The 57,447-nt window shown below is 71.5% G+C and carries 49 protein-coding genes (1 of these 49 running past the window's edge); 32 read left to right on the forward strand and 17 right to left on the reverse strand.

All coding sequences use genetic code 11. The features are described 5' to 3' along the window. From IF29_RS0123925 to mftG, 3 genes are all read right to left on the reverse strand, one after another. Positions 1–624: the 5' portion of an NAD(P)/FAD-dependent oxidoreductase gene (locus IF29_RS0123925; RefSeq protein WP_030258554.1), read on the reverse strand. It extends 606 nt beyond the left edge of the window; the window shows 624 of its 1,230 coding nt (coding positions 1–624); the start codon lies at positions 622–624; the stop codon falls past the left edge of the window. 95 nt (positions 625–719) lie between these two features. Further along, on the reverse strand, positions 720–1,418 hold the full coding sequence (locus tag IF29_RS0123930) for a TetR/AcrR family transcriptional regulator (protein ID WP_030258555.1): 699 nt from the start codon (positions 1,416–1,418) through the stop codon (positions 720–722). A gap of 63 nt (positions 1,419–1,481) precedes the next feature. Beyond that, a complete protein-coding gene (mftG, locus tag IF29_RS0123935) occupies positions 1,482–3,047 on the reverse strand; it encodes a mycofactocin dehydrogenase MftG (RefSeq protein WP_030258557.1) in 1,566 nt (521 codons plus the stop codon). A gap of 205 nt (positions 3,048–3,252) precedes the next feature. Here mftG and mftA point away from each other — a divergent pair, with 205 nt between their 5' ends. The 6 genes from mftA to mftF are packed head-to-tail and all read left to right on the forward strand — an operon-like array spanning position 3,253 to position 8,539. Continuing rightward, on the forward strand, positions 3,253–3,393 hold the full coding sequence (gene mftA / locus IF29_RS44475; protein ID WP_063757583.1) for a mycofactocin precursor MftA: 141 nt from the start codon (positions 3,253–3,255) through the stop codon (positions 3,391–3,393). Positions 3,394–3,408: 15 nt separating this feature from the next. Next, complete coding sequence (mftB, locus tag IF29_RS0123945; RefSeq protein ID WP_051725841.1) at positions 3,409–3,732, forward strand: mycofactocin biosynthesis chaperone MftB; 324 nt, start codon at positions 3,409–3,411, stop codon at positions 3,730–3,732. Further along, positions 3,729–4,973, forward strand: coding sequence for a mycofactocin radical SAM maturase (mftC, locus tag IF29_RS0123950; RefSeq protein ID WP_030258562.1), 1,245 nt, complete (start codon positions 3,729–3,731; stop codon positions 4,971–4,973). The genes mftB and mftC overlap by 4 nt, the downstream gene beginning before the upstream one ends. Before the next feature lie 59 nt (positions 4,974–5,032). Beyond that, entirely contained in the window at positions 5,033–6,214 is a 1,182-nt protein-coding gene (gene mftD / locus IF29_RS0123955) for a pre-mycofactocin synthase MftD (RefSeq protein WP_030258564.1), read from the forward strand. Positions 6,215–6,218: 4 nt separating this feature from the next. After that, positions 6,219–6,974, forward strand: a complete 756-nt coding sequence (gene mftE, locus IF29_RS0123960) for a mycofactocin biosynthesis peptidyl-dipeptidase MftE (RefSeq protein ID WP_232242414.1) — start codon at positions 6,219–6,221, stop codon at positions 6,972–6,974. Beyond that, the gene (gene mftF, locus IF29_RS0123965) at positions 6,971–8,539 is read left to right on the forward strand and encodes a mycofactocin biosynthesis glycosyltransferase MftF (protein ID WP_084714852.1); all 1,569 of its coding nucleotides are present in this window, start codon (positions 6,971–6,973) and stop codon (positions 8,537–8,539) included. The genes mftE and mftF overlap by 4 nt, the downstream gene beginning before the upstream one ends. On the opposite strand, the gene mftR is transcribed toward mftF, so the two are convergent. Next, positions 8,455–9,069, reverse strand: a complete 615-nt coding sequence (gene mftR / locus IF29_RS0123970) for a mycofactocin system transcriptional regulator (protein WP_084714854.1) — start codon at positions 9,067–9,069, stop codon at positions 8,455–8,457. The genes mftF and mftR overlap by 85 nt on opposite strands. A gap of 202 nt (positions 9,070–9,271) precedes the next feature. Here mftR and fdxA point away from each other — a divergent pair, with 202 nt between their 5' ends. The 3 genes from fdxA (at position 9,272) to IF29_RS0123985 (ending at position 11,144) form a co-directional block, all read left to right on the forward strand. Further along, positions 9,272–9,592, forward strand: a complete 321-nt coding sequence (gene fdxA / locus IF29_RS0123975; RefSeq protein ID WP_030258573.1) for a ferredoxin — start codon at positions 9,272–9,274, stop codon at positions 9,590–9,592. Positions 9,593–9,768: 176 nt separating this feature from the next. Further along, the gene (locus IF29_RS0123980) at positions 9,769–10,938 is read left to right on the forward strand and encodes a cytochrome P450 (protein WP_030258576.1); all 1,170 of its coding nucleotides are present in this window, start codon (positions 9,769–9,771) and stop codon (positions 10,936–10,938) included. Between the two features lie 2 nt (positions 10,939–10,940). Then, complete coding sequence (locus IF29_RS0123985; protein ID WP_030258578.1) at positions 10,941–11,144, forward strand: ferredoxin; 204 nt, start codon at positions 10,941–10,943, stop codon at positions 11,142–11,144. Between the two features lie 69 nt (positions 11,145–11,213). Here IF29_RS0123985 and IF29_RS0123990 read toward each other — a convergent pair whose 3' ends face one another. The 4 genes from IF29_RS0123990 to IF29_RS0124005 all read right to left on the reverse strand — a co-directional run bounded on the left by IF29_RS0123990 (position 11,214) and on the right by IF29_RS0124005 (position 17,507). After that, a complete protein-coding gene (locus tag IF29_RS0123990) occupies positions 11,214–11,576 on the reverse strand; it encodes an AQJ64_40280 family protein (RefSeq protein WP_030258579.1) in 363 nt (120 codons plus the stop codon). Positions 11,577–11,640: 64 nt separating this feature from the next. Further along, positions 11,641–13,263, reverse strand: a complete 1,623-nt coding sequence (locus tag IF29_RS0123995) for a CocE/NonD family hydrolase (RefSeq protein ID WP_232242415.1) — start codon at positions 13,261–13,263, stop codon at positions 11,641–11,643. A 40-nt stretch (positions 13,264–13,303) separates the two neighbouring features. Continuing rightward, on the reverse strand, positions 13,304–16,177 hold the full coding sequence (locus IF29_RS0124000; protein ID WP_030258584.1) for a glycosyl hydrolase family 95 catalytic domain-containing protein: 2,874 nt from the start codon (positions 16,175–16,177) through the stop codon (positions 13,304–13,306). Positions 16,178–16,478: 301 nt separating this feature from the next. Continuing rightward, positions 16,479–17,507, reverse strand: coding sequence for a LacI family DNA-binding transcriptional regulator (locus tag IF29_RS0124005; RefSeq protein ID WP_030258586.1), 1,029 nt, complete (start codon positions 17,505–17,507; stop codon positions 16,479–16,481). Positions 17,508–17,696: 189 nt separating this feature from the next. Here IF29_RS0124005 and IF29_RS0124010 point away from each other — a divergent pair, with 189 nt between their 5' ends. From IF29_RS0124010 to IF29_RS0124040, 7 genes are all read left to right on the forward strand, one after another. Beyond that, positions 17,697–18,974 carry an ABC transporter substrate-binding protein gene (locus IF29_RS0124010; protein ID WP_030258589.1) on the forward strand — a complete coding sequence of 426 codons (1,278 nt, stop codon included), beginning with the start codon at positions 17,697–17,699 and terminating at the stop codon, positions 18,972–18,974. Positions 18,975–19,050: 76 nt separating this feature from the next. Beyond that, a complete protein-coding gene (locus IF29_RS0124015; protein ID WP_030258592.1) occupies positions 19,051–19,941 on the forward strand; it encodes a carbohydrate ABC transporter permease in 891 nt (296 codons plus the stop codon). Beyond that, complete coding sequence (locus tag IF29_RS0124020; protein WP_232242416.1) at positions 19,938–20,843, forward strand: carbohydrate ABC transporter permease; 906 nt, start codon at positions 19,938–19,940, stop codon at positions 20,841–20,843. Before IF29_RS0124015 ends, IF29_RS0124020 begins: the two co-directional genes overlap by 4 nt. Then, a complete protein-coding gene (locus tag IF29_RS0124025) occupies positions 20,840–23,491 on the forward strand; it encodes a hypothetical protein (protein ID WP_030258602.1) in 2,652 nt (883 codons plus the stop codon). Before IF29_RS0124020 ends, IF29_RS0124025 begins: the two co-directional genes overlap by 4 nt. Positions 23,492–23,553: 62 nt before the next feature. Further along, a complete protein-coding gene (locus IF29_RS0124030; RefSeq protein ID WP_030258604.1) occupies positions 23,554–25,257 on the forward strand; it encodes a class I mannose-6-phosphate isomerase in 1,704 nt (567 codons plus the stop codon). After that, positions 25,254–26,204, forward strand: a complete 951-nt coding sequence (locus tag IF29_RS0124035; protein ID WP_030258606.1) for an ROK family protein — start codon at positions 25,254–25,256, stop codon at positions 26,202–26,204. Before IF29_RS0124030 ends, IF29_RS0124035 begins: the two co-directional genes overlap by 4 nt. 119 nt (positions 26,205–26,323) lie before the next feature. After that, the gene (locus IF29_RS0124040; RefSeq protein ID WP_030258608.1) at positions 26,324–27,037 is read left to right on the forward strand and encodes an alpha/beta fold hydrolase; all 714 of its coding nucleotides are present in this window, start codon (positions 26,324–26,326) and stop codon (positions 27,035–27,037) included. Here the strand turns inward: IF29_RS0124040 and vanX are convergent. From vanX to IF29_RS0124065, 5 genes are all read right to left on the reverse strand, one after another. Further along, positions 27,034–27,642, reverse strand: coding sequence for a D-Ala-D-Ala dipeptidase VanX (vanX, locus tag IF29_RS0124045; RefSeq protein ID WP_030258611.1), 609 nt, complete (start codon positions 27,640–27,642; stop codon positions 27,034–27,036). The genes IF29_RS0124040 and vanX overlap by 4 nt on opposite strands. Further along, positions 27,639–28,679, reverse strand: a complete 1,041-nt coding sequence (vanA-Sc, locus tag IF29_RS0124050) for a D-alanine--(R)-lactate ligase VanA-Sc (protein ID WP_030258614.1) — start codon at positions 28,677–28,679, stop codon at positions 27,639–27,641. Before vanA-Sc ends, vanX begins: the two co-directional genes overlap by 4 nt. Then, positions 28,672–29,619 (reverse strand): D-isomer specific 2-hydroxyacid dehydrogenase family protein, encoded by a 948-nt coding sequence (locus IF29_RS0124055; RefSeq protein WP_063757587.1) that lies wholly within the window; start codon positions 29,617–29,619, stop codon positions 28,672–28,674. The genes vanA-Sc and IF29_RS0124055 overlap by 8 nt, the downstream gene beginning before the upstream one ends. Positions 29,620–29,627: 8 nt before the next feature. Continuing rightward, positions 29,628–30,779 carry a lipid II:glycine glycyltransferase FemX gene (locus tag IF29_RS0124060; protein ID WP_030258618.1) on the reverse strand — a complete coding sequence of 384 codons (1,152 nt, stop codon included), beginning with the start codon at positions 30,777–30,779 and terminating at the stop codon, positions 29,628–29,630. An 82-nt stretch (positions 30,780–30,861) separates the two neighbouring features. After that, positions 30,862–31,956, reverse strand: a complete 1,095-nt coding sequence (locus IF29_RS0124065; protein WP_157623905.1) for an endonuclease/exonuclease/phosphatase family protein — start codon at positions 31,954–31,956, stop codon at positions 30,862–30,864. A gap of 87 nt (positions 31,957–32,043) precedes the next feature. On the opposite strand from IF29_RS0124065, the gene IF29_RS0124070 reads away from it, so the two are divergent. Further along, on the forward strand, positions 32,044–32,739 hold the full coding sequence (locus IF29_RS0124070; RefSeq protein WP_030258622.1) for a response regulator transcription factor: 696 nt from the start codon (positions 32,044–32,046) through the stop codon (positions 32,737–32,739). A 7-nt stretch (positions 32,740–32,746) separates the two neighbouring features. Beyond that, the gene (locus tag IF29_RS0124075) at positions 32,747–33,862 is read left to right on the forward strand and encodes a sensor histidine kinase (protein WP_037596410.1); all 1,116 of its coding nucleotides are present in this window, start codon (positions 32,747–32,749) and stop codon (positions 33,860–33,862) included. A gap of 13 nt (positions 33,863–33,875) precedes the next feature. Here IF29_RS0124075 and IF29_RS0124080 read toward each other — a convergent pair whose 3' ends face one another. Further along, positions 33,876–37,073: a CHAT domain-containing protein gene (locus IF29_RS0124080; RefSeq protein ID WP_030258626.1), complete on the reverse strand. Its 3,198-nt coding sequence runs from the start codon at positions 37,071–37,073 to the stop codon at positions 33,876–33,878. A gap of 97 nt (positions 37,074–37,170) precedes the next feature. On the opposite strand from IF29_RS0124080, the gene IF29_RS46245 reads away from it, so the two are divergent. The 9 genes from IF29_RS46245 (at position 37,171) to IF29_RS0124125 (ending at position 49,488) form a co-directional block, all read left to right on the forward strand. Further along, positions 37,171–37,506, forward strand: a complete 336-nt coding sequence (locus tag IF29_RS46245) for a hypothetical protein (protein ID WP_157623906.1) — start codon at positions 37,171–37,173, stop codon at positions 37,504–37,506. Continuing rightward, entirely contained in the window at positions 37,503–39,020 is a 1,518-nt protein-coding gene (locus IF29_RS0124090; RefSeq protein WP_030258633.1) for a CATRA conflict system CASPASE/TPR repeat-associated protein, read from the forward strand. Before IF29_RS46245 ends, IF29_RS0124090 begins: the two co-directional genes overlap by 4 nt. 144 nt (positions 39,021–39,164) lie before the next feature. After that, on the forward strand, positions 39,165–41,483 hold the full coding sequence (locus IF29_RS0124095; protein ID WP_157623907.1) for a dynamin family protein: 2,319 nt from the start codon (positions 39,165–39,167) through the stop codon (positions 41,481–41,483). Next, the gene (locus IF29_RS0124100) at positions 41,473–42,969 is read left to right on the forward strand and encodes a P-loop NTPase family protein (RefSeq protein WP_030258639.1); all 1,497 of its coding nucleotides are present in this window, start codon (positions 41,473–41,475) and stop codon (positions 42,967–42,969) included. The genes IF29_RS0124095 and IF29_RS0124100 overlap by 11 nt, the downstream gene beginning before the upstream one ends. Further along, entirely contained in the window at positions 42,966–43,997 is a 1,032-nt protein-coding gene (locus IF29_RS0124105; RefSeq protein WP_030258641.1) for a hypothetical protein, read from the forward strand. The genes IF29_RS0124100 and IF29_RS0124105 overlap by 4 nt, the downstream gene beginning before the upstream one ends. Beyond that, complete coding sequence (locus tag IF29_RS0124110) at positions 43,994–45,109, forward strand: patatin-like phospholipase family protein (RefSeq protein ID WP_030258644.1); 1,116 nt, start codon at positions 43,994–43,996, stop codon at positions 45,107–45,109. Before IF29_RS0124105 ends, IF29_RS0124110 begins: the two co-directional genes overlap by 4 nt. Positions 45,110–45,296: 187 nt before the next feature. Then, a complete protein-coding gene (locus IF29_RS0124115; protein WP_030258647.1) occupies positions 45,297–47,525 on the forward strand; it encodes a hypothetical protein in 2,229 nt (742 codons plus the stop codon). Beyond that, on the forward strand, positions 47,522–48,709 hold the full coding sequence (locus tag IF29_RS0124120) for an ATP-binding protein (protein ID WP_030258650.1): 1,188 nt from the start codon (positions 47,522–47,524) through the stop codon (positions 48,707–48,709). The genes IF29_RS0124115 and IF29_RS0124120 overlap by 4 nt, the downstream gene beginning before the upstream one ends. Continuing rightward, positions 48,694–49,488 carry a hypothetical protein gene (locus IF29_RS0124125; protein WP_157623908.1) on the forward strand — a complete coding sequence of 265 codons (795 nt, stop codon included), beginning with the start codon at positions 48,694–48,696 and terminating at the stop codon, positions 49,486–49,488. Before IF29_RS0124120 ends, IF29_RS0124125 begins: the two co-directional genes overlap by 16 nt. Here IF29_RS0124125 and IF29_RS0124130 read toward each other — a convergent pair. Together IF29_RS0124130 and IF29_RS0124135 are read right to left on the reverse strand one after the other, a co-directional pair. Then, positions 49,466–50,794: a hypothetical protein gene (locus IF29_RS0124130; protein WP_030258655.1), complete on the reverse strand. Its 1,329-nt coding sequence runs from the start codon at positions 50,792–50,794 to the stop codon at positions 49,466–49,468. The two genes, IF29_RS0124125 and IF29_RS0124130, sit on opposite strands and share 23 nt — an antisense overlap. Then, entirely contained in the window at positions 50,787–51,845 is a 1,059-nt protein-coding gene (locus IF29_RS0124135) for a hypothetical protein (protein WP_030258658.1), read from the reverse strand. Before IF29_RS0124135 ends, IF29_RS0124130 begins: the two co-directional genes overlap by 8 nt. Positions 51,846–52,404: 559 nt before the next feature. Here IF29_RS0124135 and IF29_RS0124140 point away from each other — a divergent pair. The 3 genes from IF29_RS0124140 to IF29_RS0124150 all read left to right on the forward strand — a co-directional run bounded on the left by IF29_RS0124140 (position 52,405) and on the right by IF29_RS0124150 (position 54,877). After that, a complete protein-coding gene (locus IF29_RS0124140; protein WP_030258660.1) occupies positions 52,405–53,784 on the forward strand; it encodes a hypothetical protein in 1,380 nt (459 codons plus the stop codon). 147 nt (positions 53,785–53,931) lie between these two features. Next, positions 53,932–54,456, forward strand: a complete 525-nt coding sequence (locus tag IF29_RS0124145) for a universal stress protein (RefSeq protein WP_051725843.1) — start codon at positions 53,932–53,934, stop codon at positions 54,454–54,456. Positions 54,457–54,475: 19 nt separating this feature from the next. Continuing rightward, the gene (locus IF29_RS0124150) at positions 54,476–54,877 is read left to right on the forward strand and encodes a DUF3592 domain-containing protein (protein ID WP_051725847.1); all 402 of its coding nucleotides are present in this window, start codon (positions 54,476–54,478) and stop codon (positions 54,875–54,877) included. A gap of 77 nt (positions 54,878–54,954) precedes the next feature. Here the strand turns inward: IF29_RS0124150 and IF29_RS0124155 are convergent, their stop codons facing one another. Further along, a complete protein-coding gene (locus IF29_RS0124155) occupies positions 54,955–55,488 on the reverse strand; it encodes a universal stress protein (protein ID WP_030258668.1) in 534 nt (177 codons plus the stop codon). Between the two features lie 561 nt (positions 55,489–56,049). On the opposite strand from IF29_RS0124155, the gene IF29_RS0124160 reads away from it, so the two are divergent. Together IF29_RS0124160 and IF29_RS0124165 are read left to right on the forward strand one after the other, a co-directional pair. After that, complete coding sequence (locus tag IF29_RS0124160; protein WP_030258671.1) at positions 56,050–56,898, forward strand: SDR family NAD(P)-dependent oxidoreductase; 849 nt, start codon at positions 56,050–56,052, stop codon at positions 56,896–56,898. A gap of 126 nt (positions 56,899–57,024) precedes the next feature. Then, positions 57,025–57,378 (forward strand): PadR family transcriptional regulator, encoded by a 354-nt coding sequence (locus IF29_RS0124165; RefSeq protein ID WP_030258673.1) that lies wholly within the window; start codon positions 57,025–57,027, stop codon positions 57,376–57,378. Positions 57,379–57,447: the final 69 nt, after the last annotated feature.

The following is a 57,447-nucleotide window of genomic DNA, read 5'->3' on the forward strand; positions in this document are numbered from 1 at the left end:
CTGCACGCCGTTGCGCCGGTGCAGCTCGACCAGGCTGCCGGCGATCTCGGGGCCGACCAGCCGCGCCATCGGCTCCGGTACCGGGTCGACGACCGTGACCGCGCAGCCGCGCCCGCTGGCCGCGGCGGCTATCTCGGTGCCGATGAAGCCGCCGCCGACCACGACCACGGGCTCGCCCAGCGCGAGCCGTGCGGCGATCGCCCGCGCGTCGTCCAGGGTCCTGAGCTGGTGGACGCCCGACTCCGGGAGCCACGGCGAGGGCCGGGCCGCAGCCCCGGTGGCGATGACCAGCACGTCGTAGCGAACAGTCGTTCCGTCGGCCAGACGCACCAGCCGGGCCTGCGGGTCCAGGTCCGCAGCGGCGGTCCCGAGCCGCAGTTCGATCCCGAGTTCCTCGAGTTCCGCCCGGGTGGCCAGGCGGATCCCGTCCACCGATGACTCCGACCACTCGCCCTGCAGCAGCTTCTTGGACAGCGGCGGACGGTCGTAGGGGAGCTCGGCCTCGGCGCCGACGAGGGTGATCGGGCCGGTGTGCCCCTGGGCGCGCAGGCCCTGGGCGGTCCGGGTCCCGGCGAGCGAGGCCCCGACGATGACGACGTGACGGTCTGTGGCTGCTTCTGTCATCGTCCGGGTCCTTCGCTTTAAAGAGAACAGTTGATCCCTACAACGCAACGTCTCTTATAGTGATCGCCGCCGACATCCCTGTCAACGGCGGGCCGTCAGCGCTTGCGGGCCCGCCGGGTGCGGGGCGCGGTGGTGAAGTTCTCCCGCCGCTCCAGGAACTCGGCCATCCGTTCCTCCAGGTCCTCGACCCGGTGGCCGGGGGTGCACAGACCCGTGAAGAGGGTGGCGCAGTACTCCCGGGACAGGTGCGCCGCGTCCCATTCACCCCGGGGATCCACCCACTGGTAGGTGTGGTTGTGCAGGTTCAGGAACTGCAGGGTGGCCAGGCGCGGGTCCGTCTTGCGGATCGAGCCCTCCTCCATGGCGGCGGTCAGCAGGTCCTGCACGATGCCCTCGAACTCGCTGCGCTGGTCCAGCAGCAGCCGGCGGTTGACCCCGCGCAGGTTGCGGTAGTCGTGCTCGTAGACCCAGATGTGGTCCAGCCACATCAGGATGTGCTCCAGCAGCATCTGCGAGAGCATCCGCAGCCGCAGCACCGGGTCCTCGTCCATGTCGGCGATCCGGTGGCCCATCATGAGCATCGGCTGCATCACCCGGTTCTGGATCTCGACGAGGAGCTTCTCCTTGGAACCGATGTAGTAGTACAGCCCGCTCCGGGCCATGTCGGCGGCGTCGCAGATCTCCGCGATGCCGGTGGCCGCGTAGCCTTTCTTCGCGAACAGCGCGGCCGCCGTGTCGATGATCTCCTCGCGCCTGATCTCGTAGCCCGGCCCGTGGCCCGGTGGTCTCGCCATGGTTGGTCATCATAGGGCGTGGACCCGCTCCGACCAGGCACGCGCTGTGCACGCAGCGATCGGTCAGCGACTGCCGCGGCGCAGCGCGTCGGCAGCGACCTCGCCCACCAGCACGGCCGTCGCCGCCGGCCCGCGCTGCGGTGCGTCGGGCAGGATCGAGGTGTCCGCGACGGTCAGCCCCGGCACCCCGTGCACCTGGCCGAACTGGTCCACCACGGCGTCCGGACTGCCCTCGGGTCCCATCGGCACGGTGCCGCAGCTGTGCTGGGCGGTGCCGATATGGTCCCGGATCCAGCCGTCGAGCAGCCCGTCCTGGTCCAGGACCGCGGGCCCCGGAGCCAGCAGGCCGGGGCCGTGCCCGGTGAAGGGCGCGGTCTCCAGCAGTGCGGCCGTGGCCCGCACCGCGGCGCGCAGCCGCTGGAGGTCCTGCGGCGTCGACAGGTACCCGTGCTCGACGACCGGAGGCGTCCGCGGATCGGCCGAGGCCAGGCGCAGCCGACCGGTGCGGCGGGGCGCCAGGGCGGAGACCAGGAACGGCAGCGGCGCGCCGGGGAGCGTGGTCCGGCCCTCCATGAGGCCGGCCAGCGGCACCAGCGACTGCAGGATCTCCACCTCCCCGAGGCCGTCGCCCAGCGCCAGGTGCAGGCAGCCGCCCAGCCAGGAGTCCGCCGGTTCGCCCCAGGCGTCCTGGACGCCCCACTCCAGGGCCAGCTGCGGATGGTCGCTGAGACCCGCCCCCACCGCGGGGGCGTCGCGCACCACCGGGATGCCCAGGCGCTCCAGTTCGACGCGCGGACCGATGCCGGAGAGCAGCAGCAGTTGGGCCGAGGCCAGTGCACCGGCGCTGACCACGACGGACCGGGCGGCCAGGCGCGCGGTCCGCCCGGCGTGCCCGACCAGGACACCGGCGGCCCGTCCGCGCTCCACCAGGACCCGTCGGACCGGGCAGTCGCCCAGGACCCGGAGGTTGGGCCGGTCGAGCACCTCGGCGGTGAGGTAGCTGAGCGCGGTGTTGCGGCGGATCCCGTCCACCGCGTTGGAGGGCACCGGGCCGAAGCCGGGCGGGCACTGGTCGTTCTTGTCCGGGTCGGCCCGATGGCCCAGGGCCAGGGCGGCGTCCCGGAACGCGGCCTCGGCCGGATGGAGCAGGCGGCTGCGCCGCACCAGGACCGGGCCGTGGTCGCCGTGGGCCTCGCCGGATCCCAGGTCCAGGTCGTTCTCCAGGGCCCTCAGGAACGGCAGGACGCGGTCCCAGCTCCAGGCGGGACCGCCGACGGCGGCCCAGCGGTCGAAGTCCGCGCGCCTGGCCCGGATGAAGTAGCCCCCGTTGACGGTGGTCGAGCCGCCGGCCACCTGTCCGCGCGGCACCGCCCAGGGGCGGTCGGGGGTGAGCCGGGTCGGCCAGGCCCTGACCGCGCGGTGCCCAGTCTGGGCCCCGGGAACCAGGCGCGCGTCGAGCAGTTCCGGGCCGAAACCGTCGGCGCCCCGGGGCACCGGTCCGGCCTCCAGCAGCACGACGCTGCGGTCCGGGTCCTCGCTCAGCCGCGCGGCGAGCACGGCGCCGGCCGCCCCCGCGCCGACCACGACGACATCGCACGGGCCTGCTTCGAGCTGGTCGTAAGTGTTCATGTCCTGGGCATCAAAGACCCTTCCTGACCTCAGCACAAGGCGGGGAAGTGACCGTCGCGGAAATCCCGCCCCACCGGGACCTAGCTTTTGGCACTCCATGCCAATACTCTGACGTGCATCATGCACAAGCCCTGATGCCCAGGGGCGCTCCGCCAGCCGGCCCGCCCCCACCCCCGGGCTCGGGCCCGAGCCGTAGGAGCCAGCCATGGACCAGAGCGTGACCACCCAGTCGCAGGACCTGCACCGCACCGAGGCCGACACCGCCCCCGTCGCGACCGACGAACTCATCGAGGCGGACGACCTGGTCGAGGAAGTCTCGATCGACGGCATGTGCGGCGTCTACTAGGCCGGGCGACCACTCATGCCCGCCTCCCGCCCCGAGCCGCCGGCGCCCCCGGACGCCGACCGGGGCCTGGACCTCGACCGCCCGTGGACGCTGCACTCCCAGGTGTCGGTACGCCCCGAACCCTTCGGCGCCCTGCTGTACCACTTCGGCACCCGACAGCTGTCCTTCCTCAAGGACCGCCGGCTGCTCGATGTGGTCCGCGCCCTGGAATCCTCGCCCGACGCCCGGGCCGCCTGCACCGCCGCCGGTGTGACCGACACTCAACTCCCCCGCTACGCCAAGGCACTGGCCACACTGGCGCACTCCTCGATGCTGGTCGAAAGGACCGTGACCCGATGACGGCGACCTCTGTGACGGCAAGCCCCGCGACGGCGCAGCCTGCCCCCCGTCTGACCGACCTGTTCGAGCTGGGCCTGGACTCCCCGATCTGCCTGACCTGGGAGCTCACCTACGCCTGCAACCTGTCCTGCACGCACTGCCTGTCCAGCTCCGGTCGGCGCGACCCGCGCGAACTGTCCACCGCCGAGGCCAAGGCGGTCATCGACGAGCTGGAGGCCATGCAGGTCTTCTACGTCAACATCGGCGGCGGCGAACCCACCGTACGCCCCGACTTCTTCGAGCTGCTGGACTACGCCACCGCCCACCACGTCGGCGTGAAGTTCTCCACCAACGGCATCCGGATCACCCCCGAGGTGGCCCGCAGGCTCGCCGCCAACGACTACGTCGACGTCCAGATCTCCCTGGACGGAGCCACCCCCGAGGTCAACGACGCGGTGCGCGGGGCGGGTTCGTACGACACGGCGCTGCGCGCGCTGGCCAACCTCGCCGACGCGGGTCTGCGCAACGCCAAGCTGTCGGTGGTCTGCACCCGCCACAACATCGCCCAGCTGGACGAGTTCAAGGAGATCGCCGACCGCTACGGCGCCCAGCTGCGGCTGACCCGGCTGCGCCCCTCCGGACGCGGCGCGGACGTCTGGGACGACCTGCACCCCCTGCCGGAGCAGCAACGTGTGCTCTACGACTGGCTGGTGGCCAACGGCGACCAGGTGCTGACCGGGGACTCCTTCTTCCACCTGTCCGCGTTCGGCGCGCCGCTGCCGGGGCTGAACCTGTGCGGCGCCGGCCGGGTGGTCTGCCTGATCGACCCGGTCGGTGACGTCTACGCCTGCCCGTTCGCGATCCACGACGAGTTCCTGGCCGGCAGCGTACGCGAGCCCGCCGGCTTCACCGGGGTCTGGCGGCAGTCGGAGCTGTTCCGCCGGCTGCGCGAACCCCAGCAGGGCGGCGCCTGCGCCTCCTGCACCTTCTACGACAGCTGCAAGGGCGGCTGCATGGCGGCCAAGTTCTTCACCGGACTGCCGCTGGACGGCCCGGACCCGGAGTGCGTGCAGGGCCACGCCGAGCCGCTGCTCGACCGCCGCGGCGCGCTGCCCAAGCCGTCGGGCGACCACTCCCACCGCACCGCGCCGGCCGCGCGCAGCGGACCGGTCCCGCTCACCCTGACCAGGCGCCCCGACCTGGACCGCCCCCCGGTCAGCGCCTGCGACGAGTCCCCGCTGGCCGGCCTCAGGCTCGGCTGAGCCGCGCACCCGTCGCCTCCCACCCACGCATCACGCCCAGCATCACGAGAGCGAATCCCATGAGCAGAAACCCCTGGTTCGAGACGGTCGCCGAGGCACAGCGGCGGGCCGAGAAGTACCTGCCCGGCATGGTCTACGGCGCCCTGGTGGCCGGTTCCGAGCGCGGCCGCACCATCGAGGACAACATCGGCGCCTTCGGCGAACTCGGCTTCGCCCCCAGGGTCGTGGGCCACCACGCGGCCCGCGACCTGTCCACCACCGTACTGGGCATGAAGGCCGCCTTCCCGGTCATGATCTCCCCCACCGGCGTGCAGGCGGTGCACCCCGACGGCGAGGTCGCCATCGCCCGGGCGGCCGCCAACCGCGGCATCCCGATGGGGCTGAGCTCCTACGCCAGCAAGCCGGTCGAGGAGGTGACCGCGGCCAACCCGGACACCGCCTTCCAGCTGTACTGGTCCGGCAGCCGCGACACCATGGTCCAGCGCATGGAGCGGGCCAGGGCCGCCGGCAGCAAGGCGCTGATCCTGACCCTGGACTGGTCCTTCTCCAACGGGCGGGACTGGGGCAGCCCGTCCATCCCGGAGAAGGTCGACCTGAGGACCATGGTCAAGCTGGCCCCGGGCGTGCTGCCGCACCCCCGCTGGATGTGGACCTTCGCCCGCAGCGGCCGCATCCCGGACCTGACCACCCCCAACCTCCAGCCGCCGGGCGGCCAGGCCCCGACCTTCTTCGGCGCCTACGGCGAGTGGATGCAGACCACCCCGCCGACCTGGGAGGACGTCAACTGGCTGGCGAAGGAGTGGAACGGGCCCTTCCTGCTCAAGGGCGTCAGCCGGGTGGACGACGCCAAGCGCGCCGTCGACTCCGGGGTGACCGCCATCTCGGTGTCCAACCACGGCGGCAACAACCTCGACACCACCCCGGCGACCATCCGCATCCTGCCCTCGGTCGCAGCGGCCGTCGGCGACCAGATCGAGGTGCTGCTGGACGGCGGTGTGCGCCGCGGCGGCGACGTGGCCAAGGCGCTGGCCCTGGGCGCCCGGGCCGTGCTGATCGGCCGTGCCTACCTGTGGGGGCTGGCCGCCAACGGACAGGCCGGCGTGGAGAACGTGCTGGACATCCTGCGCGGCGGCCTGGACTCGGCCGTCCTGGGCCTGGGCCACGCCTCGGTGGGCGAGCTGAACCCGGACGACCTGGTGATCCCCGACGGGTTCACCCGCACCCTCGGCTCCCCGGCCTGACGCCGTGGACACCAACGCCCTGGACACCAACGCCCTGGACACCCGACTCGCCAACCGCACCTGGCCCGGGGTGCCGCCGACCGGGACGACCGTCCTCGTCCCGGTCGGCTCCACCGAGCAGCACGGTCCGCATCTGCCGCTGGCCACCGACAGCGTGATCGCCCGCGCGGTGGCCGACCGGGCAGCCGAGCAACTGTCCGGTCCGGTCCTGGTGGCGCCGGCGCTCGCCTACGGCAGCAGCGGCGAACACGCCGGCTTCCCCGGCACCGTCTCGATCGGCCACGAGGCCCTGTGCCTGGTGCTGGTCGAACTGGTGCGTTCGATCGGCCTGTGGGCCGCCCGAACGGTCCTGGTCAACGGGCACGGCGGCAACGCCCGCACCCTCGACGCCGCGGTCGCCCAGCTGCGCGCCGAGGGGCACCAGGTCGCCTGGACCGGCTGCGACTTCCCCGGCTCCGATCCCCACGCCGGCCGCACCGAGACCTCGGTGATGCTCCATCTGGCTCCGGAGAGCGTGCTCACCGGCGCCGCCGAGCCGGGCAACACGCTGCCGCTGGCCGAGCTGCTGCCGCAGCTGGTCGCGTCCGGCGTGCGCGCGGTGGCACCCAACGGGGTGCTCGGCGATCCGACCGGAGCCGGCCCCGAGGAGGGGCGTCTGCTCATGGAGGCGCAGGTCCGGACAACGGCCCGACGCATCGCGGCCTTCAGCACCGACCGGCACGGCCGGCTGCTGGATCCCGCCCCGGCGGTGGTCCGATGACGTTCCGTCAACTGCACCGGCCGGGCACCCTGCGGCTGGCCCCCGCTCCGGCCCCGGCCCCACGGCCGGGCGCGCTGCCGCCGACGCCGGTCCAGGCGCCGCTGCCGACGGGCTTCCGCATCGTCCTGGACCGCAACACCCGGGTGCTGGACGGCGGCCGTGCGCTGCTCGGCGGCGCACCGGTCACCCGGCTGCTGCGGCTCACCCCGCGCGCGCGGCCGCTGCTGAGCGCCGACCGCGTGCTGCAGGTGCGCGACCGGGCCGGCGCGGCGCTCGCGGACCGGCTGCTGGAACTGGGACTGGCCCATCCGCTGGTCGCCGACCTCCCCGCGCTCACGGCACCGGAGGTCACCTATGTGGTCCCGGTCCGCGACCGGCCCGGCCAGTTGGAGCGGCTGCTCGCCAGTGTCGCCCCCGGTGCCACCGTGATCGTGGTCGACGACGCCTCCCGGGTCCCGGACGCCGTGGCGGTGGTCGCCCGCCGGCACGGAGCGCGGCTGGTGGCCCTGCGACGGAACCTGGGGCCCGCCGGAGCCCGCAACGCCGGGCTGCGGCTGGTCCGCACGCCCTTCGTGGTCTTCGTGGACTCCGACGTCGTCCTGGACCCGGACACCGTGCCCACGCTGCTGCGGCACTTCACCGACCCCCGGGTCGGGCTGGCCGTGCCGCGCATCACCGCACTGCACACCACCGGCTCCGACAACTGGATCGGCCGCTACGAACAGGCCCGCTCCTCGCTGGACCTCGGCGACCGCCCGGCCCTGGTCCGTCCCGGTTCCTACGTCTCCTGGGCCTCCACGGCCTGCGTGGTCGCCCGCCGCGAGGCACTGGGCGATGGATTCGACGAGCGCATGCGCGTGGGCGAGGACGTCGACCTGGGCTGGCGGGCCGTCGAACGCGGCTGGCGGCTGCGGTACGAGCCCTCGGTCAGCGCCGCCCACGAGCACCGGACCGGGTTCGCCGACTGGTTCCGCCGCAAGGCCGAGTACGGCACCGGTGCCCAGCCGCTGGCCGAACGCCACCCCCGGTCGGTGGCGCCCGCCGTGCTCGCCCCCTGGAGCACCGCGGCGGTGCTGGCACTGCTGGCCCAGCGGCGCTGGTCGGCACCGGTGGCCGCCGGCCTGTGCGCGGCGACCGCGCTGCGCATCAGCCGCCGGCTCACCGGCACGCAGCAGCCGGTACGCACCGCGGTCCAGCTCACCGGGAACGGGGCGGTGGCCGCGCTCAGCCAGACCGGCGCGCTGATCACCCGGCACTGGTGGCCCGCCACCGCCGTGCTGTGCCTGGTCTCCCGCCGGGCGCGGCGTGCGGCGGCGGTGGCCGCGGTGGCGGACGTGGTCCTGGAGTACCGGGGCAGCGCGGCGGGCCTGGACCCGGTCCGGTACACGCTGGCACGCCGCCTGGACGACATCGCCTACGGCTCCGGGGTGTGGTGGTCGGCGCTGCGCGGACGCTCCCCCACGGCGCTGCTGCCCCGGGTTCAGAGCCCGGTGGCCAAGCGGCCGAAGGTGGCGTCCAGCAGCTCCGCCAGGTCCGCCTCCTCGTCGCGCAGCCACAGCTCGTAGGCGGCCGCACTGGCCGCCAGGGCGACGTGCCCGATCAGGGTCGGTCCGGTGTCGGTCGGCTGCTGACCGGACCTGGCGGCCGCGAACTCGGTGACAATGCCGCGCCACGCGTTGTAGCGCAGCGTGGAATCGGCCTGGAGGGCAGGCACATGGAAGATCAGATCCATCCGGCGGCGGTGCCACGGCACCGTCTGCGGATCGAAGCGGTTGAACTCGACCACGGCGGACCGCAGCGCCGCCATGGTGGGCACGTCGGCGGGGACGGCGGCCAGCAACTGCCGCAGCCAGGCCAGCTGGCCCTCGAAGTCACCCCAGACCAGGTCGTTCTTGGTGGCGTAGTAGCGGAAGAAGGTCCGCCGGCCGATACCGGCGGCGGCGGCGATGTCGTCGACCGTGACCGCGTCGAAGCCCCGGCTCTCGAAGAGCTCGAAGCCGATGCGCTCCAGCTCGCCCCGGGACGTCGCCCGCGGTCGCCCGGTCCTGGTCCTGCTCCGCCCCGGATCCAGCAGTCCGGCCTCGGGCCGCTCCACCGGTTCTCCCTCCGTCCGCCCGGCCGCCGCGGCTGCCGGTGCTCGCCCCAAGATACGCGCCGCTCACCGCCGGTTCCAGGATCCGCGTCCATGGAGCCGACTCCTTGACACTGCGCGCAACGCACACAACACTAACAATCGTTAAATGGATCGACCGTTCTACTAAACAAAACAGTCGGCGGTTCATCGCAAGGGAGAAGAAATGACCTTCGTCGTGACACAGGCGTGCGTCGACGTGCAGGACAAGAGCTGCACCCAGGTCTGCCCGGCCGACTGCATCTACGAGGGCGGCCGGATGATGTACATCAACCCGGACCAGTGCATCGACTGCGGCGCCTGCGAAGAGGTGTGCCCCATGTCGGCGATCCGCTTCGACGCCGACCTCACCGACCCGGACCTGCAGTTCGCCGACTTCAACGCGGACTTCTTCGCGGACATGGAAGCCCCCAAGGGCGCCCGGAAGCTCGGGAAGATCGACCGCGACGTCCCGTTCGTGGCCGCGCTCCCCCGCCAGGCGGACTGACCGGCCCGCGGCTGCTCGCGCCGGCCCGCTCCGACTCGCACCGACTCGCAGCAGCGACCGTCCGCCGCAGGGGACTTGAGCCTTGAAGCGAACAGTCGACGGGCCCGGCCGAACACTTGGACAGCAAGAGGACGACGATCGTCTGCTCGCGACGATCGCTACGGCAGGAGTACACCATGGCAACGCCTACGATCTCGCTCGACCGCACCGATCCGTACCGTCCGCCCACCGAACACGTACGGCTGCAGGAGGACGCCCCGATCAGCTGGGTCCAGCTGGCCGACGGCCGTCAGATGTGGGTCCTCACCCAGCACGAGGACGTCCGGGCCATGCTCGCGGACCGGCGGTTCAGCTCGGACCGCCGCGACCCCCGGCATCCGAGCCACCAGCCCTACATGGGCCCCGACCACCGCCCGGGGCTGATCGAGATGGACGCACCCGACCACACCCGGGTACGCCGCTCGGTGGTCGGCGAGTTCACCGTGCAGAAGCTGGCCGCCTGGCGCCCCCGGATCCAGGAGATCGTGGACGCGAGCATCGACGACATGCTCGCCGGCCCCGCCGAGACGGACCTGGTCCAGGCCCTCTCCCTGCCGGTGCCGTCAGCGGTCATCGCGGAACTGCTCGGCGTGCCCTACGCCGACCACGACTTCTTCCAGGACAACAGTGCCGAGTTCGTCCGGGCCGGCGCCACCGCGGAGGAGCGCGGCGCGGCGGTGGGCCGCCTCAAGGCCTACATCGCCGAGCTGGTCCAGGAGAAGACCAAGTCCCCTGGCGAGGACCTGCTCAGCCGCCAGATCCTCGCGGGCACCGATCCGGAGGAGGTGGTCTCACTCGGCTTCCTGCTGCTGATCGCCGGCCACGAGACCACCGCCAACATGATCTCGCTGTCGGTCGCCACCCTGCTCGACAGGCGCGAGCACCTGGCCGAACTGCGCGACAACCCGGAGCGCACCGTCGGCGCCGTGGAGGAGCTGCTGCGCTACTTCACCATCGCCGAGATCGGCGCGGCCCGGCTGGCCATCGAGGACGTCGAGATCGGCGGCGTGCAGATCCGCGCCGGCGAAGCAGTCCTGGGCCTGACCAACACCGCCAACCGGGACCCCCTGGTGTTCCCCGAGCCCGACGAGCTCGACTTCACCCGGATGGCCCGCAACCACCTCGCCTTCGGCTTCGGGCCGCACCAGTGCCTGGGCCAGAACCTCGCCCGCCTGGAACTCGAGATCGTCCTGGCCACCCTGCTCCGCCGGATCCCGACGCTCCGCCTCGCGGTGCCGTTCACCGAGATCCCCTTCAAGGAGAAGGGCCCCAACTACGGTGTCTACGAACTGAAAGTTGCGTGGTAACCATGCGCATCACCGCCAATCAGGACCGCTGCGTCGGCGCCGGCCAGTGCGTTCTGGTCGACCCGGAGGCGTTCGACCAGAACGACGCGGACGGCACCGTCATCGTGCTGCGGCCCAACCCCGGCACCGAGCCGGAGATCGCCCGCGCGAGGGAGGCCGTCAACGTCTGCCCCGGCCGGACCCTCGCCCTCGTCGAGGAGAGCTGAACCAGTGGTTGCAGGAGGGTGTCCTGATCGGTCGTCACTAACCGGTCCTGGACGCCCTTTTGCTTTGGCCTAGGCGGCGGGATAGGCGTTCCGAAGCGCGGCCGGTACGCCCTCGCCCAGCACGATGCGCGTCGCCGCGCCCGGGAGGGTGGGCAACTCGGCCCAGTGGGTGACGGATTCATCGCCGCCGGGGCCGTAGGGCAGGCGCACGATTCCGTCGGAATCGACAAAGCAGTCGTGGTGCTCGGTGCCGTCCTTGCCCCAGTGCAGGGCGGTGAAGTGCATCGGCAGGACCAGCCAGAACTCGTCACCCGATGCCGAGCCGGGCTCGGCCGGATACCGGCCGGTGACCGCCGCCGCCACGGGCGCGCCGCTGTGAGGCAGTCGCTCCCGTGCGTCCACCCAGGTCACCACAGTGCTCAGATCGGTCATGCCCACCCTCACTCGGTCAATTCGGCGCCGCTGCTGCGCCGCTGAGGCTACCCCTCCCGAGGGGTCAATGCCGGAACACGGGAAGGACGAGTCGCGAGGGCCGGGCCGCGTCATGGTGCACGGTTCGGCGGGCGACGGAGGTGGCCGGCATCCGGTCCCAGCGGGGGAAGCAGCTGGAGGTGATCTGGAGACGGATGCGGTGTCCGGGCAGGAAGACGTGCGCCGTGGACCACAGGTCGATCGAGAGGTCGGCGTCCGGTCGTGTCTGATGATCCCTCAGGATGCCGTCGTTGATGTTCCGTGACGTGCCGTCAGCTTCCACGTCACAGAGCCTGGCCACCCAGTCCGTCGACGGTGACGAAGAGTCGGTGACCAGGCGGACGCTGACCCGGCCGACGACCTCCAGCGGAGCCTCCAGGGGTTCGCTGGTGTAGACGAGTACGTCGTCGCGCTTCTCGATCTGCCGCTGGTCCACGGGACCGGCGGGGAATCCCGGTGCCATGAGGACGGCGCCTCCGCAGGTGGGGACGGGATCGGTCGGGTCGTGTTGCCAACTGTCCGATGAGGCGTGCGAGCCCGGCGGGTCGGGCGAGAGGCGTCCACCGGCGTTCAGGTACCAGGGGGTGTCGACGGACTCCGGGGGCCAGGACCGCAGCCGGCGCCACTGGTTGACACCCATGACGAAGAGCAGCACGGACGATGGCTCGGGCACGGCCTGTTGCTGCTTGAACTGGCGGTCGAACCAGTCCAGTTCTCGTTCCAGCAGCGACCCGCCGCCGTCGATGCCGACGGCGTCGGCGGTCGGGCCGAAGTCGGTGTCACCGATGCGGCCGGTCTGGTTGTCATGCGACCAGGGCCCGACGATCAGAGCAGCCTCGGCGCCGGCCCGGCGTGCACTGACGTAGTTGTCGAGACTGCCCTGCAGGAAGCAGTCGAACCAGCCAGCGACGGTCAGCGTGGGGACCCCATGAGCTGGGGAACCGATCGTGTCCCTGAGCGGTGCAGCCGGAACCGGCAGGCCGAGTCGGCGCATCGTCGCGGACGCCGGCGCGGGCAGCTCCCAGTAGGTGTGGGTGGCCAGTCGGTCCAACGCCCGGTCGAGGAAAGCGAGTTGTTGCTGCAGCTCCTCAGGGTCGTCGGCGTGGCGGCGTTGGAGCACATCGGTGCCCACGGTCAGGGTCCAGTGGGTCACCAGCCCGAGTTCGACCGCGCCGCCCCGGGCGAGCAGCCCGTCCTGCGGGTCCGACCAGGTCAGTTCGGGTGCGGCGGCGTGGAGTTGGGGTGGCCGCGCCGCAATGGCCGCCCACTGGGTGTGGCCGAGGTAGCTGGGTCCGTACATGCCGACCCGTCCGTCGGCCCCGGGCAGCCGGGCTGCCCAAGCGATGGAGTCGTACCCGTCCGCGCTCTCGTGCGCCAGTGGTCGCCAGTCCCCTTCCGAGCGGAACCGCCCGCGGCAGTCCTGGACGACCACCAGGTAACCGCGGCGGGCGGCGGCGAACGGGTCCAGGCGAGCGAGCACGCCGGGGTCCTGCTTGCCGTAAGGGGTGCGCACCAGCAGGACCGGCCACGGTCCGCCGCCGGTGGGACGGTAGGCGTCGGCACGCAGGACGGTGCCGTCGCGCATCGTGGCTTCGAGGTCGGTCCGGAGCTCGGTCCGGATGTCGGTGTCCCAATGCGGATGATGCACGGCGGCGCCCTCCTGGTGTCGGTCGGTCAGCGGTGCGGGGTCAGCCGATGGTCAGGTCGTCGACGTAGCCGCGGTAGCCTCCGGTCGAGTTGGGGTTGTCGTAACCGACCAGGATCCGGCTGATCTGCTTGTTGGCGTTGTTGGTGCCGAGGTTGACGGTGACGTGGTTCCAGGCGTCGAGGGTCAGCTTGCCGCACTGCTGGGCGGGGTGGATGCTCCTGCCGTTCTGGTCCACGGCGCCGGAGTCCCTGAGCGTGCTGCCGTCGCTGAAGACCAGGTCGACGGCGGTGCAGGAGCTGTTGCTCGACCCTGCGGCCAGCCAGCTGCTGGTGGCGCTGGACTGGGGATAGATCCAGTAGCTCAGGGTCTTGCCGCTGCCGATCGCCAGCGGGCTCGCGCTGAGGTCGTAGAGCTCCATGTAGGCGTGCACGGCGCTGCCGCCCTGCCCGGATCCGGAGTACATCAGCGCCCCGCTGCCCGTGTGCGCGGTCTCGCCGGTGCGCACGGACGACTCCGGGCCGGTCAGGCCGCAGCACAGGCCGGTCACCGATGCGACGCCGCCGCCGCTGGTGTCCACGGTGTCGGCCAGCGGTGCCGGGTCGGTGGACTCGAAGCCGGAGCTGAAGCTGCTGCTGGTGGTGCCGGTGCCGGTCTGCAGGGGTTGTGCCAGTTCGCTCTGGACGGTCGCCAGCGGGGTTCCGGCCGGGGCGAGGTAGAGGGTGTCGCCTGCGGCGGTGGTCAGGGTGATCTTCGAGCCGGAGACGGTGCCGGTGTCGGTGCCGTTGCGGTACACCTCGACGCTGCCGGGCCAGGGGTTGGTGAAGGTGAAGGAGCCGCCGCTCTGGCTGACCACCCGCGCGTACTGGACGCTGTTGCCGTACAGGCTGCTGGAGACCAGGAAGTTGCCGTAGGCCAGCAGGTCGCCGAACTTGGCGTTGGTGTTGGCCGGCCAGTCCGGGAAGAACTTGACGTCGTTCTGGAAGGACTGCAGCAGCATCTCGTCCAGGCCCGAGGTGGTGACGTTGATGTTCTCGACGCCGCCGCCGTTGTGGTGGACGGCCATGTTGGGATAGCTCTCGGTGGTGGCCTCGTCGTGCAGGTTGGTCAGGATGGTGCTCGGGTTGTAGCCGACGCGGGCGGCCGCGGCGTAGAAGGTGGCCGGCGCGTTGCCGCCGTGCCAGGCGTTGGTGAGCGCGCCGATGGTGTTCTTCGCGGTGGCCAGCAGTGTCGAGGCGCTGTCCAGGCCGACCAGGCCGCCGGGGTAGATGGCCTGGGAGTCGATGTCGTTGCCGTCGTTGTAGAAGTCGCTGCCGACTTCGGTCTCGCGCAGGATGGTCTGGCCGTTGAGCGTCATGGTCGGCAGGGCGCTGAGGTGCGAGACGATGTTCTGCCAGGTCGCACGGGTGGTGGTGTCCTGGTTGAGCGCGGTGCTCATGTCGATCAGGCCCTGGAACAGCAGGTGGACCAGGCCAAGCGAGAGGCCGGCGTTGGTCTGCGGGTAGCTCTGGTCCTCGTGCGGGGCGTCGTTGCTGATGACGTAGCGGTTGTTGGCGGAGTCCCAGGTCAGGTAGGACTGCCAGAACAGGCCCACCTGCTTGAGCCAGGCGTAGACCTTGGTGGCGTAGGCGGTGTCGCCGGTGTACTCGAAGCGCATCACCATGTCGCTGGCCAGGTTGGCCGCGTTGGACTTCTGGTTGTGCAGGGCGGTGTCGGCGCTGGTGCCCTGCGGGGACAGCCCGACCGGGTACAGCACGCCGGTGTAGCCGTTGGCGGTGGCCAGGGCCTGGCCCGCCGACTGCCAGTCGAGCACCGGCTGGTCGTAGGCGTCCATCTGGGCGATGTGGTTGGTGGACAGGGCCGCGTAGAACGGGGCCTCGTAGTTGTAGTTGGTGTGGTAGTCGCCGTTCCAGTTCATCGCCCCGGTGATCCAGTTGCCCCACAGGCCGGGGGCCGACTTGCCGGAGCGCGAGATGCAGCCGAGCAGGTAGAGCGAGCCGTACCAGCTCTTCTCCACGGCCTTGTCGGGTATCTCCACGAACGACTGCGACCAGTAGTTCTGCCACCAGGCGCGGTGGGAGGTGTTGTGGTTGCCGACGTCGGTCTGGGTGAGGTTCTGCACCAGGGCGTCGGCGCCGGACTGCCAGGAGGAGCTGTCGACGCTGGAGACGATCCCGGTGACCAGGGTGGCGGTGCCGCCGGGCGGCAGGGTCATGCTGAGGGTGTTGCCGGAGACCGACTGGGTCTGGCCGATGATCCGCGCCGCCATCCTGGCCCTGGGGTCGCTGCCGGTCCCGGTGTCGGCGGCGACGTCCGCGTCCAGGTCGTTGCCGGTGGTGCTGACCGTGGGGGTGCCGCCCGAGCCGTTCTGCAGGGTGACGCCGATGCTCTGCGCGCTGCCGCCGGTGAGCTTGAACGAGGTGACGGCCAGGCCCGAGTTCGCGTCCACCCAGCTGGCGGTGGTCAGCGTCTGGCTGCCCAGCGTGTAGCTGCCGTCGACCTCGCCGTGGGCGATGTCCTGGACCACGTGGTACGAGGAGCCGCTGAGTCCGGCGGCCTTGACCACGATCCGGCCCAGCGGCTTGATCGCATGGCTGGAGGAGGAGAAGAAGTCGTTCTTGCCCACGTACATGGTCTGGTTCGCGATCGACCCGCCCACCGCGACGCCGATGTCGCCGTTGCCCAGCAGCGGGGCGTCGACGGTCTCGCCGCCGGTCAGCTGGGTGGGCGGGCTGGTCCACACCCCGGTGTACTGCTGCGCGATCCGCCAGGCCTGGTTGGCGGTGACCGGGTCGGCCTGGGCGGGACGGGCCAGGGTGGTGGTGACCATGGCGCCGGCGAGCCCCATGACCACGGCGACGCTCACGGCCTTTCTGGGGTGCAGGCGCAATGTCCCGAGACGTGCCTCGATCTTCATCGGTCGGACCTCTCATCCAGCGGGATCGGGTGGGGAGATGGAAGTCGTTTCTGAGCGCGCCGAACCCGCGCCGGGCGCAGTTGCGCCCGGTCGGTGGGGTTGCGGGTTCAGGGCGGGCGGTAGGTCGGCGCGCGAGCCGGGATCCAGCCGGTCGCAGGGGCAGGATCGACCGCGCCGGCTTCGGTGAAATAACGTTATCGCGAAAGAGTGCTGGCGCCCCGGGGCGGTGTCAAGGGTTCTGACACCGCGCCACGGTCACGGCCCGTGCCCCACCCGACTGCCGCCCAAGCGCCGCCCGGTCTCAGACCGGGATCTCCCCGGAGCCGCGGACCGTCAGCGTCAGCGGGACCACGACGGCCTGGACCGGGCGGCCCGGGTCCGCCATCCGGGCCAGCAGCAGCTCAACCGCGGTCCGGCCGATCTTCGCGGTCTGCTGGGCGACCACGGTCAGCGCCGGCTGCAGCAGGTCGGCGTGCGGGACCTCGTCGAAGCCGACGATGGCCAGCCGCGAGGCCGCCTTGGGGCCCAGCACCCGCAGCACCGTGAGCGTGGTGTCCATGCTGCCGGTGACCAGCGCGGTGGCCGGCTCGGGCCCGTACAGCGCGGTGTCCAGGGCCGCGGCGACCCGCTCGGGGGTGATCTCCCCGGGGTGGACCAGTCCGTCCAGCGACTGCCCGTGCGCCCCCAGCGCGGCGCGGAACGCGGCGGCGCGCTCGCGGCCCGAGTAGACCTGCTCGCGGTCCCCCACATAGGCGATGCGCCGGTGTCCGTACCTGGTCAGATGGTGGAAGGCGGTGCCGATGCCCGAGGCGTTGTCGGACATCACGCAGTCCACCGAGATGCCGCTCATCGGCCGGTCCATGGCCACCACCGGCATGCCGGCGTCCAGCTCCGGCTGCAGGTAGCCGTGGTTCTCGCCGAACGGCTCGACGATGATGCCGTCCAGGCGCTGGCGGCACATCGACACCAGGATCTCCCGCTCCCTGGCCTCCTCGAAGTCGGTGGAGGCCGCGAACAGGGTCAGCCCCGACTCGCGGGCGGTCTGCTCGATGGCCGCCAGCTCCGGGTTGACCTCGGCGATGCGCCGGACCGCGGCCCCTATCGTGCCGGTGATCCCGGTGCGCAGCTGGCGGGCCCGCTCGTCCGGCCGGTAGTTCAGTGCCGTGATCGCGGCCTGGACCTTGGCGGCGTACTCGGGGCCCACCGTGGGGTCGTCGTTGACCACACGCGAGACGGTGCGCAGCGCCACCCCGGCCTCCCTGGCCACATCGACCATGGTCGGCCGCTTGGGGCGTCCCCCGGTGCCGTTGCCATCCCGTGCTCCGCTCATCCAGTCACTCCTCGTTGTCACTGCGCACCGTTATCAGATCGACTCTTGACACATTCCCGCAATGCGCGCGTACCCTCGCGATAACGTTATCTCGCAGGGTGCCCCGGCGTCGATCTCCACCCACCGATCCGCCCCAACCACCCCACGGGTCACATATACACGGGTCACACCATCCCCCAGGAGACTTCCATGCGGCACAAGATTCTCACTGCGGCCTGTCTGGCCGCAGGGCTCGCGCTGGTGACCGGATGTTCCGCAGCCACCCCGGCCGGCGGAGCGAAGGGCGGCTCCTCCCTGACCTATCTGACCTTCGAGACCCCCAGTCTGACGGCGTCGTTCTGGGACAGCTCCATCGCCAACGCCGAGAAGAAGGTCCCGGGGCTGACGGTGAAGAAGCTGGTGGCGCCCAGCACCGACCGTGACGCCTACGCCAAGCAGCTGCAGGCCTCCGGCCAGTTCCCGGACCTGCTGCAGTCGATCACGCCGTCGACCTTCGCCACCGCCGGGCTGCTCAAGCCCTACGACCAGAGCTGGGTCGACGCGAACTTCCTGCTGCCGCTGGGCAACGCCTACAAGGGCAAGGTCTACATCCCGCCGACCAACTCCCAGATCATCCCCGAGGTGTTCTACAACAAGAAGCTGTTCGCCAAGGCCGGCTTGACCGCCGCGCCCAAGACCTGGGCGGAGTTCATGGCCGACTGCGCCAAGCTCAAGGCCGCCGGGGTCACCCCGATCGAACTCGGCGGCGGCGACCCCTTCTCCGCGTCGATGCCGCTGGTGGGCATCCTGTCCGCGGACATCCTCGGCAAGGACCCCAACTGGCTGCAGGAGCGCTACGCCGGCAAGGTCCACTTCACCGACGCCAACGTGGAGACGGCCGTCGCCAAGTACCGCACGATGGTCAAGAACGGCTACTTCGAGACCGGCGCGCTGGGGGTCAAGTACGCCGACTCCATCACCAACTTCACTGCCGGCAAGACCGCGATGTACATGATGGGCAGCTGGTTCCTCGGCTCGGTGCCCAAGGCGAACGCCGCCGACTTCGGCGCCTTCCTCACCCCCACCGCCGACGGCTCGCTGGTGGTGCCCTTCGCGGTCGGCGGCTCCATGGCCATCAGCGCCAAGACCGCGGACCCGGCCAAGGCCACCGCCTTCGCCCAGGCCTGGTCGCTGGACCCGAACAACTACAAGACCCTGATCGAGGGCGACGGCGCCTTCCCGATGCTCAAGGGCAAGACGCTGGCCGACTACAACGTCAACGTCACCCAGGTCTTCAAGGACTCCTACTCCTACGTCACCAGCCAGAACACCAAGGTCTCGGCCCTGGGCTGGGCGACCAACGACGACTCCATGCCCTCGGGCCTGAACGACGCCTTCTACGCCGCCAGCCAGGCCCTGTTCACCTCCGACGACGTCCACGGCCAGATGGCCAAGCTGGACGCCGCCTGGGACTCGGCGACCAAGTAGCCACCGCTCCGGCGCCGGGCCCACCACCCCCGGCGCCGGCCGCACCGCCACCCACCTCCTCCAAGGGAACACGCCATTGACCACCCGAGTCCGGCCGCGTCGCGGCGACCCAGCCCTCGGCGCCATCGCCGTGCTGGCGATGGGACTGTACGCCCTGTTCATCCTCGTCCCCGTGGTCATGAGCGCCTGGAAGAGCCTGACCAATGAGAACCCGCTCCAGGACCACGCCCGGTTCATCGGTGCCGCCAACTACACCGAGATGCTCCACGACAGCGCCCTGGCCGCGAGCCTGACCTTCACCCTGGTCCTGGCCGCCGTGGTCACCCTGGCCGCCAACGCCCTGGGCATCGCGTTCGCGATGCTGCTGAACCGGACCTCGCTGAGCTTCCGGATGATGCGCACCCTGGCCTTCCTGCCGCAGGTGCTGTCGGGCGTGATCGTCGGCTTCGTCTGGCGCTACGTCCTGGCCCAGGACGGCGTCCTGAACAACATCCTGGGCTCGCTGGGGATCATCAGCCACCCGGTCACCTGGCTCGGCAGCCCGCACCTGGCCATGTTCTCCATCGCCCTGGTCGCCACCTGGGTGCTCACCGGCTTCACCACCGTCGTGCACCTGGCCGCGCTGCAGTCCATCCCGGTCGAGCTGTACCAGGCCGCCATGGTGGACGGGGCCGGCCGCTGGCAGCGGTTCCGGGCGATCACCTTCCCCATGGTGGCCCCGGGCACCACCATCAGCGTCACCATCTCGCTGATCACGATGCTCAAGCTCTACGACATCATCGCGGTGCTCACCTCGGGCGGACCGGCCGACTCGACCCAGTCCACCGCCCTCTACATCATCAAGCTCGCCTTCACCGACGACCGGTTCGGCTACGCCTCCGCGGTGGCCATGCTGCTGCTGGCCGTCTCCGCGGTCATCTCGCTGATCGTGACCGGCCTGCTCCGCCGCCGGGAGGTGGACCTGTGATCGCATCGACCTCGCAGCGACCGACGACCACCGGACGGGCCGCCAAACCCCCGGCGCCCGCACCGCGCACCAGGCGTCGGGTCTGGACCTCCAGGAGCTACCTGGTCGCGGCCGGGCTGCTGACCCTGGCGTTCGTCAGCCCGATCTACCTCACCATCGTCAACGCCTTCAAGACGCAGGACCAGATCGTCAAGAACCCGGCCGCGCCGCCCGCGCCGCCGACCCTGCACAACCTCACCGACGCCCTGTCGCGCCCGGACCGGATCATCCAGATCGGCCTGACCAACTCGGCCGTCACCGTCATCGCCTCGGTGCTGCTGATCATCCCGCTCGGCGCCGCCTTCAGCTTCTGGCTCAGCCGCCGCCCGGCCCGCTTCCGCCGGATCGTCCTGGCCTGCTTCTCGGCCGGCCTGATGATCCCGCCGGCGGTACTGCTGCTGCCCACCATCCGGATCCTGACGCTGCTCCACCTGGACCACACCTATCCGGGGCTGATCCTGGCCAACGTCGGCGGCGGCTACCTGTCCTTCGCGGTCTTCGTCTACTCCGGCTTCCTGCGCTCCATCCCCGCCGAGATCGTCGAGGCCGCCACCGTGGACGGGGCCGGGACGCTGCGGATCTGGTGGACCATCATCATGCCGCTGCTGCGGCCGGCCACCGCGACCGTCACCATCTTCCTGTCGCTGTGGATCTGGAACGACTTCATGAACCCGCAGTTCATCCTCGGCCCGCTGCACGGGCAGACCATCACCACCGGCCTGTACCTCTCGGTGGGCCAGTACTCCACCAACTACGCCCAGCTGTTCGGCGTGATGTTCCTGGCCGCGGTGATCCCGGTCGCCGGATACCTGGCCCTGCAGAAGCAGTTCATCGCCGGCCTGACCTCGGGAGCCACCAAGTGACCCGCACCACCTTCGGCGTCCCCGACCTGGACGACGTCGCCGGCCACTGGGTGGACGCGGACGAGATCGCCCATCTGCCCTCGCTGCGCAACCAGTTGGGGCAGAGCCACGTCAACTCCGACCTGGCGTCCACCTCCTGGCTGGTCGCTCCCCCGTTCACCCTCGGCTACCACACCGGCGAACTGCGGGTCGACGGCCGCACCCCGGCCGCCCAGCGCTTCCGCTGGAAGCCCTGGGGCGTGCTGCGCGAACACCGCGGCGACGGGCTGCTGATACGCACCGACACCCGGATGGCCCTCTCCCGCGACCTGCTGCTGTGGCAGATCTCGGTCACCAACGAGGGCGACCGGGCCAGGACCGTCGAACTGTCCCAGGACCTGTACGCGATGGTCGCGCACACCGAGACCGGCTACGGCTGGCTCTACGACGTGCCCTGGAACCACGGCAACCACCACGACTTCATGGCCCTGGAGCGGATCCGCGCCACCACCGGCGGCCGCGCCCCGTCCTACCTGCTCTCGCCGGCACCGCGGCTGCTGCGGCTGGGCAGGCCGCGCGTCCCCGGCATCCAGCGCGACGAGGACACCGGCCCGATGCTGCTGGACGACGCGCTGCCCTCGCACTTCAGCCCCGACAAGGAACCCGAACCCAGAACCGGCGTGGCCGCAACGGTGCGCTCGCTCCAGGTCAGCTCCGGCGACGGCGGCCCCGGCCCGGTCCTGGACGTCGACGGGCCGGTCACGCTCACCCCCGACGACGAGGCGGCCTTCGACGCCTTCGTGCTCACCCCCGGCACGGCCGTCAGTTTCGACCTGCGCCTGGACGCCGCCGGGCAGTCCGGCACCGTGCTGACCCACGGCAACCACCCCGACTCGCTGCAGATCGGCGTCGAGGACGGCCGGCTGTGGCTCGGCATCACCGGGGAGCGCGAGTACGGCACCGAGGCCCTGCCCGACGGGACCTGGAACCGCGTCAGCGCCAATGTCGAGGCCGACCACGCGGTACTCACCGTCGACGGGAAGGAGGTCGCCCGGACCCGGCACTGGACCGAATCGCACCGCTGGACCTCCCGGACCACCGAGGACCCCGACCCCCAACTCACCGTCGAGGACACCCGCTCGGCGGCGCGGGCCGGCTACGCCTTCTCCGGGCCCTCCCCCGCCCTCAGCTCCCTCGGCGCCGGCGGCCGCGCGACCTGGACCCTCGACGTCGAACCCGGCCAGACCCTGACCCTCGGCATCGCCTGCGCCTACGGCACCGACACCGACCAGGTACTCGCCCAGGCCCGGGCTGCCGCACAGGACTTCGAGGCCACGCTGCGCGCCGGGGAGGACGGCTGGCACCGGCACTGGACCCAGATGTTCACCCCCGGCAACCCCGACTTCTCCGGGCACCTGCCGACCCTGGACACCCAGGACGCCGGCCTGGCCAAGACCTACTACATGGGCGCCCTGCAACTGCTCTACATGCGCAACACCCGGATCCGGCCCGGCGAGCCGGTGTTCCTCACCGGCGGACCGCGCCTGGGCCCGACCACCACCTACTTCTGGGACCACAGCGAGTGGAGCCGGATGTACGCGCTACTGGAACCGGCCGGGCTGCGGTCCTGGCTGCTGCGCGTCCTGGCCGGCCCCTACCGGGAGTCCTTCGGCATCGACGCCCGCAGCGGCGGCCCCCTGGGCAACGCCTACAGCGCCAACGACCACGCCCTGTTCCGCCTGATCGAGCACTATGTGTGCATCACCGGCGACACCGGCTTCCTGGACACACCCGCCGGCGCGGCGACCGTCCTGGAACACCTGGAGCGCCTCGGCTTCGGCTGGCGCGACCGGCGCCGCCCCGCCACCGGCGGAGTGCTCGCCGACTTCGGCGACGACCCCTGGCAGCTGCTGGAGTGCGTACCCAGCTACACCGGTGTGGTCGCCTCCTTCAACGGCGCCTACGTCGGCACCACCCGCTCCCTGGCCGGCCTGTACCGGCGGCGAGGCCGCCACCAGGACGCCGACCGGGCCGAGGCCGAGGCCCGGCAGCTCGCCGACGCGGTCCTGGACCTCTACGCCGGGGACGGCCGCTGGCACATACGCCGACCGGACGCGACCGACACCATCGGCCACTGCCTGGACTTCGGTCTGGTCGCCGCCTCCCTGCACGAGGACCTGGACCCCCGGGTGCGGCGCGAGATGGCCGACTTCGTCGAGAGCGACCTGCTGGTCGCCGGCTGGATGCGGGCACTGAGCCCGAACGACCCGATCGCCGCCACCTCCGACCGCCCCGACCACGGCGCCGGCGGCGCCTTCTGCGCCTGGCCCGGCGTCACCGCCCACGGCCTGGCCCGGCTCGGCTTCCGCGACCGGGCGCTCGCGCTGCTGCGCGACCTCTCCTCGGCCGCCTCCGGCGGCCTGTGGGGGCAGGCCATGGAGATCGTCACCGGCCCGGACGGACGACCGCGGGCCCGGGTCGCCGAACGGGGTGTCTCCAATCGGGAGACAATCGCCGGAGCCGCCGGGGCGGAGGCGGTGATGTCCGCGCTCTTCGACCTCAACCCGTCCTTCGCCGACGGCGGGGACCCGGAATCCCTCCCCGACTCGATCACCGTGGACGGCATCGGCACGCTCAGCGGCATCCGCCGTCGCCCGCACAGCGCCTGACCCTGCGTCAACACGCCCGCACACCCACGCAACCCCCGTTTCGAAAGGCCCGGCACATCGCGATGTCGCCTGTACACAGCTACGAAGCCGAACCCTGTCACGCAGTCACCGCAGCGGTCGGATCCGGATACCGGCAGGCCGTGGCCCGGCTGACCCCGGGTCAGGTCCTCGCCGTCGACGGGCCGGTCGCCGTCGACTGGGAGGCCCTGGCCACCGGGATCCGCGACGCCCTCGCCGAGCGCGGACTGGACGTGCACCAGGTCGACATGCGCGAGCACTTCGCCGCCTGGGAGGACATCCTCGCGCTCACCGCCTCCGCCGAGCTGGCCGACGACCCCGACTTCGCGCCGCTGTCGCAGGCCGGGATGGCGGACTTCTTCCGGGCGGTACCGCAGCCGGCGGCATCCGCCGACGCCGTCACCGTGGTCCTCGGCCCCGGCGCCTCGCTGCCGGCCCACGACCTCCTCTGGTACGCCGACCTGCCCAAACGCTACGCCGAGGCGCAGATCACAGCGGGCACCGGCGACAACCTGGGGCAACCGGCCGGCACCGGGGCCGGGACCACGCGCCGCCTGTTCTACATCGACTGGCCGGTGCTCGACCGTCACCGCGACTCGCTCGCCGACCGGATCGACCTGTGGCTGGACACCCAACACCAGCACGGTCCGACCTGGCTGGAGGGGCCGGTGCTGCGCCAGGCCCTGACCGACCTCGCCGGGCAGCCGTTCCGGACCCGCCCCACCTTCAACACCACCTCCTGGGGCGGGCACTGGGCTCAGCAGGAGCTGGGCATGAACCCCAAGGCCCCCAACACCGCGCTCGGTTACGAACTCATCGCCCCGGAGAGCGGGATCCTGGTCGGAGGCCCGGACGGCCCGCGCGTCGAGGTGCCGCTGCAACTCCTGGTGGCCGTCCACCCCGAGCAGGTCCTGGGCGAACCGGTGCACGCGGCCTTCGGCACGTCCTTCCCCATCCGCTTCGACTACCTCGACACGGTCGGCGGCGGCAACCTCTCCGTGCACTGCCACCCGCAGTCCGACTACATGCAGCGGGTGTTCGGCTGGCCCTACACCCAGCACGAGACCTACTACATGATGGTCGGAGGCCCCGACCGCAAGGTGTTCCTGGGCCTGCAGCAGGACGCCGACCTGGACGCCTTCCGGAACGAGGCCGACCGGGCGGTTCACGACGGCGTGGCCTTCGACATCGAACGCTACGTGCAGACCTTCCCCGCCGAACAGCACCAGCTGTTCCTGATCCCCGGCGGCACCCCGCACGGCAGCGGCGAGGGCAACGTCGTCCTGGAGATCAGCGCCACGCCCTACCTCTACAGCCTGCGCTTCTACGACTGGCTGCGAAAGGACCGCGAGGGCAGGCAGCGCCCGGTCCACGTCGGCCACGCCTTCCGGAACCTGGACCCGGCCCGATCGGGCGACGCGGTCTCCCGCGACCTGGTGCAGCACCCGGCGACGCTGCGCTCCGGCGACGGCTGGAACGAGGACGTCATCGGCCGGCTGCCGGAGATGTTCTTCGAGGTGCGGCGGTTCGAACTGGCCGCGGACAGCGCCGCGGACGACACCACGGACGGACGGTTCCACATCCTCAACGTCGTCGAGGGCGACGGCCTGCTGCTCGAGACGCACGGCGGACACCGCTACGAACTGGCCTACGCCGAGACGCTGACCGTGCCCGCCTCGGTGGGCGACTACCGGGTCCGGGCCCTCGGCGCCGACCCGGTGCGCTACGTCAAGGCGTTCGTCCGGTGACCTCCGACGCAGCGACCACGGTGTCGGTGATGGACGTCGGCGGCACCCATGTGACGGCTGCTCAGGTGGAGGTCGCCGCGGGCGGCCTGCACCTGGGCCCCTCCTTCCGCGAGCCGCTGGACAGCGCGGCCGGCACGGACGAGTTCGTGGCCGCGCTGGTCCGCTGCGCGGGACGGCTGCCCGGGCCGGCCGCGCGGCACTGGACCATCGCGCTGCCCGGTCCGTTCGACTACGAGCGCGGCATCGGACGCTACCAGGACGTCGGCAAGTTCGACGCGCTGCGCGGCTTCGACCTGCGCGCCGCCCTCACCGACCACCTGCCCGGCCGCCCCACCCTGGGCTTCTGCAACGACGCGGACGCCTTCGCCTACGGCGAGTGGCAGGCCGGCGCCGCGCGGGGACACCGCACGGTCGCCGGGCTCACCCTGGGCACCGGTGTCGGCTCCTGCTTCCTGCGCGAGGGCGGCATCGTGCGGCAGGGCCCCGGAATCCCGCCCGGCGGCCGGATCGACCTGATGGAGTATCAGGGTCGGCCCCTGGAGGAGACGGTGTCCCGCCGCGCGCTGCGGCGTGCCTACGCCCAAGGCACTGGCGCCCGGCAGGAGGCGGACCCGCCCGGGGAGCCCGACGTCCGCGAGATAGCCGAACGGGCCCGGGCCGGTGACGACGTCGCAGCCCGGGTCCTCACCAACGCCTTCCACGCGCTGGGGCAGGCGCTCGGTCCGATGCTCGCCGCATTCGCCCCGGACGTCCTGGTGATCGGCGGATCCATCGCCACCTCGTGGGACCTGGTCGCCCCACCCCTGCGCGAGGGCATCGCCGACGCCGAGCACGGGGATGGCGGGACCGTCGTCGCCGCCGCACAACTCGACTGGCGGGCACCGCTGTTGGGTGCGGCCTATCTCGCGGCGACCCCGGTCCTGGCAGAGGCTGCCAGCCGCACCTGACGGCGCCTCACCACACAGCGAGAATCACAGTCTCACTTATGCCTAGCAGGGTTCTCAGTCCTGTGCTTTGCTGTGCTCGCCCGGCGAGAGACGGTGCGAGGCGGAGTACGGAGGCAGTGGTGGCGACCTATGTACTGGTGCACGGTGGCGGGCACGGCGGCTGGTGCTGGCAGCGGCTGACGCCCCTGCTCCGAGCGGCGGGGCACGAGGTGTACACGCCCACGCTGACCGGCCTGGGCGAACGTGCGCACCTGCTGAGCCCGGACATCGACCTGGACACCCATATCGCGGACGTCGTGGGCGTGTTGACGTACGAGGGCCTCACCGAGGTGGTCCTGGTGGGGCACAGCTACGGCGGAATGGTCATCACCGGGGTCGCTGACCGGGCGGCCGACCGGGTCGGCCGCCTGGTCTACCTGGACGCCGCGATCCCCGAGGACGGACAGTCCCTGGTCGCCGTGGCCGGCATGCTGATGGCCGCGGCCCGGGCCGGATCCCGGGTGGTGGACGGCGTCGAACTGGTGCTGTGGCCGGACTCCGACGCCGTCCGGTACTACGGGGTGACCGACCCTGACGATGTGTCATGGATGTGGGACAAGCTCACACCGCATCCGTGGAAGTGCTTCGAGCAGCCGCTGCGGCTCAACGACCCGGCCGCGCTCACGCGGATCCCGCGCGCCGAGATCCACACCACGTCGTCCCTGGCGATGTCGCCCCCGGGCACGGCCGAGGCCCTGGCCGGGAAGGAACAGACCTGGGTGGTCGACGCCGGCCACGACCTGATGGTGACCGCACCCAAGGCGGTCGCCGAGATCCTGTTGGGTCTGGTCTAAGCGATGGGGAAGTCGAAGTACGTGTCCGGGTGGGCCTCGTCCTTCAGCGTGTAGTGCCACCACTCGCAGGCGTACGAGCTGAACCCGCTGGTTTCCATGACGGCGCGCAGGCACTGCCGGTTCCTCACCTCCACCGGCGCGATCCCCTGGGCGCCATGATGGGAGATCGAATCCATCAGGTCGTGGTCCCCGCCCATCGCGGCGAGTTCACCGGTGGCCAGGTGAAAGAGCGTCAGGTCGACGGTGCTGCCCCGGCTGTGGCCCGACCTCGCTGCGACGTAGCCGCGCTCGAACATCTCGGCCCTGGCGATGTTCGGGTAGTACCGGGGCTTGGTCCGGCCGTCCTCCGGCTGTTCCGACCAGCGCAGGAAGCAGTCCACGGCGCGTTGCGGGCGGTAGCCGTCCCAGAGCAGCAGGCCGAAACCCTGTGCTTCGGCCTCCTCCCGCGCCCTGTCCAGGGCCGCGCACAGCGTCCTGGTCCCGACGATCCGATTGGCCAGGTATCCGTCCACCGGTTTGCCGGTGAAGTTGTCCCAGGTGGCGTACTTGGCGTCCCAGCGTATGCCGGGCACCAGCTCGTCCACGAAGACGAAGTCGTCGTTCATCGGCTCTTCCCGCTCAGGGCCAGCGACACCATCCGGTCGATCACCTCGGTCAGCGGCAGGCCTGCGGCCGCCATCATCCTGGGGTAACGGCTGTAGGAGGTCAGCCCGGGCAGGGTGTTGACCTCGTTGAGGACCACGGTTCCGTCGTCCTTGAGGAAGAGGTCCACCCGCGACAGCCCCCTGCACCCCAGGGCGCGGTACACGGCCTTGGCCGTCTCCTGCACCAGCGACCGCAACTGCGCCGGGATGTCGGCGGGAACGATGGGCGTCGAGTTGTCGGAGCCGCTCTCGGGCTCGTTCTCCTGGTGGATCCGGAAGAAGCCGTGCGAGAGGGAGATGTGGTCCACCTCGCCCGCGACCAGGTCCGCCTCGTTCCCCAGGATGGCGCAGCCGACCTCGCTGCCGACGACGGCCGCCTCGATCAGCACCTTCGAGTCGTACTTCCTCGCGGCCTCCACCGCGCTCAGCAGTTCCTCCCTCCCGGACACCTTGCTGACGCCGAAGGAGGACCCGGAACGGGCCGGCTTGACGAAGACGGGATAGCTGAGCCGGTCCGGGTCGATGTCCTGGTCCGCCGTGACGGTCCAGAAGTCCGGTGTGGCGATTCCGGCGCTGCGGGCGACGACATAGGCGAGGGACTTGTCCATGCACAGGGCGGAGCTCTGGATGTCACAGCCGACGTAGGGGATTCCGGAGAGTTCCAGCAGTCCCTGCATCGCGCCGTCCTCGCCGAGCCTGCCGTGCAGAACCGGCAGCACCACGTCCAGAGCGATCGTCTCGTACCGTCCCTGCTCCAGGACGAGCAGTCCGGGGGCGCTGCTGTCCGGCGACAGCACGGCTGGGCGGCAGTCGCCGTCCTCCCAGTCCGGGGTGGGCCCCTCGCAGAGCCGCCAGGCGCCGGACCTGGTGATGCCGACGTAGAACGGCTGGTACTTCCGGGTGTCGAGGTTTCGGGCGACCTCCTGCGCGGACTTGACGGAGACGGGGTGCTCCTCGGAGCAGCCTCCGAAGATGATTCCGACTTTCAGCCTAGCCATGCTGGTTCCTGCTTTCGAATGTCAGGCAGTTGGTGATGGAGTTCTCGATGGTGTCGCTCAGTGCGTGGTCGGTGTAGTAAGCGGTGTGCGGGCTGATGAGCACATTCGGCAGTTCCTGGAGTCGCAGCAGCGGCTTGCTCTCGATGGGTGTGCTGCTGCGGTCGGCGTAGAAGACTCCTTCCTCGCCCTCGACCACGTCCAGGGCCGCACCGCCGAGCCGGCCGCTCTCCAGTGCGGCGACAAGGGCTTCGGTGTCGATCAGCGGGCCGCGTCCGGTATTGACGACGAATGCGCCGGGTTTCATCCGCTCGATACGTTCGTGATCGAGGAGGTGGTGCGTGTCCGCGTTCAGCGGCGCATGGAGCGTCACCAGGTCGCTCAGCCGCAGCAGTTCGTCGAGCGGAACGTAGTCGGCAGCGATCTTGGGGCGGTTGTCGTACGCCAGTACCCGGCAGCCGAAGCCGCGCAGCCGGTCCACGACCGCCGTGCCGATGCGTCCGGTTCCGACCACGCCGACGGTCAGGTCGCGCAGTTCCTTCCCGCGGACCTCGTTCAACCGGTAGTCGTGCAGGTCGGTGCGGCGGACCGTGGACTTCGCGTTCCGTACCGCCATCAGCATCAGCATCAACGTGTAGTCGGCCACGCTGTCGGGCGAGTAGGCGACGTTCTCGACGGTGATGCCGAGGCCCTCCGCGTACTCCACGTCGATGTGGTTGCAGCCGACGCTTCGGGTGGAGACGTACGCCACGCCGATCCGGGCGAGTGCCCGAAGGGTGGGACGGGTGATCCGGGTCTTGTGGCCCACGCTGATGCACCGGTTCCCGAGCGCGAGTTCGCTGGTGGCCTCGGACACCGGCGCCGACGTGACGGTCGGTTCGACGCCGAAGCGCGGTGCCATCTCCCGGAACAGCGCGGCCTCGTCCGGCCCGCATCCGTACATGGTGATCCTCACCGCCCGCGCCCCTTCATGTAGAGGTCGAAGGCCCGGTAGACCATCGGACGCAGCGGCAGGTCCCACTCGCCGACGTAGCGCACCGCCCGGCCGCCGGTGCCGACCTTGAACTGGATCAGCCCGACGTGCGGGTCGTCGGCGTCCAGGGTGGGGGTGATGCCGCGCAGGTCGTAGACGTCGCAGCCGCCCGCGAGCGAGTCGCGGATCATCGCCCACTGGCAGGCGTTGGAGCCGCGTACCTCGCGCTTCTCGGTGGAGGAGGCGCCGTAGGAGTACCACGCGCGGCCGCCGACCCGGATCAGGACGGCGGCGGCGACCAGATCGCCCTGGTGCCGGGCCAGGTAGAGCCTGATCCGCTCGGGGTCCTCGGCGCTCAGCGCCGCGAACATGGTCTCGAAGTAGTGCAGCGGCCGCGGGGTGAAGCGGTCGCGTTCGGCAGTGTGGACGTAGAGCTCGTGGAACGCCTTAAGGTCCGCGCCGACGGTGACCTCGACTCCCCCGTTCGCCCTGGTCGCCTTCCTGATGTTGCGGCGCCAGAGCTGGTTCATGCCCCGCAGCAGGTCGTCCTCGGTCCGGCCGGCCAGTGGGAGCTCGTACTTGAACTGCGGATGCCCGACCCCGAAGCCGTGCTCCGGACTCTGCGGCAGCCAGCCGGCGGCGCGGAGCCGGTCGGCCACCCGGGCGCCGACCGGGTCGGTCCGATCGGCGGGCATGTCGGTGAGCCGGCTGGTGCCCGGGGCGGCGATGCCCTCCTTGACCTGGGCGGCGCTCCAGGCGTCGGTGGGCAGCGGCGGGCCGAGCCGGATCGCGAAGGCGCCGTGTGCCCTGAGGTGGGCCGCCAGCGGGTCCAGCCACGGGGCGAGCTCACCGGTCCAGTCGATGACCGGCCCCTCGGGCAGGTAGGCCAGGGTGAAGCGTCGGAGCCGCGGTACCGGTCGGTGCAGGACGAGCCCTGCACCGACCAGTCGCCGGCCGTCGTACCAGCCGAGGGACTCGCTGCGCCACTCGGTCTTGACCCGGCCCCAGGCCGGGGTCTGCAGGAAGCTGACCGACCGCTGGGTGCGGACGAACGCCAGGTGTTCGGTGGCGCTGATCGACCTGACGGTCAGTCTGCTGTCCGCAGTCGGTGCTGGTTCGCTGAAGTGCATGCCCTCAGTCAAGGCGGCGCGGTGTTGCCGGTCCGTATGCGGTTTTCGATACGCCGGCGATACGTCCGATACGTCCGGCAGGTCACCAGCTGATGCCGGCCGCCACCGGCAGGTGGTCGCTGCCGGTGGCCGGGAGCACCCACGAGCGGTCCGGCTGCACGCCGCGGACCAGGATCTGGTCGGTCCGCACCATCGGGAACCGGGCCGGCCAGGTGAAGCCGAAGCCGGCCCCGGCCGCGGTCTGGGTCGAGCGCAGCTGGGAGGTGAGGCCGGAGAGCGCCCGGTCGTCCGTGCTGCCGTTGAGGTCGCCGAGTACCACCACCGCCTTGCTGGGAGCGGCGGCGACGGCCCGGCCGAGGGCCTGCACGCCGATGTCCCGCGAGGCCGTCCAGAAACCGGCCCGGGGGTTCACCCGTACGGACCCCAGGTGGGCCACGTACACCGTCAGCGGTCCGTGGTCGGTGGCCACGGTGGTGCGCAGCGCCCGGTTCGCGGGCAGTTCCTGGGCGGCGGTCTTGGTGGCCGCCAGCGGTCCGAAGTCCATGACGTCGATCGGCCGGGTGTCCGACAGCGGCAGCTTGCTCCACAGCCCGACCGTGCCCTGCACGGTGCGGTACGGGTACGTCTTCGCCAGCTCCCTCTCGTAGACGCCGGTGGCCTGCGGGGTCAGCTCCACCAGGGCCAGCAGGTCGGCGCCGGAGGCGGCCAGGTCGCGGGCGGTGCCGGCCGGGTCGCGGTTGCCGGCGTCGACGTTCTGCTCGGCCACGGTGAGCTGGCTGCCTGGCTGCGACTTGTCGCCGAGCAGTCCGCCGAAGAGGTTCAGCCACACCACCACCGGAAGCAGCAGCGCGACCACCGCGGCGGCCGAGCGGCGCCACAGCGCCCCGGCCAGCAGCACCGGGACGAACAGTCCGAACCACGGCAGAAAGGTCTCCACCAGGCTGCCGAGGTTCCCGGTCCACCCGTTGGGGATCTCCGCGTGCAGCAGCATCAGCAGTCCGAGCAGCAGCGCCAGCGCCGCGAGCACCGGGCCGCGACGCCAGGGCCCGGGGCGCAGCACGCCGCGCAGAGCCGACCGGATGCGCGCACCCCGCGGCCCGGCGGGGCCCTCGGGAGGGACAGGGGTCTGCGGTGCGGATTGCGGTTCGGTCTGTGCTGCCGGCGGGGTGTGGTGCATGCCGCCAGTCAACGCGGCGCGATGTTGCCGGCGCGTATGGGTTTTCCGATACGCCGACGATACATACCGGCTCGTAGCATCGGGTGCATGCGTGTGCTGATCGTCGAGGACGAACTCTTTCTGGCCGAAGCCGTCCGTGACGGCCTGCGCCTGGAGGCGATCGCCGCCGACATCGCCGGTGACGGCGACACCGCCCTGGAACTACTGAGCGTCAATGTCTACGACATCGCCGTCCTGGACCGCGACATCCCCGGACCCTCCGGTGACGAGATCGCCAAGAGCATCGTCGCCTCCGGCAGCAACATGCCGATCCTGATGCTCACCGCGGCCGACCGGCTGGACGACAAGGCCTCCGGCTTCGAACTGGGCGCCGACGACTACCTCACCAAGCCCTTCGAACTCCAGGAGCTCGTGCTCAGGCTCAGGGCGCTGGACCGCAGGCGCGGCCACAGCAGGCCGCCCGTGCGCGAGATCGCCGGACTGCGCCTGGACCCGTTCCGCCGCGAGGTCTACCGGGACGACCGCTACGTCGCGCTGACCCGCAAACAGTTCGCGGTGCTCGAGGTCCTGGTCGCCGCCGAGGGCGGTGTGGTCAGCGCCGAGGAGCTGCTGGAGCGGGCCTGGGACGAGAACGCCGACCCCTTCACCAACGCCGTGCGCATCACCGTCTCGGCACTGCGCAAGCGCCTGGGCGAGCCCTGGATCATCACCACCGTCCCGGGCGTCGGCTACCGCATCGACCGGCAGCCGTCGGCCGGAGCCGAGGGAGGACAGCATGGATGAGGACACCATGGAGCGAGCGCCCGGGTTGAGCGTCCGCCTCAAGCTCACCCTCAGCTACGCCGGATTCCTCATGGTCGCCGGCGTCCTGCTGCTCGCGGCGGTGTGGCTGTTCCTGCTGCGCTACGTCCCCGACCGGGCGACACTCATCGTCCCCAGCGGCTCCAGCCTCACCAGCGGTGTCTTCCCGGTCCGTTCCAGGCTGCTTCAGGTCTTCGCCCCCAGGGCGGCCGAGGTGCTGGCCATCCTGCTGGTGTTCGGCCTGGTGGGCGGGTGGATCCTGGCCGGCCGGATGCTCGCCCCGCTGACCCGCATCGCCGAGGCCACCCGGCTGGCCACCACCCGGTCGCTGTCCCACCGGATCCGGCTGCCGGGCCGCAACGACGAGTTCCGCGAACTCGCCGACGCCTTCGACGCCATGCTGGCCCGGCTCGAAGCACATGTCGCCGGCCAGCAGCGGTTCGCCGCCAACGCCTCGCACGAACTGCGCACCCCGCTGGCGATCTCGCAGGCACTGCTGGACCTGGCCCGCACCGATCCGACCCACGACACCGGCGAGATCTTCCACCGCCTGCGCGCCGTCAACACCCGGGCGATCGACCTCACCGAGGCGCTGCTGCTGCTCAGCCGCGCCGACCAGACCTCGTTCACCCCGGAACCCGTCGACCTGTCGCTGCTGGCCGAGGAGGCCACCGAGACGCTGCTGCCGCTCGCGGAGAAGCGTGGCGTCACCATCGAGACCTCCGCCGACCCCACCCCCACGACGGGGTCCCAGTCGCTGCTGCTGCAGCTGACCACCAACCTGGTGCACAACGCGATCGTCCACAACCTGCCCGACCGGGGCACCGTGTGGGTGAGCACCGGCGTGCGCCCCGGCAGAGCGGTGCTCACCGTCGAGAACACCGGTGAGCGGCTCACCCCGCAGCTGGTCTCGACGCTCACCGAACCCTTCAGCCGCGGCACCGAACGGGTCCGCACCGACCATGCCGGCGTCGGCCTGGGCCTGGCGATCGTCAAGACCATCACCCTGGCCCACGACGGAACCCTCACCCTCACCCCACGCCCCGCCGGCGGCCTCCGCATCACGGTGGAACTGCCCGCGCCGGACCCGCGGAACGACGGCTGAAGCTTCAGGGCGTTCAGGGGCCGAAGTGCACGTGGCCGCCCCAGGCGATCGGGCCGGCGTCCGCGTAGACGTCCCGGGCGGCGTGGACGGCGCGGTGTACGGCCAGGGCCGGTGGGACCGGGGTGCCCGGCTGCTGCAGCGCGGTGTGGACCGCGAGGGTGACGTCCGCCGAGGTCTCGGCCAGTACCTGCCACAACGTGCCGATGACGTGCGGGAACCCGGCGAGCTGGAAGGCCGAGCAGAGGTGGATGGCCTCGTCCTCGGTCTCCTCGCCGGGCACCGCCGTCTCGCAGGCGGCCAGGAAGGCCAGCCAGGCCTTCGGCAGGTCCTGGCCGGCGATGTCGGCGAAGCGCAGCGGGCCGTCGTGGAGCCGGAGGAAACTGTCCGCCGGGGAGTCCGGGTCGGCCCGGCCGTGGCAGCTGAAGTGGACCACGGCGCAGTCCGGGAGGTGGTCCAGCACCGCGCGCCGGGTCGCCGCGGGGCCGGTCAGCCGGATCGCGTCGGCCAAAGGCGCGGGGATTCCCCGCCCCGGGGCCACCACCAGGGCGGGACCGGAGCCCCTGGCCGGTGTGCGGCCCAGATCGCGGGCCAGCGCCCGCAGGGTGGCCGAGTAGGAGGAGACCACCCGGTCCAGTACGGTCCTCGGCCGGCCCTGCTCGCGGTGGTGGCCTGCGGCGTGCAGCGGCAGCAGGCTGAGCGCGCCGGTCGGGATCCACCACACCCGGCCCTCCGCGCCGCCGGCGCCGCGGTGGCCCAGACGCTCCAGCACCGGGCCGGCGAGCACGTCCCAGAGCCACTCGGTCATCTCGTGCGCGTCGTCCACGGCCGTGGCGGTGGGGTTCTCGACGGCTTCCAGGAAGCGGCGGGCCCGACCGAGGGCGTCGTCGTGGGTCAGCTCGGGCAGGCGCAGCGACTGCACGCCCTGCGCGGTGAGGATGAGCGCGTCGCAGCGGCTGTCGTCCAGATTGATGCTGACGGCCGCGCCGTCGCCGAGCAGGGGGCGCAGTCGGTCCAGGTCGGTGGGCGGGTACAGCGTGCGCACCGCGGGATCGGTCAGCAGTTCCCGGTTGGCCCGGGCGCGCCGCCGCCGCGCCGCGCCGTCCTCCGTCGCCTCCGCCGAACCGGGCGGTGGGGCGGCAGTGAACGAGGCGTCAGTCGCCCGTCCGTCCTCGAAGGAGGCGCGAATCAGCGCGTGGTAGCGCTCGGCCTGCTCCACGGGCAGCCGCTCGGCCTCCGAACGCATCCCCCAGGCCGGGGCGAGCAGGATGCCCCGGCCCCGGTCCAGCGCGGCCAGGGCGAGATCGGGCCGGTCCCGTTCCAGTTGGACGGCGCAGGCCGCGGCGGCCAGCCCGGAGAACTTCTTGATCTGCAGCTCCCGGCTCTCCCAGCCCAGCAGTGTCGGCTCGGTCAGCGGCCCCAGCAGGTCCAGCGCCAGGTCCAGGCATTCGGCGGCGTCGTCCCAGAGCCGGCGTTCCGCTGCCAGCACACCGCCGTCGGCCGCCGCCAGGGCCCGCACCAGGATCGGGGCCCCGGTGGTCCTGGCGGCGTCGCGGTAGGCGGACACCGCGCGGGACAGCGCGGCGGGGTCCGCCTCGTAGCGGTGGTGGGCCTCGGCGACCATGCCCAGGACCAGCAGGGCGCGGGCGCGCACCGCGTCGTGTCCGGGCTGTTCTGGGACGGCCGCCTCCGCCGCGCGGTACGCCGCGTCACGCGCGTCGGCGGAGTCGGGGATCGGTAGCGCCCAGGGGTTGTGGTTGTGCTCGTAGACCAGGTGCCGGACGTTGGCGAGGTTCAGCCGGGCCCCGGTCAGGTGGGCGCGGTCGGGGTCGAGGGCGACCGCCCGTTCGGCGGCCGCCAGGGCCTGGGCGAGGTCGTCGGTGCGGTCGTGGTCGGTCAGGTAGCGCAGCCGCAGCACGTAGGCGAGATTGCTGAGCAGGGCGTCGAGGTCGGGGGAGCCTTCGGCCGTGAGATCCACCGCCCGCCGCACCGCGTCGACGGCGCGGTCCAGCAGGTCCGGTTCCTCGGTGCGCTGGTTCAGTTGGACCAGCAGGTTGGCCTGGGCGGTGAGGTAGGACGGCATCCGGGGATGGGCTGCGGGTGTCCTGGACACCGCCGCGGTCACGGCCCGCACGGCCTCGTCCAGGTCCGCCAACTCCCCGTGCAGCAGGTACCGCTGGGCGAGGGCGTTGGCCAGGTGCAGTTCCGGCGCCCCCTGGCTGCCGATGACCACGGCGGACGCCTCGACGGACGCCCGGGCGGCTTCGACAGCGTCGTCCTGGCCGCTGTCGTCCCGGCCGCCGCCCCGCAGCGACCGGATGCGCAGCGCCTCGGCCAGCAGTGAGCGGGCATGCGCCGCCCGGACGCCTTCGGGCGGCAGGAGTGCCAGAGCGGCGTTCAGCGTGGCGACGCCCCGGTCCAGGTCGTCCTCGGAACCGGTCCGCTCGCCGCGGGTGGCCAGCAGCACGCCGAGGTTCACCAGGTAGACCGGTGCCTGCGGGTCATCGTCGGCCACCGTCCCGGCGACCTGGTCCATCAGCTCGACCGCCCGGTCCAGGCTCTCGATGTCCCCGGTGGTCCCGAACCACAGGTGCAGCGCCCCGGCCAGGTCGTTGGCGATGCCGAGCTGCGCCGAGGGGTCCCTGCTCCCGGACAGGGCGGCCACCAGCAGCCCCAGCGCCCGTTCGAGGTCCGGCCGCCCGCGGCCGGCCCGGTAGCCGGCGGTCAGGATGACGCCGAGGGACGCCTGCGCGTCCGCCCTCGCGGACACCGGGCCCTGGGCGATCACCTGCTCGGCGAGGTCCGCCGCGCGATCGAGGTCTCCCGTCCCGTCCCCGTCCCCGTCTCCAGCGCCGGGCTGTGCCGGGACCTGGGCCCGGAGCCGGTAGCCATGGGCCAGCGCCAGCAGCAAGGCGCTGTCCGCATCCTCCCCCGTCTGCGGTGAACCGCCGCGCAGTTCCTCGCCGATGGCGATGGCCGCGGCCAGGTCGGACAGGTCGGTGCCCAGGCTCTCGAATCGGTCGACGAGCGCGGTCATCAGGTCGAGGGCCAGCGACCGGGTCGCTGCGGACCGGCTCGGGCACCGGGACTGGGCGGTCTGATAGGCCGTCAGCACCACATCCAGATCCCGGGGTTCGGCACTCCGCTCAAAGGCGTCGAAGAAGTGACGCACCATTCCCCAGACGATGTCGTACAGGGCCGATTCCTGGTCCACTGGCGCCTCCCCCGATCCGGACGCCTCGCGCCGAGGTCGCTGATGTTCCATCATGTACCTCTGACAGCTGATCAGTCGGCGGAGCAGAGGGCTGCGAGTGGCGATCCGGGAAGACAGACTACGGGCGGCGGCACGGCGGTTGGAGCTGATCCGCACGGACTGGTCGATGCCGCTGCCGCGCTGGACGGCGCTGCCCGAGCCGTTGTCCGCGCTGGACTCGGCGCTCGCGGCGGACGATCCGGCGGCCTTCGACCGGGCGCTGGGATGGCTGACCAATCGCGGCCCGGTGCTGCTGGAGGGCGACCTGCCCGCCGCTGCCGCCGAGGCGGGGGCGACGGAGGAGGTCCTGGCGGTCCTGGTCCCGTTGCTGGACCGGCTGACCGAGCGGATCCCCGGACCGCCGCCGGGTCCGGCTCCGGCGCCGGCCCGGTGACGGCCGCCGGGGTCCACCGGCCCGCGCTGGTGGCGCACCTGTTCCTGCGGACCGACCGGGTGGCCGAACCGGGTTCCGAGGCCCGTGCCCTGCTGGAGCGGTGGTGGTCGGCCGGCGACCGGCTGGGCATGGACGACGCGCTGCCGCCGTGGCCGGACCGGCTGCCTGCGACGGCCGCGGGTGACCGGCCGGACCAGCCCCGGATCGTGGCCGCACGTCAGCAGCGGGTCCCCGGTGCGCACCGGATCATGCTGGTGATCGCCTACTACGACGTGACGGCGGTGTCCGTGCTGCTCGCGCCCAACGACGACGCGGTCGGCTGGCGGGACCTGACCGAATCCTGGCAGCGGCTGGGCCCGGGCACCGTGCCGACCGGGACCGCGGGGCTGCTCGGGGCCGCAGAGCTGCTGCTGGGCACGGTGTCCGACGCCATCGCCGCCGCACCGCTCACCGCAGCGACCGCCCGGAGCCTGGGCGCGCGCCTGCCCGTGGACCTGGCACCGTCGGCCCCGGGGATCGCGGCCGACGCGTTCCGGGCCGGACCCGGTGGCCGGTTCCCGCTCTGGGAGCTGACACCCCCCTCGGCGCATCCGGAGCGGCGGCGGCTGCTGGTCCTGGCGGGCACCGCCGACGAGCCGGCGCTGAGCCGCTGGGCCTGGCAGGGGAACGCCGCCGGGGCGGCGCCCGCAACGCTGATCCTGCTGCACAGCGCCCGGCTGCGGGACCAGTGCGCCCTGCTGCGGCAGGAGCTGCCGGACCTGGACGGTCTGACCCGCCGCGTGGAGGGCGCCTGCGACGCCTCGACCGACCTGCTGAGCTCCGCCCCGCCCGGACCGGTGCCGGTGGCCCGGCTGGCTGCCGCCGAGGCCGCGCTCAGCGAACTGCGGACCGGGCGCAGCGGCATCATCCGCTCCCTGGCGCTGATGGCGAGCCTGGACGCCACGCTCGCGGCCTGCGAGCAGAACGTGACGGCCGTCGGGGCCTCGGCCGGCGCCCTGCTCGACGGTGACCTGCGGTTGGCGCGCTGGGCGCGGGAGCAACTGGCGGCGACCCGGGCCGGCCTCACCGCCGCCGCCGAGCGGGCCGCCGAGTGCGCCGAGCGCCTGTCCACCGCGGTCGAGCGCGCCGACCGCACCCGCCGCGACCAGCTCTCGCTGTTGCAGACCTCGATCGTCGGGGCGCTGCTGATGGCGCTGACGGCCGCTCAGGCGCTGCAGTACACACTGCAGTTGCCCCGACCGGTCCGACCTGCCCTGATCGCGTTCCTGACGCTGGCCGCGCTGGTCCTGCCGATGCTCATCCTGCCCCGGCGCACCGCGATCGGCCTGCGGGCGCAGAGCCGGGTCACCGACACCGCCCTGTTCACCGCGGCGGGTGCGGCCACGGCGTGGCTGCTGTCCGCCGTGCTCTGGTCCGCCCTGCACGGAACACCGACGCCGGTGCAGACCCTGGCGGCCGTCGGCCTGGGCGCGGCCCTCGGCGGCGGACTGCGCTGGCGGCTGCTGCGGCCCTGACTGCACAACGCCCCGTCGTACCAGACACATTCAGGACATCAAGCGGACCAAAACAGACCTGATCACAGCCTGACATAGCTACCATACGGAGCGTATCGGCAGGTGGCAGGCACCGGTCGAACCGTCCTGGGGGGGTCGTGCACCATGGTTCTGCGCGAAGACAGTTACGAGGAGCAGCGGGGAAGAGACGTCGTCGACCTGATCGGACAGGTCCTGCAGAACTTCTCCCAGGCCAAGCAGATGGAACTGGCGTGGAGCCGGAACCTCAACGGGCACGAGGGATCCGTGCAGGCCATGGAGCACCAGCTGGAGGCCGTGCGCGAGGGGGAGCTGCGGATGGCCGTGGTCGCCCCGATGAAGGCCGGCAAGTCGACGCTGGTGAACTCCATCGTGGGCTACGAGTTCCTGCCCGCCCGGGCGGCCGCCATGACCACCCTGCCCACCCGGATCGTGCTGGAACGGCAGGCCACCGACACCGAGTTGTCCAATCGCGAGCCGTTCTCCCCGCGACTGACGATCACTCCGGCCGACGAGGCGCAGTTCCGCAAGCTGATCTCCTCGCTGCGCAAGGAGCTGCGGGAGCGCGGGCCCGAGATCATCGAGAAGCGCCCCTACCTCGCCGACCTGGTGCAGCGGATCACCTCGGGCCAGGACGTCGGCCTCAAGCGGACCTGCACCGGGCGCGAGGCGGTCCAGATCACCCTGCTGCTGTTGAACGACCTGGTCCGGCTCGCCGCTCTGGTCTTCGGGAACAGCGGCACCTTCCAGCTCTCCGACGTCCCGGTGATCCGCACCTCGTACTGGTCCCCGGACCTCGAAGCGAGCGAGGGCCCGGGGCGGCTGGTGGTGATCGACACTCCCGGACCGGACGAGGAGGACCTGTCCGCGATGCTCGGCGCGGTGGTCCGCACCCAGCTGACCGAGAGTCACATCGTCCTGGTCGTACTGGACTACACCAAGATGGGCGGCCACTCCGACGCCCAGATCCGCACCCTGATGCAGCCGACCCTGGACATCATCGGGACGGAGAAGCTCTACGCCGTGGTCAACAAGATCGACCAGCGCAAGCACGACACCGACCTCGACCCGGACGGCATCCGCAGCTCGGCGGCCGCCAATCTCGGTCTGACGGACCAGGCGGCGCACGAACGGGTGTTCACCGCGTCCGCCGAGTGGGCGCTGCGCGCGGTGCGGGTGCTGGCCGACCTGCGCGGCGGCCAGGTGCCGGCGCCGGCCGAGAGCGACAACGCGGTCCAACTCCTCAAGGTGGCGTCGCCGTTGTACTGGCAGGACGAGCTCGAGGACCTGGACCTGCACCGGCTGGAGAAGATGGCCCGGCGCGCCTGGAAACTCAGCGAGATGAACACGCTGCTCGGTTCGGCCATCGCCGGGCTGCGGGCCCGGGCGCTGCCGCTGGCGCTGGAGGCGGCGCTGCTCAAGGCGGCCGGGGAAGTCGCCGACCTGCTGGCAGCGATCGCCGCCCGGCGGGATCTGATCGGCCGCAAGTCGGACACGCTCACCCAGGCCGCGGCACAGATCGCGGACGAGATGACGGTGATCGGCACCTTCCGCGACAGCGTGGCTCCCCCCGACGCGATCGTGAAGCGCCTGCGGGCGCAAGTGGACAGCCTCCTGGACACGGCCACGGATTCCGGACGCACCATCACCCAGCGGCTGCGGGACGGGATCAGGCGTGAGGCGGCCAGCGACGGCGGCCTCACCGGAATGGTGCGGAAGATCTTCCGGGTTCGCGGCGACGACACCCTGGAGTTCGACTCGGAGGACGCGGCCAACTACTTCATCCACGCCCACACCGTGCAACCGCGCCGGGAGTTGGAGGACGCCCTGGCCACCGCGCGGAGCAGGATCGAGTCGACCCTGCGCGACTCCACGCTCCAGTACGTCAAGGCCGAGCGGGCGAAGGTCCAGCCCATCGTGCAGCGAGCCGCGGACCGGCTCAAGGCAGAGTTCGACATCGACTTCGCGGTTCCCGACCTGAGCCTGCCCACCGGTTCTGTCTCGGCGACGACCGCCCTCGAGAGCGAGACCCGCACCACCCAGCGCCAGGAGGAACGCGAGGTCCACCGGCGCTCGTACCGCACCATGTGGCTCTGGAAGACCACCTTCACCGAGACGGTCAGCGTGGACGTCACCGACACCACCTACCTGGTGCGGGCCGACGCCCTGGCGAAGGCCCTGCGGGACTCCTACACCGCGCAGGTGAACGGCATCCGGACCAGCCTGGGCAGCCATGTGTCCCAGGTCCTGGTGGACCAGATCAACGAGTACTACGACAACGTGGAGGCGTTCCTGCAGCGCTACCGGGACATCCTGGACCAGTCCTCCCAGGACAACGCCCTCCAGGAGCAGGAGCAGTCGGACCTGCGCCGGGAGCTGGAGGTGTTCCACGCCGCCGTCGACGGCCTGCGCCGCGACATCGAGAGCCAGCTCCGTGCGGCGTGAACCGTCGGGGCTGACCGCCAGGCCGCTGCCCCCGTCGATGCCCGCGCGCTGGGTGTACGCCCTCAGCGCCCTGCACACCGCGGCCCGGGACGCGCTCGGGCTGCCCTTCGGCGGGGCGCCTCCGCTGCCACCGGACACCGCCGCGCAGCTGCGGGCGCTGCTGCCGTCACTGCGCGAGGCGCCGGCCGGACGGCTGGAGTACCGCGTGCCGTTGATCGCCCCGATGAAGGCGGGGAAGTCGACGCTGATCAACGCGCTGCTGTGCCAGGACCTGCTGCCTGCCCGCGGCCCGGCCATGACCATCCTGCCGACGCAGGTGGTGCCGGTGACCCGGCAGGGCACCCCGGAGCCCGTGCTGACCTTCACGGACGCCACCGTCGCCGTCCTGGCCGACATCGCCGGACGGCTGGCCGCCCCGGACCGGCGGTCCGCACTGGCCGCCGCGGTGAAACGGTCCCCGCAGCTCGCGCAGGTCGCCACGGCGATCGGCGGCGGGCCGCGGCCGGCCCCCGAAGCGCACCGGTCGGGAACCCGCGCCGTGCGCCGGGGACTGGCCGAGACCAACGACCTGCTCCGGCTGGCGCTGTCGGTGCTCCAGGACTCGGCGCTGCCCCTGATCCAGCTGCTGCGCGCACCCGAGGTGGTGGTCCCGGTGCCCTGGCTGGAGCGGGAACCGGTCGGCGGCTGGCTGGTCCTGGTGGACACGCCGGGACCGGACGAGAACCTGCTGCCCGGTGTGCTGAACGGATTCGTGGCCGCCGAGGTGGTCAGGGCCCACGAACTGCTGCTGGTGGCGGACGCCACCCGGATGGAGGCGAGCGCCGAGGCCTCGGTGGCGCGTCTGGTCGACGAGGCGCTGGTGTGGCCGGGCCGCACCGGGGTGCGGGTGGTGGTCAACCGGGTCGACATGGTGCCGCACCTGGAGTCCACCCCGGCCGGCCGGATCGCCCAGCCCCCCTCCGCGGAACTGCGCTCGGTGCTGCGCAGGCTCACCCCGGCCAGGTCGACGGCCGAGCGGACCGCGGACCCGGCCGACCACGCGGTGTGCACCGCGGCCCGGCAGGCGCTGGAGGCGGCCACCGTGCTCTGGCCGGACCCGAACCCCGACCCGGACGCGGCGGATCCGTCCGGATCGGCCCGGTCCGCGTTCCTGCGCACCCTGTTCCCCCTGGACGCCGACGGCGAGCAGCCGCCGGCCCGGGACCCCGGCTGGGTCAGGGACCGCGCCTCGGACGCCTGGCGCCGCTCGGGCGTGCCGTATCTGCTGGACTCGTTCCTCGGCGCCTGCGCGGAGGAGCCGGGACGGATGGCCGTGCGCGTCCTGCTCGACCGGCTCACCCAGGCCGTCGGAACACCCGACCCGGCCGTCGCGGTCACCCTGCCGCGGAAACCCCTGGACGTACTGGCCCTGCGCAAGGAATCCGTGCGGGCGCTGGTCCAGGGCCCGGACAGCACACCCGGTACAGACTGGAGCGCGACAGGATGACCACGACCACCGATGTGTCGAGAATCGCGCAGGAACTGCCGCCGATCGCCGACCGGGCGCTACTGGAGCTCGCCAACTCCCTGGTGGTGGCCGACGACCTCAACGCGTTCCGCCGCGAGCAGTCGGCGATCGGCGGCATCGTCGCCCGGATCACCGGAAGCGACCGCAAGCGGGCGCTGCTGACCGAGCGGGCCCTCACCGACGGCCAGCGGGCCCTGGTCAGCTGGCTCACCGAGGTCTCCGGCCACGTCACGGTGACGGACCTGGCCGTCGCCGAGGTCGCCAGGCACGTCCAGGAGACCCGACGCCGCATCGACCGCACCGCCGACCGGGCCGCGGCCCAACTCGGCGAGCTCGCCGAAGTGGTGGCCATGATCGCCGAAGCCTGCGAGGAACGGATCGGCTCCCTGGACGCCCGGGTCTCCGCGCTGGAGGAGGCGCAGCTGATGCTGCACCTGCGCCTGGACGCCGACTCGGCGTTCGAACTCGCGCTGGAGCGCTGGTCGGCCGGACGGACCTACCCGGGTCTGCCCTGGATCCTGCAGATCGTGCTGCTGGCCGGAGAGATCGCCCAGGGACCTGCCGGGCGCTACGCCCGGCTCAACGGCACCGACACCGTCAGCGACCGGCTGGTGCACCGGATCCTGGCCTCGCCGCGGTCCGCAGCGGTACTGGAGCGCCCGGGGATCGTCATCACCCGCATGATCGACGACGACTGCCGGGACGCGCCGGACGCCGGGCGGCTGCGACTCGTCGCGGAGATCCTGGGCGCCGGGCTGCAACCCGGGCTCGCCCCGGAACTGGGCCCGCTGGTCTCCATGGTGGCGAACGCCACCGAGCTGTGGACACGTCCCGACTCCGAGCGTCCGCCCGAACCGGCCGCAGCGGCACGCGAGTTGGCCATTCGGCGGCCCGGCTGGGTGCCGCGCACCAGCGACCCCTACTCGCTGGTGGAGCGCGTCGTCCGCGAGCAGGCCGAGGCGGCGCGGAAGCGTCGCGACGCACTGGCAGCGGAGCAGCAGTCATGAGCGAGATCGGCGATCTCGGCGAACTCGCCCGCCGGGCTCGGCAGCTGGCGCCCGGAAGCGGCACAGGGACCGGGTCGGAACTGGAACGCATCGGGACTGCCGGGACTCAGGGCGGAGTGGAACCCAGTGCGCCCACCGGGCCGGACCGCGGGCCGGTTCCGCGCATCGGTCTGGTGCTGTCCGGGGGCGGCGCCAAGGGCGCCTACCACGTCGGCGTGCTGGAGTACCTGGCCTCCGTCGGCACCCGGCTGCACGCCATCGCCGGGGCCAGCATCGGGGCGCTGAACGGCGCGGTCATCGCCGGATCGGACTCGCTGGACGCGGCGGCGGCCCACCTGGCCGAGGTCTGGGACGAGGTCGGCAGGCTCGGCCCTGCGGGCTCGCTCAGCCGGGAGGACCGCGACGAGAACACCCTCGAACAGCTCGCCCGGCTGCCCTCGCGCCTGACCCACCCCGCCGTCAGCCCCCAGCACCTGGAGCGGCTGGTCGCCGAGCACGTCGATCCCGGCCGGCTGCGCACCGGGACGCCCATCTGGGTCTCCGCGTTCCCCGCCATGGAGGGGGTCGACCCGCTCAACCGCTGGGGCTGGGCGGTGGACGTGGTCAGGTCCCGCCTGGGCGCGTCGGTCGAATGGCTGCACCTCAACGGGCTGTCGGACCATGACTGCCGCCAGGCCGTCCTGGCCAGCGCGGCGCTGCCGCTGATCCTGCCGCCCCGGCGACTGAACGGTCGGCTCTACCGGGACGGCGGTCTCGCCGACAACACCCCGGCCGGCGCGCTGGTGCGGCACGCCGGCTGCGACATCGTCATCGTGGTCCACCTCTCCCGGGGCTCGACCTGGGACGCCCACGACTTCCCCGGAACCAGCATGATCGAGATCCGGCCCCGCAGACCGCTGGCACCGGCGGGGCCCGGCGGCGACATGACCGGAATGCTGGACTTCTCGCCGCACCGGCTGCGAAGACTGCGCGCGCAGGGCCGCGCCGACACCGCGGCCATCCTCGACCCGCTCGCCGAGACGCTGCACAGCGTCACGGCCCTGCGCTCGGCCGAGGCCGCGATGCTGGCAGCCCTCGCCGGCCTCGACGGCCTCGACGGCCTCGACGAGTGAGGCCATCTCACGTCCCTGGCCTGCTCATTGATGAGCTGTCAACTTGCACTGTTCACTATCCGCTGCACCCGCCACTGCGGCACCATGGAAACAGACAATGGCTGGTAGCACCTGTGCCGGCTTCTCTGGGGGGAGACACACATTGCCGACCAACAACGAGCGCATAGCAGCCGTTCTGGAAGCCCGGATGCGCCAGATCCCGATGGTGGAGCGGGAGACCGCCTACTGGACCACCGTCAGGGGAATGATCGCCGATCTCGGGGCCGCCCTCGACGACCTGCGCGAGGGGGACGAGGTCACCGCGATCGCGGCGACCGCCGACCTGGACGTCGCGGCGATGGACGCCATCGCCGTGGCCGCCCTGGGAGCACTGGCGGGCGTACGGTCCCGGGTCAGCCGCAGGACGATCAACATCGGCGTCAGCGGCCGGGCCAGGAACGGGAAGAGCACCCTGCTGCAGTCACTCTCCGGCCTGACGGACGATCAGATCCCGGCAGGCCGCGGCCAGCCGGTCACGGCCGTGCGCAGCAGCATCTACCACTCGACGGTACGCACCGGGGCCGTGCTGACGCTGCACAGTGAGGCGTCCTTCTGCGCCGAGGTCCTCGCCCCCTACCACCGGGCGTTGAACCTCATGCCGACGCCGAGGACCCTGGAGGAGTTCAGCACCTTCCGCTATCCGCTCACGGCCGACGAACTCACCGGTGACGTCGGCCCCCATCCGAAATCCGGTCCCATGCTGGTCCGGCTGCGCGACGAAATGCAGCGGGCTCTGCCTTCGTTCCGCCGCTACCTGACCGGGCATCAGCGTGAGATCACCCTGTCCGAGTCCGAACTGGGCTCGCTCAGGCAGTGGGTGGCCTACCCCCCGGCGACCGACGTGGGCATGCCCGACCGCCGACATTTCGCGGTCCGGGATGCAACCGTGACCTGCAGGTTCCCCATCGACGACGTGGCCGACCTCGCCCTGGTGGACCTGCCGGGGCTGGGCGAACTGGTCCCCGACGCCGACCGGCACCACCTCGACGGCCTCAAGGACGACGTCGACTTCGTGATCGTCGTCAAACGCCCCACCGACACCAACGCCCTGTGGTCGGTCGAGGACGGCGACGCCCTGCAGCTCATCATCGACGCCAGCGGCGCGGCAGCCGTGCGCGACTTCGTCACCATCCTGGTCAACTCCGGTGGCTGCGCCGCCGAGAACATCGACGCCCTCAAGCGGGACATCCGCGACCGGCTCAACGAGGGCCTGGACGACCGCTCCTACAACGTGATCACGGCGGACTCCGCCGACCGGCAGCAGGTGAAGGAGAAGGTGCTCCAGGTCGTCCTGGAACACCTCGCCACTGCCCTGCCCCGGATGGACGCCGACGTCTTCGCCTTCGCCCAGGCCGCCTGCGAGACCGGCCGCGAGCAGCTCCGCGGTCTGATCGGACGCCACCTCGCCGCGCTGCGATCGATCCACACCCCCAGCGAGCTGCTGCGCCTGGACCACAAGCGGACCGAACTGCTGGACGAGGTGACCACCCATCTGCACGCCTGGATCGAGGAACTCCAGGCCCGGACCGGCGCCGAGTACGCGGATCAGGAGTTCCTCGACGAGGTGACCAAGGTCCAGGACCGGGCCAGGAGTTGGGTCATCGACGGCTTTGGCGTCGAAGGCGGGCAAGCAGCCTGGGTCGAGCAGGTCCTGCCGAAGATGCTGCGGGCCGCAGGCCCCGCCACGGTGATGCAGAACACGCTCAACGGAATCCGGACCGAGATCGCCATCCGGTTCAACGACATCGACTCCATGCTGGACAAGCGCCGGAACGAGTTCTGGAAGGGGCTGGCCGGAGGGCTCGGGCCCCGGTTCGCAAACCTCCTGCAAGGCGACAGCCCGGAGGAGGTACTGCGGAACCTGCGCGACACCCTGGACAGCGCCGACCACGACAGTCCCTCCCTGGTGAAGGCCCTCGACCAGGCCCTGGACGTACGGCTGGACTACCGCACCAGGCTGCTGCCCGAGGTGTGGCGCAAGCTGGAGGCGCTGATGCCGTACCACCGCAAGGAGACCGAGGAGCAGTTCTTCTCCATGCTCACGCTTGCCGCGACCGCGGAAGGCGGACACCAGCTCTTCAATCAGATCTCAGGACTGGCCAGGTCGGTCATCACCGACATCGGCGGCATGCTGTCGGGCGAACCGTCGGCGAACGCGCTCATCCTGCTCGCCTACGGGCAGTACTTCGAGGACGCCTTCATCCGGTCGGCCGGGACTCCGGACGACTTCCTCAATGTCACCACCGGCTTCCAGGACCAGCTCTGGCCCGAGGAGGTCTCCGGACCGGCCACGTCCACGGTCCGGATCCAGCGGGCCAAGGACGCGTTGAACCACCTCAACCAGGCGCTGACAGGCAGCAAGAGGAGCAACGGATGAGTGAGCTCGTCGACGTCGAGCAGGAGCCCTTCAGGGTCGCGGTCGTCGGCCCGTCCCGGGTCGGCAAGACCACGCTGCTGACCGCTATCCTCTCCGAGACGGAGCGGCAACTCGCCGGAACGGGCGTCCGCATCCTCGCCGGAGAGACCACCGAGGAGCGCATCCACCAGCAGCGGCGCGCGCTGCGCCGGGCGATCGCGGCCGAGGAGTTCGACGCCGCCGCGCTCAGCGGCAACCAGACGACGTCCTTGTACGAGGTGGTCCTGCGCGCCGACAGCGAGCCGGGCGTGGCTCCGCAGGACCGGATCGATATCGAGATCCCCTTCAGCATCCTCGACTACCCCGGCGGGTGGTTGAACCCGGTCACCCGCAACCGGTCCGCCGAGGCCCAGCAGCAGTGGCCGGCCTGTGAGGACCACATCCAGCGGAGCGTCATGCTGCTGGTGCCCATCGACGCGGCGGTACTGATGGAGGCGCGCAAGCCGGCCGAGCGCGGATCGGTGGTCGACCTCCTCGGCATCGAGGAGGTCACCGCCATGACCCGGCTCTGGGCCCGCTCCCGCAAGGACAGCGGGAGCGAACCCGCGGTCCTGGTACTGGCCCCGCTCAAGTGCGAGAAGTACTTCGACGACAACGGCGGCGGCGGCAAGGAGGCACCCCGACTCAGGCAGCTCGTCCAGGACACCTACCGTGACGCCGTGGAGGCGGCCGAGGCAGAGGCGCCCGGCCGGGTGAAGGTGGTCTACGCCCCCATCGACACCTACGGCTGCGTCGAACTCATGGAGCCGATCTGGCACGACGTCGGCGGGGAGTATCTGGAGTTCACTGGACACTACCGGTTCCGCGGGCGGCCCCCGCGCATCCAGGAGAAGGCCGCCGCCACGGTGATGCGGGAGCTGTGCCGGTCCGTCATCTCCGCGCAGGCGGCCCGGAACACGGAACTTGCGAGGGCGGCCACCGAGGAACAGCGGAGGATCTTCGAACGGCGCTACCTGCGCAAGGGCTTCTTCGGCGCGCTCACCTTCTATCTGAGCGGCGAGGCTTGGTGGGCCCGGCGCGATGGAATACTGACCGCCAAACAGCTGATCGCGGCCAAGCAGAGCGAACGGAAGCTCAACAGCGCACTCCGCTCCCTGTCCACGGAAGCCGACGACCCCCGGGTGGAGGTGTGGCAGCTGCGGTGAAGCCCTATCTGATGACCCGGGGGTGGGCACAGCAACTCGACTACGACTTCCTCGGCGAGTCGCCCCCCGTTTTCTGGTGGCATCCGCTGGCGCACCGCGGGCGAGTCGTCCTGGAGCAACCGGAGATCGTGGTGCGCGGCGGGGCTTCACCCGCCGTGCTGGTCAGCGGAGTGCCGTCGATCCGACGGGACGTGCGCAGCACGAGGATCCGCTACACGCTGGTCGTGGAGGAGCTGACGGACCAACCCGGGCTGGTCAGGTCACTCGTCGCCATGGGACTCGATCCCGAGCAGCGCGAACGGTTCGGGGCACGCCTCGACGCCGTCTTCGACGCCGACACCGTGGACGGGATGCTGTCCGGCACCGTCCCCTGCGAGCCGGTAGTGGGGCACCTCGCCGAGCTGCTCGGCGCAGCCTATGCCACGCACCCGGAGCCCAGCGCCGAGGCGGAGATCGACGGGTCGTGGGCGGGACCCGTCGGCGGCGAGCGGGCGCGCGGGGCGTTCCTGGCGCGGATCGAGCGCCTGGCGGCCGGGGAGCCGGGCCTGGCCTTCTCCAGTCATGCACTCACCACCGTGGCCGGAGCCGCGCAGGCAGCCGCCGAACAGCCGGATCCGTGCGCGATCCTGCTGGTCAACGGCGTCCTCACCGAGGTCGAACCGCTCCGCGCGGCACCGGTCGAGCCGTCGTCCGAGTCGCCGGTCGACCGCACGCAGAACCTCGTGGGCCGCCTTGCCGAGGAGGCCGTGCGGTTGTTCAGGTGCCGCCGGCCGCAGTGATGCCGACGGTCACGGAGACTGCGTGCAGCTTCGCCGAGTTCTGCACCCCGGTGACGGTGGCGACCATCACGACGGAGGAACCCTTCGTACCTGTGCAGACCGTCAGCCCGGCCCAGGGCCTGACAGCCGGCAGTCGGGCGGACCGGGAGGCCAGCGCCTTCCGACAGTTCTCCGCGGTGACCTCCTGACCGTGCGGGAGCTGGACACCTGTCGTACCGTCAGCTGACGTCAAGGCTCCGGCAGAGGTGAGCTGCAGGCCGTCCAAGCTGCTCCCGCCCTGCAGGGTCGCGTGCACCACGATCGGGGACGGGGACGGGCTGGGGGTCGGCGTTGGCGTCGGCGTTGGATCGGGCGTCGGCGTCGGGGACTGCGTGGTGACGGCAGGGGGCTGCGCAGTGCCGACGGTCTGGGAACTGTTCCGGCCCCAGACCAGGTATCCGACCAGCAGCCCGAGCAGCAGGCAGATCACCGACACGGCGGCGGCCGCCCGGAGCCCGCCCCTCGCACCGACCGCGCCGCCGGTTCCGGCCGGGCCTGTGTCCCGGTCCGGGTCAGCGGCTACGTCTTCCGTCGCCGACTGGGGCAGTGGTACCGCCGAGGTCGTGGGCGGCGACGGCAGTTGCACGGGTACTGGTACCGGTACGGCCGGCGGTGCGGCCGGCGTCGCGCGGATGGCACCGATGCCGATGCAGTCAGCGCCGTTCCCGGTACCGGCGGCCTGCCGGGAGGCCCAGCCGAGCACGACCGTCAGCGGCTTCCCGGTGGCGAGCGCACCGTTCCAGACCTCGGCCCAGCCGCCAGGCTCGACATATCCCCGCCTGGGCAGGCCGGGCGGCCGTCCGACTTCCTCGGCGGAGGCCGGCCACGGAGCAGGAACGGCGGTGCCGGGATCGGGCTCGCCGAGCGCCCAGTACGCCTTGTCCCAGACCCGGCTCATATGGCGTTCGTAGACCTCCGCGGCGCTCTGCTGGTACGCGCCGAGGAAGGTCTCCCAGTCCGGTCCCGCGGACAGGTCCGTGGTCAGCCAGCCGACGAAGCAGTGCAGGTCGCGGCTGCCGTCGGAGTACATCGTGCCGCTCAGCAACCGGGCGCTGCAGGCCACCCCGACCAGGCGCAGTCCGGACCGCTGGGCCAGCAGCAGTCGGGGGCCCTCCCGCAGGTCCTTGCCGTGCGCGACGGCGCACCCCACCACCGTCTCGTGCAGCCAGGCGGGATCGGCGGCGGGCGGGCGGACCTGCCACCAGACGTCCGCGCGGGAGTTGCGACCGTAGACGACCGGCGTCCAGACGCCCTCGTGGTCAGACATTCCCGGACATCCACGGAGCCGGGATGACGCCGTCGGGCGACTGCTGCTGATGCAGGATCTCGGAGCGAATCTTGGTGATCTCGTCCGCGTACAGGATCTGCCGCTGCTCCAGTCCCTCCCGCTGCTCCGCGATCTCGTCGAGCTCGGTCCGCAGCTTGGCCTGGGCCCGGTTGTGCACCCAGAGCGGTCGCTGGACGACAGGATTGAGCAACTGCCGCTGGATGTCCGCTTCACGCCGGCCCAGCTGCTGGGCCGCCTGGTTGCACTCCGCCAGCCTGGTCTCGTAGTAGAAGACGAGGGCGATCAGCAGCGGAGCGCCGACCCGCTTCGGCTCGACCTTGCCGGTCAGGTGATCGCCGTTAAGACCGAGCGAGCCGATGCTCACCGGACAGATCGCCGAACTGATCTCCGGCAGGAAAGCGTAGGGAAGCAGCCGCTTCGAGACGTCCTCGACGACGTCCTGCATCGAACGGACATTCCCGTTGGCGGCGTCGCCGCTCTGCCAGGAAATCGTGTCGGCCTTGGTGACCAGAACGATGACGGAAGGCTGCGACATGCCGTGGCGCTTCCGCTCCTGGAAGACGTCCGTGAGGATCTTCGTCATCCGCGGTATCTGCATCTCGCTTTTGACCCGGGCGAGATCCGCGGGCGCAATCGGGCGGCGCAGCTTCTCACCGTCCAGGACCACGAAAATCGTGTGGGCCCGATTCACCTGCTCGACCAGCTCGACGCCGTAGCCCTCAGGGGACAGGTCCATGAGCGCATGCGCCCGGAAGTCGGTCCACTTTATGTCGACCTTCCGTTCCAGGCCGCGGCCGAAGACCAGCGTGTATTCGACGGGTTCGCCGTCGGTGGGCGGTACCTGAAGGGTCTCGACGAAGGCGTCCCACGCCGACGCGAAAGCGATGTCCTGTTGGTCGTCACCCCCACTGTTCAGATTGAATCCGCCGTCAATGCCGTCCATCGTGGAGTACAACGCCATGAGATAGCTGGATTTGCCCGACTTACTGGCCCCCAGCACCGAGAAAATGGCTTGGTCGAATTGCTGCACATCCGCCCCCCAGCACGATCTGCATGTCACCCCGCTCTCGATATCCTAAGGCAGCGGCTCGACCCCCACCACAGCCTTCCTGCAATCAACAGGCTTGCCACCAGGCGGAGATGAGCCCGTCACCCTCGAGCGGCGCCCCGGCGACAGGAACGCGTAAAGATCATCGGGCAGCGCGTCAGGGCGGCGTCAGGACCGCGCACGGCCGGGCGAAGCCTCGGCAGAGTATCTGCCGGGGGTCGTTGAGGCCCCCTGGGAGGCGCGGTGGGGGGTCGGCGGGGTTGCCGCCCGACCTCACACAGTCGCACACCCGTCGGCATGGCACTGCTCCGTTCGCGCCGTCGGCTCGTGGGGGGCCGGGCGTGCTTTACCAGGGGGCGGTGCAACAGAGATGGCGACGGTCAGCGAACGCGATCCCGAGGTGGAAACAGAGCGTCCGACTCCGGGTGGGGGTTCGGACGCACTGCGCCCACGCAGTGGGCGGTGGCGTGGGGCACCCGGACAAGGGCAGGGTGCCCCACGGCCGCCACGCCTGCGGGCACGGCTGCCCCGGGCCGCCAACGTGCCCTCGCGGCTGCGCTGGTTCACCGCCGGCTGCCTGCTGCTGACGGTGGTGCTGGCAGCCGTGGTGCTCACCGCGGCCACCGGCGCGAAGAGCACCTGGTCCGCGGTGACCGGTCAACAGGCGCCGCAGGTACTGGACGCCACCGGGCTGTACCAGTCGCTGACCGACCTGGACGGGCAGACCGCCAACATCATGGTCTTCGGCGCCGACCCGAAACTGGTGGGTCAGCGCGCCACCGCACTCACCCAGTACTCCCAGGACCGCACCACCGCCGACCACGACCTGCAGCAGGCCACCGTCAGCGCCGCCGGCGACGCCCGGGTGCAGTCGGCGCTGGCCGGGGTGCTGGACGGCATGGGCCGCTACCAGGACCTGGCCGGCCGGGCCATGGAGCTGAACGACCAGGCCAAGGCCGCCGCCAGCCACCCGGATCCGACCGCGCTGGCCGAGTATCGCCAGGCCACCGACCTGATGCGGACCACCCTGCTGCCGGCCGCCGACCGGCTGGTGCAGGCCAACAACGCCGCCTTCACCGCCAGTTACGACCAGCAGCGGTCCGCGCTGTCCAGCGCCGAGGGCTGGACCCTGGGGCTGGGCGCGGCGCTGCTGGCCGGACTGCTGGCGCTCCAGGTCTGGCTGACCCGGACCTTCCGACGCATCGTCAACCCCGCGCTGGCCGCGGCGACCGTGCTGGTGGTGGCCTTCCTGGCGCTGGCCGGCACGCTGCTGCCGGACCAGCGCGAGAGCCTGCGGGTCGCCCGCCACGACGCCTTCGACTCCGTGGTCGCGCTGAGCCGGGCCCGGGCGGTGGTCTCCGACGCCAACGCCGACGAGAGCCGCTACCTGCTGGACCGCGAGCGGGCCCCGCAGTACCAGGACGCCTTCGAGGCCGCCTCGCAGCAGATCGCCGCGCTCCCCGGCGCCTCCATCACCGGCTACGACACAGCTCTGGCCGCGGCCGTCACCGCGTACCGGGCCGACCACACCGACGTCGGCTTCGGCGGCTTCTACGGCACCGAGTTCCGCAACATCACCTTCACCGGGGAACGGGCCGCCGCGGAACAGGCACTGACGACCTACCAGGCCTACGAGCTGGACGACCGCAAGATCCGCGCCCTGGTCGCCGAGGGCAGGCTGGACGACGCCATCGCCTACGGCACCAGCCTGTCCCCTGGCGGCTCCAACGCCGCCTTCGAGGCCCAGGACGCCGCCCTGCAGCAGGTCATCGCCGTCAACGCCGACGCCTTCGGCGCCGCCGCGCACGGCGGCCACGGCCAGCTGTCCTTCCGGATCCCGCTGCTCGGCGGTGCGGCGGTGCTGGTGCTACTGCTCTGCCTGGTCGGCGTGCGCCCCCGGCTGGCCGAATTCCGGGCCTGAGCAGGGCCTGGGTCCGGCCCTTGATCAAGGGACCGTCAAGGAGGGCTCAGCAGGCGTAGATCCTGCGTCAAGGCAGGACTGGCACCGGCCGAACCGGGGATCTCATGGAGGCACAGCATTCAGTGGTTCGGAAGGAAACGGATTGCCATGGTCACCATGAATCAGGGCGCGCGGGTCATCGTCGGGGTCGACGGTTCGCTGAGCAGCCTCGCGGCGCTGCAGCGCGGTCTGGCGGAGGCGCGCAGTCGGGACGCGCTGCTGGTGCCGGTGACCGCCTGGATGGCCTGCGACGGCGACAGCCTGCGCCCGCTGTCGGAGTTGGAGTACGCGGCCCGGCTGCGGCTGGACAGCATCGTGGAGCTGGCCCTGGACGGAGCCGCGCAGGGGGTCCGGGTGCAGCCGCGCACGGTGCGCTCCGAGGCCGGACGGGCCCTTGTGGCACTGGCCACCGGACCGCAGGACCTGCTGGTGGTCGGCGGCGGCCGGCACAGCGGCACCCGCAGCGGCGGGGTGCTGCACGGCCCGGTGGCCCGCTACTGCTGGGCCCGCGCCGAGTGCGAGGTCGTCATCGTCCCGGCCAACCACGCCCTGGAGGCCACAGCCACGCTCGCGCCGCAGACCACGCCTGACGGCTCGATGCACTGCCACGCCGGTGTCGGCTACCTCAACTGAATCCGGACCGGGGGAAGCAATGGACACGTCGGCGCTCGTGGTCAGTGCGGTGCTGCTGGGTTTCGGCGGACTGGTCGCCTACCTCGTCGGCGTCGGTTCGCTGGCGGAGACCCGGCGACTGCTCCGGGAGGGCGTGCCGACGGAGGCACTGGTCAAGCAGCGGCCCGGCAGTGACTCCGCCCCGCTGCTGCAGTTCGACACGGACGAGGAGGGACCGGTGATGGAAGTCTTCTCGCCGGTCCCTTCGGCACGCTCGCTGCCGCTGGTGGACGGCCGTACGGTGCGGATCGTCTACGACCGCGCCGACCCACGCAAGCTCCTGGTGCTCGGCCGCGAGCGCCGCGCAGTGGACTACACCTTCGCCGCAGCGGGCGTGGCGCTGTTCCTCACCGCGGTGGTCCTGGTCGTCAGCGCGGCCTGATCACGCAAAAGGGCCCGCGACCTCGGCAAGCGGGGTTGCGGACCCTTGCGCAGTTCGTCCGCCAGCGGGCCCGGTCGTCAGGCGGCGTGAGCCGCGTCGGTCCAGCGGCTGGGGAGCGTCATCGGCTCGCCGTCACACGCGGCCGCCTCCAGGGCGTCCAGCAGTTCCGACGGCGGGACGGCCGTCACCGCGCAGCGCGCGTGGGCCAGGCAGTAGCGGCTGACCGAGCCGTGGAACAGCCGCGCCAGCCGGCCCTGCCGTCCGGTGCTGACCACCAGTACGTCGTCGGGACGGTCCGCGACCTGCACCAGAGCGTGTCCGGGCTTCTCGTCGCGCACCAGGACCGGCTGGATCCGCAGGCCGGCCGGATAGCCCCCGAAGCACTGCTCGAACGCCGTGTGCAGGCGCTTGCGCGCCGCCTGCTCCCACACGGTCAGCAGCGGCGGGCAGGGGTGCGAGCGGTAGGCGAGCTCCCCGCCCACCGGGTGCCAGGCCAGGACCGGAACCAGCACCGCGTCCAGCCTGCGGGCCTCCGCCACGGCGCGGTGCAGCGCCGCCAGGCTGCTCAGCGATCCGCTGACGCCGACGACGACCCGAACGTTCTCAGCCATGGTGCTTCGCTTCCCTCGGTCCGGCCTGCTGCGACCGTTGCTCTTTGCTTCCCAGGGAGATCCGGTTGAATCCCTCGCAATTCATGCAACATCGCCGGACCCGACCTTGCAAAGCTCCTTAATGGTTCCCATATACGTATGAACGCTGCCTTGATGCCGACCTGGCATCGCTCTGCGGAACTTCCGCCGCCCTCGTCAAAGCCGTGTCAGGAACTCCGTGCACGGCTTGCCCCGCGGCTCCGGCAGCCGCTTGGATCGTGCCCCATGGGCCCTCGCATCCACCGCACCGGCAGCGCCGTCACGGCGCCGTGCGGTCCTGCCCGGCCCCAGCACGCCGCCGCAGCCGCGCATCCGGGTCGTCTGCACGACGACCGACCGCCGCATACCGCTCGCGCTGACCGGTATCGCTGAACGGCATTCCCGGCTCCGGCCGCAGGCGCCCCCGTGCGTCCCTGCCCGCTCCCCCGCACACATGTCGCCGGGAGCGGTGACCTTCGACATCCCATCCCCCTGGACCGACCCCGCCCGAAAGCGGTGCGGTCCCCCCATGAACGGATCACTGTGTCTTCTGCCCCCTCCCACGGCCTCGCCTTCACCGACCGCACCGTCCTGGTCACCGGCGCCACAGCGGGCATCGGTCTGGAGACCGCCCTGCTGCTGGCCGTCGGCGGCGCCCGGGTGATCCTGCATGGACCGACCGCCGAGAGCACCGCCCTGGCCGCCGCGCAGCTCACCGCCGCCGGCATCCCCGAGGAACTGCTCGAACAGGCCGTCGCCGACTTCGCCCAGCTCGACCAGGTCGCCCACCTCGGCTCCGAACTGGCGGAGCGTCACGAGCGGCTGGACCTGCTGGTGAACAACGCCGGGATGATGGCCCCCGAGCGGCGCACCCTCACCGAGCAGGGCAACGAGGTCACCTTCCAGGTCAACTACCTGGCGCCCTATCTGCTGACCCGGCTGCTGGAGCGGCCGCTGGCCCGCAGTGCCGACAGCCGCATCGTCGCCCTGGGCTCCAGCCTGCACCGCACCGCCAACATCGACTGGACCGACCTGACCCGCTCCAAGCGCTACTCCCGGGTCGTCGCCTACGGGCAGTCCAAGCTCGCGCTGACGACCTTCGTCAGCACCCTGGCGAAGTGGCTCCCGGCCGGGCACACCGCGATCACCCTGCACCCGGGCGTGGCCGAGACGCCGATCCGGCCGCTGTACGGCACGCTGGGTCGGCCCGCCAACGAGATCGCCGAAACCGTGGTCGAGCTGTGCCGCCCGGACACCGAGGTCGTCAACGGCGGCTATTACGACGGTCTGGCGCTCGGCGTTCCCGGCCCGCAGGTCAACGACAAGCGCTCGGTCGAGCGACTGCTCAAGCTCAGCGAACGGCTCACCGCGCCTGCCCCGCTGGCCGTCTGACGGCGGCCGATGCGCCACGCCCCCCAAGGTCCGTGGTCGCCGATCGCTGACATGCTCCACTACTCGGTGATACCGTGTACTGGTACTCGGTAGCACGTAGTACCGACAGAGCCGAGGAGGGCCGCAATGGATGACCTGACGGAGATGCTGAAGGGCACGCTCGAAGGGTGTGTGCTCGAGATCATCGGCAGTGAGGAAACCTACGGGTACGCCATCACCCGTCAGTTGAACGAGCTCGGCTTCGCCGATGTCGTCGAGGGGACGGTGTACACCATCCTGCTGCGACTGGAGCGGAACGGACTCGTCCAGGTGGCGAAACGACCATCCGGGGTCGGTCCGCCGCGCAAGTTCTACGCGCTCAACGACGCCGGACGCGAGGAACTCGCGAAGTTCTGGGCGAAATGGCAGTACCTCTCATCACGCATCAACAGGTTGAAGGAGGGCGGGAGATGGGTCACGTCTGCTGGCGTGGTGTATTGACGGCCAGTCGGTGATCTGGTTGTGAGGTTAGGCGGTGAGGGCGGTCGGGTCGGTGGTGTCGGTGGGTTG

The sequence above is a fragment of the Streptacidiphilus jeojiense genome (genome assembly GCF_000719095.1).
GTDB lineage: Bacteria > Actinomycetota > Actinomycetes > Streptomycetales > Streptomycetaceae > Streptacidiphilus > Streptacidiphilus jeojiensis.

Excerpts from the sequence above, each read along its gene's own strand:
- IF29_RS0123930 (WP_030258555.1), bottom strand. The coding sequence starts at position 1,418 with ATGGCGAGACCACCGGGCCACGGGCCGGGCTACGAGATCAGGCGCGAG.
- mftG (WP_030258557.1), bottom strand. The coding sequence starts at position 3,047 with ATGAACACTTACGACCAGCTCGAAGCAGGCCCGTGCGATGTCGTCGTG.
- mftA (WP_063757583.1), top strand. The coding sequence starts at position 3,253 with ATGGACCAGAGCGTGACCACCCAGTCGCAGGACCTGCACCGCACCGAG.
- mftB (WP_051725841.1), top strand. The coding sequence starts at position 3,409 with ATGCCCGCCTCCCGCCCCGAGCCGCCGGCGCCCCCGGACGCCGACCGG.
- mftC (WP_030258562.1), top strand. The coding sequence starts at position 3,729 with ATGACGGCGACCTCTGTGACGGCAAGCCCCGCGACGGCGCAGCCTGCC.
- mftD (WP_030258564.1), top strand. The coding sequence starts at position 5,033 with ATGAGCAGAAACCCCTGGTTCGAGACGGTCGCCGAGGCACAGCGGCGG.
- mftF (WP_084714852.1), top strand. The coding sequence starts at position 6,971 with ATGACGTTCCGTCAACTGCACCGGCCGGGCACCCTGCGGCTGGCCCCC.
- fdxA (WP_030258573.1), top strand. The coding sequence starts at position 9,272 with ATGACCTTCGTCGTGACACAGGCGTGCGTCGACGTGCAGGACAAGAGC.
- IF29_RS0123980 (WP_030258576.1), top strand. The coding sequence starts at position 9,769 with ATGGCAACGCCTACGATCTCGCTCGACCGCACCGATCCGTACCGTCCG.
- IF29_RS0123985 (WP_030258578.1), top strand. The coding sequence starts at position 10,941 with ATGCGCATCACCGCCAATCAGGACCGCTGCGTCGGCGCCGGCCAGTGC.
- IF29_RS0123990 (WP_030258579.1), bottom strand. The coding sequence starts at position 11,576 with ATGACCGATCTGAGCACTGTGGTGACCTGGGTGGACGCACGGGAGCGA.
- IF29_RS0124000 (WP_030258584.1), bottom strand. The coding sequence starts at position 16,177 with ATGAAGATCGAGGCACGTCTCGGGACATTGCGCCTGCACCCCAGAAAG.
- IF29_RS0124005 (WP_030258586.1), bottom strand. The coding sequence starts at position 17,507 with ATGAGCGGAGCACGGGATGGCAACGGCACCGGGGGACGCCCCAAGCGG.
- IF29_RS0124010 (WP_030258589.1), top strand. The coding sequence starts at position 17,697 with ATGCGGCACAAGATTCTCACTGCGGCCTGTCTGGCCGCAGGGCTCGCG.
- IF29_RS0124030 (WP_030258604.1), top strand. The coding sequence starts at position 23,554 with ATGTCGCCTGTACACAGCTACGAAGCCGAACCCTGTCACGCAGTCACC.
- vanX (WP_030258611.1), bottom strand. The coding sequence starts at position 27,642 with ATGAACGACGACTTCGTCTTCGTGGACGAGCTGGTGCCCGGCATACGC.
- vanA-Sc (WP_030258614.1), bottom strand. The coding sequence starts at position 28,679 with ATGGCTAGGCTGAAAGTCGGAATCATCTTCGGAGGCTGCTCCGAGGAG.
- IF29_RS0124055 (WP_063757587.1), bottom strand. The coding sequence starts at position 29,619 with ATGTACGGATGCGGGCCGGACGAGGCCGCGCTGTTCCGGGAGATGGCA.
- IF29_RS0124060 (WP_030258618.1), bottom strand. The coding sequence starts at position 30,779 with ATGCACTTCAGCGAACCAGCACCGACTGCGGACAGCAGACTGACCGTC.
- IF29_RS0124065 (WP_157623905.1), bottom strand. The coding sequence starts at position 31,956 with ATGCACCACACCCCGCCGGCAGCACAGACCGAACCGCAATCCGCACCG.
- IF29_RS0124070 (WP_030258622.1), top strand. The coding sequence starts at position 32,044 with ATGCGTGTGCTGATCGTCGAGGACGAACTCTTTCTGGCCGAAGCCGTC.
- IF29_RS0124075 (WP_037596410.1), top strand. The coding sequence starts at position 32,747 with ATGGAGCGAGCGCCCGGGTTGAGCGTCCGCCTCAAGCTCACCCTCAGC.
- IF29_RS0124095 (WP_157623907.1), top strand. The coding sequence starts at position 39,165 with ATGGTTCTGCGCGAAGACAGTTACGAGGAGCAGCGGGGAAGAGACGTC.
- IF29_RS0124105 (WP_030258641.1), top strand. The coding sequence starts at position 42,966 with ATGACCACGACCACCGATGTGTCGAGAATCGCGCAGGAACTGCCGCCG.
- IF29_RS0124110 (WP_030258644.1), top strand. The coding sequence starts at position 43,994 with ATGAGCGAGATCGGCGATCTCGGCGAACTCGCCCGCCGGGCTCGGCAG.
- IF29_RS0124115 (WP_030258647.1), top strand. The coding sequence starts at position 45,297 with ATGCGCCAGATCCCGATGGTGGAGCGGGAGACCGCCTACTGGACCACC.
- IF29_RS0124120 (WP_030258650.1), top strand. The coding sequence starts at position 47,522 with ATGAGTGAGCTCGTCGACGTCGAGCAGGAGCCCTTCAGGGTCGCGGTC.
- IF29_RS0124130 (WP_030258655.1), bottom strand. The coding sequence starts at position 50,794 with ATGTCTGACCACGAGGGCGTCTGGACGCCGGTCGTCTACGGTCGCAAC.
- IF29_RS0124145 (WP_051725843.1), top strand. The coding sequence starts at position 53,932 with ATGGTCACCATGAATCAGGGCGCGCGGGTCATCGTCGGGGTCGACGGT.
- IF29_RS0124150 (WP_051725847.1), top strand. The coding sequence starts at position 54,476 with ATGGACACGTCGGCGCTCGTGGTCAGTGCGGTGCTGCTGGGTTTCGGC.
- IF29_RS0124155 (WP_030258668.1), bottom strand. The coding sequence starts at position 55,488 with ATGGCTGAGAACGTTCGGGTCGTCGTCGGCGTCAGCGGATCGCTGAGC.
- IF29_RS0124165 (WP_030258673.1), top strand. The coding sequence starts at position 57,025 with ATGGATGACCTGACGGAGATGCTGAAGGGCACGCTCGAAGGGTGTGTG.